This window comes from Actinacidiphila bryophytorum (genome assembly GCF_016916835.1).
GTDB lineage: Bacteria > Actinomycetota > Actinomycetes > Streptomycetales > Streptomycetaceae > Actinacidiphila > Actinacidiphila bryophytorum.
Map to the genome: position 1 here is coordinate 1 of NZ_JAFFIX010000009.1, position 57,671 is coordinate 57,671.

50 protein-coding genes, 1 tRNA gene and 5 pseudogenes (1 of these 56 running past the window's edge) are annotated in these 57,671 nt (G+C 69.2%); 27 read left to right on the plus strand and 29 right to left on the minus strand.

Annotation, left to right across the window (positions count from 1 at the left end):
• A partial coding sequence (locus JT723_RS15185; protein ID WP_307864007.1) for a peptidase inhibitor family I36 protein occupies window positions 1-666 on the minus strand: 666 nt, incomplete at its 3' end.
• A 405-nt stretch (window positions 667-1,071) separates the two neighbouring features.
• On the opposite strand from JT723_RS15185, the gene JT723_RS36595 reads away from it, so the two are divergent.
• The 4 genes from JT723_RS36595 to JT723_RS15200 all read left to right on the plus strand — a co-directional run bounded on the left by JT723_RS36595 (window position 1,072) and on the right by JT723_RS15200 (window position 7,274).
• A complete protein-coding gene (locus JT723_RS36595) occupies window positions 1,072-1,323 on the plus strand; it encodes a DUF402 domain-containing protein (protein ID WP_465251730.1) in 252 nt (83 codons plus the stop codon).
• Entirely contained in the window at window positions 1,304-1,834 is a 531-nt protein-coding gene (locus JT723_RS15190) for a GNAT family N-acetyltransferase (protein WP_205045162.1), read from the plus strand. Before JT723_RS36595 ends, JT723_RS15190 begins: the two co-directional genes overlap by 20 nt.
• Window positions 1,835-1,864: 30 nt before the next feature.
• Window positions 1,865-2,389 (plus strand): hypothetical protein, encoded by a 525-nt coding sequence (locus JT723_RS15195; RefSeq protein ID WP_205045163.1) that lies wholly within the window; start codon window positions 1,865-1,867, stop codon window positions 2,387-2,389.
• A 1,378-nt stretch (window positions 2,390-3,767) separates the two neighbouring features.
• Complete coding sequence (locus JT723_RS15200; RefSeq protein ID WP_205045164.1) at window positions 3,768-7,274, plus strand: PIN domain-containing protein; 3,507 nt, start codon at window positions 3,768-3,770, stop codon at window positions 7,272-7,274.
• A 63-nt stretch (window positions 7,275-7,337) separates the two neighbouring features.
• Here the strand turns inward: JT723_RS15200 and JT723_RS15205 are convergent, their stop codons facing one another.
• Window positions 7,338-7,898: a hypothetical protein gene (locus tag JT723_RS15205; RefSeq protein ID WP_205045165.1), complete on the minus strand. Its 561-nt coding sequence runs from the start codon at window positions 7,896-7,898 to the stop codon at window positions 7,338-7,340.
• A 103-nt stretch (window positions 7,899-8,001) separates the two neighbouring features.
• On the opposite strand from JT723_RS15205, the gene JT723_RS15210 reads away from it, so the two are divergent.
• Window positions 8,002-8,925 (plus strand): FkbM family methyltransferase, encoded by a 924-nt coding sequence (locus tag JT723_RS15210; protein ID WP_205045166.1) that lies wholly within the window; start codon window positions 8,002-8,004, stop codon window positions 8,923-8,925.
• A 72-nt stretch (window positions 8,926-8,997) separates the two neighbouring features.
• On the opposite strand, the gene JT723_RS15215 is transcribed toward JT723_RS15210, so the two are convergent.
• Window positions 8,998-9,438, minus strand: coding sequence for a DUF6907 domain-containing protein (locus JT723_RS15215; protein ID WP_205045167.1), 441 nt, complete (start codon window positions 9,436-9,438; stop codon window positions 8,998-9,000).
• 182 nt (window positions 9,439-9,620) lie between these two features.
• Here JT723_RS15215 and JT723_RS35135 point away from each other — a divergent pair.
• A pseudogene (locus JT723_RS35135) lies at window positions 9,621-9,805 on the plus strand (GntR family transcriptional regulator); the annotation flags it as partial.
• A 134-nt stretch (window positions 9,806-9,939) separates the two neighbouring features.
• On the opposite strand, the gene JT723_RS15220 reads toward JT723_RS35135, so the two are convergent.
• The 6 genes from JT723_RS15220 to JT723_RS15245 all read right to left on the minus strand — a co-directional run bounded on the left by JT723_RS15220 (window position 9,940) and on the right by JT723_RS15245 (window position 15,897).
• The gene (locus JT723_RS15220) at window positions 9,940-10,257 is read right to left on the minus strand and encodes a DUF7336 domain-containing protein (protein WP_205045168.1); all 318 of its coding nucleotides are present in this window, start codon (window positions 10,255-10,257) and stop codon (window positions 9,940-9,942) included.
• Between the two features lie 128 nt (window positions 10,258-10,385).
• Window positions 10,386-12,032, minus strand: a complete 1,647-nt coding sequence (locus JT723_RS15225) for an FG-GAP repeat domain-containing protein (RefSeq protein ID WP_205045169.1) — start codon at window positions 12,030-12,032, stop codon at window positions 10,386-10,388.
• Window positions 12,033-12,276: 244 nt separating this feature from the next.
• The gene (locus tag JT723_RS15230) at window positions 12,277-13,026 is read right to left on the minus strand and encodes a glycosyltransferase family 2 protein (protein ID WP_372441313.1); all 750 of its coding nucleotides are present in this window, start codon (window positions 13,024-13,026) and stop codon (window positions 12,277-12,279) included.
• Between the two features lie 5 nt (window positions 13,027-13,031).
• Window positions 13,032-13,820: a GntR family transcriptional regulator gene (locus tag JT723_RS15235; RefSeq protein ID WP_205045379.1), complete on the minus strand. Its 789-nt coding sequence runs from the start codon at window positions 13,818-13,820 to the stop codon at window positions 13,032-13,034.
• Window positions 13,821-13,979: 159 nt separating this feature from the next.
• Window positions 13,980-14,066: transfer RNA gene (locus JT723_RS15240), tRNA-Ser, on the minus strand.
• Window positions 14,067-14,115: 49 nt separating this feature from the next.
• Window positions 14,116-15,897, minus strand: a complete 1,782-nt coding sequence (locus JT723_RS15245) for a S1C family serine protease (protein ID WP_251513295.1) — start codon at window positions 15,895-15,897, stop codon at window positions 14,116-14,118.
• 154 nt (window positions 15,898-16,051) lie between these two features.
• On the opposite strand from JT723_RS15245, the gene JT723_RS15250 reads away from it, so the two are divergent.
• The 3 genes from JT723_RS15250 to JT723_RS15260 all read left to right on the plus strand — a co-directional run bounded on the left by JT723_RS15250 (window position 16,052) and on the right by JT723_RS15260 (window position 18,894).
• Window positions 16,052-16,927, plus strand: coding sequence for a glycerophosphodiester phosphodiesterase (locus JT723_RS15250; protein ID WP_205045172.1), 876 nt, complete (start codon window positions 16,052-16,054; stop codon window positions 16,925-16,927).
• Window positions 16,928-17,093: 166 nt separating this feature from the next.
• Window positions 17,094-17,738 carry an ATP-binding protein gene (locus JT723_RS15255; protein WP_251513298.1) on the plus strand — a complete coding sequence of 215 codons (645 nt, stop codon included), beginning with the start codon at window positions 17,094-17,096 and terminating at the stop codon, window positions 17,736-17,738.
• 172 nt (window positions 17,739-17,910) lie between these two features.
• Complete coding sequence (locus JT723_RS15260; protein ID WP_205045173.1) at window positions 17,911-18,894, plus strand: DUF5926 family protein; 984 nt, start codon at window positions 17,911-17,913, stop codon at window positions 18,892-18,894.
• Between the two features lie 385 nt (window positions 18,895-19,279).
• Here the strand turns inward: JT723_RS15260 and JT723_RS15265 are convergent, their stop codons facing one another.
• Together JT723_RS15265 and JT723_RS15270 are read right to left on the minus strand one after the other, a co-directional pair.
• Entirely contained in the window at window positions 19,280-19,522 is a 243-nt protein-coding gene (locus JT723_RS15265; protein ID WP_205045174.1) for a hypothetical protein, read from the minus strand.
• A gap of 333 nt (window positions 19,523-19,855) precedes the next feature.
• The gene (locus JT723_RS15270) at window positions 19,856-20,548 is read right to left on the minus strand and encodes a bifunctional DNA primase/polymerase (protein WP_205045175.1); all 693 of its coding nucleotides are present in this window, start codon (window positions 20,546-20,548) and stop codon (window positions 19,856-19,858) included.
• A 579-nt stretch (window positions 20,549-21,127) separates the two neighbouring features.
• On the opposite strand from JT723_RS15270, the gene JT723_RS15275 reads away from it, so the two are divergent.
• Together JT723_RS15275 and JT723_RS15280 are read left to right on the plus strand one after the other, a co-directional pair.
• Window positions 21,128-22,636, plus strand: a complete 1,509-nt coding sequence (locus JT723_RS15275) for a PP2C family protein-serine/threonine phosphatase (protein ID WP_205045176.1) — start codon at window positions 21,128-21,130, stop codon at window positions 22,634-22,636.
• Window positions 22,637-22,672: 36 nt separating this feature from the next.
• The gene (locus JT723_RS15280; protein WP_205045177.1) at window positions 22,673-24,202 is read left to right on the plus strand and encodes an aminopeptidase P family protein; all 1,530 of its coding nucleotides are present in this window, start codon (window positions 22,673-22,675) and stop codon (window positions 24,200-24,202) included.
• 51 nt (window positions 24,203-24,253) lie between these two features.
• Here the strand turns inward: JT723_RS15280 and JT723_RS15285 are convergent, their stop codons facing one another.
• Entirely contained in the window at window positions 24,254-24,745 is a 492-nt protein-coding gene (locus tag JT723_RS15285; RefSeq protein ID WP_205045178.1) for an ATP-binding protein, read from the minus strand.
• 244 nt (window positions 24,746-24,989) lie between these two features.
• On the opposite strand from JT723_RS15285, the gene JT723_RS15290 reads away from it, so the two are divergent.
• The 9 genes from JT723_RS15290 to JT723_RS15330 all read left to right on the plus strand — a co-directional run bounded on the left by JT723_RS15290 (window position 24,990) and on the right by JT723_RS15330 (window position 35,409).
• Entirely contained in the window at window positions 24,990-25,766 is a 777-nt protein-coding gene (locus tag JT723_RS15290; RefSeq protein ID WP_240165666.1) for a hypothetical protein, read from the plus strand.
• A 250-nt stretch (window positions 25,767-26,016) separates the two neighbouring features.
• Entirely contained in the window at window positions 26,017-26,823 is an 807-nt protein-coding gene (locus JT723_RS15295) for a YcnI family copper-binding membrane protein (protein ID WP_240165667.1), read from the plus strand.
• A gap of 105 nt (window positions 26,824-26,928) precedes the next feature.
• Complete coding sequence (locus tag JT723_RS15300; RefSeq protein WP_205045180.1) at window positions 26,929-27,597, plus strand: SCO family protein; 669 nt, start codon at window positions 26,929-26,931, stop codon at window positions 27,595-27,597.
• Window positions 27,594-28,076 (plus strand): copper chaperone PCu(A)C, encoded by a 483-nt coding sequence (locus JT723_RS15305; protein WP_251513299.1) that lies wholly within the window; start codon window positions 27,594-27,596, stop codon window positions 28,074-28,076. Before JT723_RS15300 ends, JT723_RS15305 begins: the two co-directional genes overlap by 4 nt.
• Before the next feature lie 7 nt (window positions 28,077-28,083).
• Window positions 28,084-30,297 carry a copper resistance CopC/CopD family protein gene (locus JT723_RS15310; protein WP_205045181.1) on the plus strand — a complete coding sequence of 738 codons (2,214 nt, stop codon included), beginning with the start codon at window positions 28,084-28,086 and terminating at the stop codon, window positions 30,295-30,297.
• Window positions 30,294-31,688 (plus strand): iron uptake transporter deferrochelatase/peroxidase subunit, encoded by a 1,395-nt coding sequence (gene efeB, locus JT723_RS15315; RefSeq protein ID WP_240165668.1) that lies wholly within the window; start codon window positions 30,294-30,296, stop codon window positions 31,686-31,688. Before JT723_RS15310 ends, efeB begins: the two co-directional genes overlap by 4 nt.
• A gap of 144 nt (window positions 31,689-31,832) precedes the next feature.
• Complete coding sequence (pheA, locus tag JT723_RS15320) at window positions 31,833-32,759, plus strand: prephenate dehydratase (RefSeq protein WP_205045182.1); 927 nt, start codon at window positions 31,833-31,835, stop codon at window positions 32,757-32,759.
• Between the two features lie 542 nt (window positions 32,760-33,301).
• Window positions 33,302-34,609, plus strand: coding sequence for a serine--tRNA ligase (gene serS / locus JT723_RS15325; protein WP_205045183.1), 1,308 nt, complete (start codon window positions 33,302-33,304; stop codon window positions 34,607-34,609).
• Window positions 34,606-35,409, plus strand: coding sequence for an HAD family hydrolase (locus JT723_RS15330; RefSeq protein WP_205045184.1), 804 nt, complete (start codon window positions 34,606-34,608; stop codon window positions 35,407-35,409). The genes serS and JT723_RS15330 overlap by 4 nt, the downstream gene beginning before the upstream one ends.
• Here JT723_RS15330 and JT723_RS15335 read toward each other — a convergent pair.
• The 5 genes from JT723_RS15335 to JT723_RS15355 form a co-directional block, all read right to left on the minus strand.
• Entirely contained in the window at window positions 35,384-36,112 is a 729-nt protein-coding gene (locus JT723_RS15335) for a rhomboid-like protein (protein WP_240165669.1), read from the minus strand. The two genes, JT723_RS15330 and JT723_RS15335, sit on opposite strands and share 26 nt — an antisense overlap.
• An 89-nt stretch (window positions 36,113-36,201) precedes the next feature.
• Window positions 36,202-36,921 carry an ABC transporter permease subunit gene (locus tag JT723_RS15340; RefSeq protein WP_205045385.1) on the minus strand — a complete coding sequence of 240 codons (720 nt, stop codon included), beginning with the start codon at window positions 36,919-36,921 and terminating at the stop codon, window positions 36,202-36,204.
• Window positions 36,922-36,994: 73 nt separating this feature from the next.
• Window positions 36,995-37,912, minus strand: coding sequence for an ABC transporter ATP-binding protein (locus JT723_RS15345; RefSeq protein ID WP_205045185.1), 918 nt, complete (start codon window positions 37,910-37,912; stop codon window positions 36,995-36,997).
• Window positions 37,909-38,847 (minus strand): ABC-2 transporter permease, encoded by a 939-nt coding sequence (locus tag JT723_RS15350; protein WP_372441314.1) that lies wholly within the window; start codon window positions 38,845-38,847, stop codon window positions 37,909-37,911. The genes JT723_RS15345 and JT723_RS15350 overlap by 4 nt, the downstream gene beginning before the upstream one ends.
• Window positions 38,834-39,790 (minus strand): ABC transporter ATP-binding protein, encoded by a 957-nt coding sequence (locus JT723_RS15355; RefSeq protein WP_205045186.1) that lies wholly within the window; start codon window positions 39,788-39,790, stop codon window positions 38,834-38,836. Before JT723_RS15355 ends, JT723_RS15350 begins: the two co-directional genes overlap by 14 nt.
• Window positions 39,791-40,026: 236 nt before the next feature.
• On the opposite strand from JT723_RS15355, the gene JT723_RS15360 reads away from it, so the two are divergent.
• The 5 genes and pseudogenes from JT723_RS15360 to JT723_RS15380 all read left to right on the plus strand — a co-directional run.
• Window positions 40,027-41,880, plus strand: a complete 1,854-nt coding sequence (locus JT723_RS15360; RefSeq protein ID WP_205045387.1) for an SDR family oxidoreductase — start codon at window positions 40,027-40,029, stop codon at window positions 41,878-41,880.
• 132 nt (window positions 41,881-42,012) lie between these two features.
• Entirely contained in the window at window positions 42,013-42,906 is an 894-nt protein-coding gene (locus tag JT723_RS15365; RefSeq protein WP_205045187.1) for a metal-dependent hydrolase, read from the plus strand.
• Between the two features lie 52 nt (window positions 42,907-42,958).
• Window positions 42,959-43,927 (plus strand): MerR family transcriptional regulator, encoded by a 969-nt coding sequence (locus tag JT723_RS15370; protein WP_205045188.1) that lies wholly within the window; start codon window positions 42,959-42,961, stop codon window positions 43,925-43,927.
• 84 nt (window positions 43,928-44,011) lie between these two features.
• Entirely contained in the window at window positions 44,012-44,455 is a 444-nt protein-coding gene (locus JT723_RS15375) for a hypothetical protein (RefSeq protein ID WP_205045189.1), read from the plus strand.
• A 68-nt stretch (window positions 44,456-44,523) separates the two neighbouring features.
• Window positions 44,524-44,766: pseudogene (locus JT723_RS15380) on the plus strand (LLM class flavin-dependent oxidoreductase); the annotation flags it as partial.
• 49 nt (window positions 44,767-44,815) lie between these two features.
• Here JT723_RS15380 and JT723_RS15385 read toward each other — a convergent pair.
• A complete protein-coding gene (locus JT723_RS15385) occupies window positions 44,816-45,208 on the minus strand; it encodes a type II toxin-antitoxin system VapC family toxin (RefSeq protein WP_205045190.1) in 393 nt (130 codons plus the stop codon).
• Window positions 45,205-45,486: a hypothetical protein gene (locus tag JT723_RS15390; RefSeq protein ID WP_205045191.1), complete on the minus strand. Its 282-nt coding sequence runs from the start codon at window positions 45,484-45,486 to the stop codon at window positions 45,205-45,207. Before JT723_RS15390 ends, JT723_RS15385 begins: the two co-directional genes overlap by 4 nt.
• Window positions 45,487-45,893: 407 nt before the next feature.
• On the opposite strand from JT723_RS15390, the pseudogene JT723_RS15395 reads away from it, so the two are divergent.
• Window positions 45,894-46,109 (plus strand): annotated as a pseudogene (locus JT723_RS15395) (LLM class flavin-dependent oxidoreductase); the annotation flags it as partial.
• A gap of 22 nt (window positions 46,110-46,131) precedes the next feature.
• Here the strand turns inward: JT723_RS15395 and JT723_RS15400 are convergent.
• From JT723_RS15400 to JT723_RS15415, 4 genes are all read right to left on the minus strand, one after another.
• Window positions 46,132-46,533 (minus strand): PIN domain-containing protein, encoded by a 402-nt coding sequence (locus JT723_RS15400; protein ID WP_205045192.1) that lies wholly within the window; start codon window positions 46,531-46,533, stop codon window positions 46,132-46,134.
• Window positions 46,530-46,778 (minus strand): type II toxin-antitoxin system CcdA family antitoxin, encoded by a 249-nt coding sequence (locus JT723_RS15405; protein WP_167981807.1) that lies wholly within the window; start codon window positions 46,776-46,778, stop codon window positions 46,530-46,532. The genes JT723_RS15400 and JT723_RS15405 overlap by 4 nt, the downstream gene beginning before the upstream one ends.
• An 83-nt stretch (window positions 46,779-46,861) precedes the next feature.
• Window positions 46,862-48,040, minus strand: coding sequence for a hypothetical protein (locus JT723_RS15410; RefSeq protein ID WP_240165670.1), 1,179 nt, complete (start codon window positions 48,038-48,040; stop codon window positions 46,862-46,864).
• 43 nt (window positions 48,041-48,083) lie between these two features.
• Entirely contained in the window at window positions 48,084-48,398 is a 315-nt protein-coding gene (locus tag JT723_RS15415; protein ID WP_205045193.1) for a hypothetical protein, read from the minus strand.
• Between the two features lie 185 nt (window positions 48,399-48,583).
• On the opposite strand from JT723_RS15415, the pseudogene JT723_RS15420 reads away from it, so the two are divergent.
• Window positions 48,584-48,826: pseudogene (locus tag JT723_RS15420) on the plus strand (LLM class flavin-dependent oxidoreductase); the annotation flags it as partial.
• Window positions 48,827-48,848: 22 nt separating this feature from the next.
• Here the strand turns inward: JT723_RS15420 and JT723_RS15425 are convergent.
• From JT723_RS15425 to JT723_RS15450, 6 genes and pseudogenes are all read right to left on the minus strand, one after another.
• Window positions 48,849-48,965, minus strand: a pseudogene (locus tag JT723_RS15425) (DNA-binding protein); the annotation flags it as partial.
• Window positions 48,966-49,013: 48 nt separating this feature from the next.
• Window positions 49,014-51,926 (minus strand): N-6 DNA methylase, encoded by a 2,913-nt coding sequence (locus tag JT723_RS15430; RefSeq protein WP_205045195.1) that lies wholly within the window; start codon window positions 51,924-51,926, stop codon window positions 49,014-49,016.
• Window positions 51,927-52,327: 401 nt separating this feature from the next.
• Window positions 52,328-54,400, minus strand: a complete 2,073-nt coding sequence (locus tag JT723_RS15435; RefSeq protein ID WP_205045196.1) for a hypothetical protein — start codon at window positions 54,398-54,400, stop codon at window positions 52,328-52,330.
• A 31-nt stretch (window positions 54,401-54,431) separates the two neighbouring features.
• Window positions 54,432-56,408, minus strand: a complete 1,977-nt coding sequence (locus tag JT723_RS15440) for a coiled-coil domain-containing protein (protein WP_205045197.1) — start codon at window positions 56,406-56,408, stop codon at window positions 54,432-54,434.
• Window positions 56,401-57,114: a hypothetical protein gene (locus tag JT723_RS15445; protein WP_240165671.1), complete on the minus strand. Its 714-nt coding sequence runs from the start codon at window positions 57,112-57,114 to the stop codon at window positions 56,401-56,403. Before JT723_RS15445 ends, JT723_RS15440 begins: the two co-directional genes overlap by 8 nt.
• A gap of 153 nt (window positions 57,115-57,267) precedes the next feature.
• On the minus strand, window positions 57,268-57,671 hold the end of the coding sequence (locus tag JT723_RS15450; protein WP_205045198.1) for an ATP-binding protein. The gene runs 1,846 nt beyond the window's last position; only the last 404 of its 2,250 coding nucleotides appear in the window; its start codon lies off the right edge, out of view — the gene reads right to left on this strand; it ends in the stop codon at window positions 57,268-57,270.

Here is a 57,671-nt window from a genome sequence, read left to right on the forward strand (position 1 = left end):
CTTGCCCGCACCATCCCGGGCGAGAAGGTCCTCTTTGCCGTCACCCGTCAGGTCACCGTGCCGGACCATTGCGGTCATGGCGTTCCAACCTGCACCGACCAACGTCCCCCTGGTGTTGCCCGGCAGGAACCAGAGGCGCCCCGCGGTGTCGCGGACCAGGATGTCCGCCGCCCGGTCCCCGTTGAGATCACCGAAGCCGGAGCTTCGAGGAGCAGGCGACGACTGCCAGTACGGATACGGCGCGTAGTTGCACTCCCGCTGGGTCACAACAATCTTGATCGATCGGACGGCGGTGTACTCACCGGCGAATCCACCGATCTTCTCGCCGATGGCGCCCATGGAATACACGCTCCCCGGGGACCCGAGAGGAAGCGAAGAAGAGCAACTGTACTTGCCGGTCCTGTTCCAGTAGGACTTCGCATAGACATTCGCCATGGTCGTGGTCGACTTCACCATGGACCCGGCTCCATTCGCACCGCTCCAAGCGCAGAGGTATCCGCTTGGGCACGCACTCATACCGGTTGCCGCCTGCGCCGGCCCCGCCACCGCCGGGAGCACACCCAAAAGCGCCCCCGCACCGGCCGCCGCCACCCAACGGCTCATAATCCTGCGCACCGTTCCACCCCCTGCATCAGTCCCACCCCGACATCTCGCATCGCGCAACATACCGCCGGAAGCCACGATTCCGTTCCGTACGGCTACCGAACTGCTTCGCCCGACTCCGGAGGATGGAAGGTGGGATCTGGCGCAGTTCGAGGCCGGACAGACCGTCGTCCGCCGAGATGTCTTCCGCGGCGGGGTGTGGAGCGCCCAAGCTCTCCGTGTCGTGCGCGACACTTCCGAGGTCCTGGTCGTGGCCTGCCCGCCCGCTGCGGAGGGCCTCGCATCCGCCGACTGGGAACTCGCCAGACGGACGTCGCAGAGCGCTGTTCTGCTGCTGTGGAAGGCTCCGGGCCTGTACTTCAGCGTCTACGCCTTCCACGACCTCGCTGGTGACCACCGCCTCGACGCCGGTACCTCAACTTCCAGCGCCCGCTGCGGAGGACGGCGATCGGGTTCGACACCTTCGACGTGCTGGTCGACCTCGTAGTGGCGCCAGGCCTGTCCCGGTGGACGTGGAAGGACGAGGACGAGAACGCGCAGGCGCGGCGCCTGGGTGTGGTGAGTGAGGCGGAGCACAGGGCGGTGGACAGAGCACGCGAGTACGTCCTCGCGACGATCGAACACGACCGCCGCGTTGTGACGTGCGCGGCTCGGGGATATTCGCTGGTCCCCGGCCACCGCCGGTGTCCATACTGCCGCGATGGACGCGGTGACCCTTGAGACCGACCGCCTGGTGCTGCGGGCCTTCGGGCCTGCCGACGTGGACGCGGTGTACGAAGCCTGCCAGGACGAGGACATCCAGTTCTACACGCCGGTGCCGGTGCCGTACCGGCGGGCGGACGCGGAGAAGCTCGTCGGCGAGAAGCTGCCCGCGCAATGGGCCGAGGACAAGGACTACACGCTCGGCGCGTTCCGCAAGGACACCGGCGCCCTGGTCGGCTCGTACTGCCTGACCCTCGTCAGCCGCGGCGTCTACGAACTCGGTTACTGGGCCGTCAGGGACCAGCGCGGACACGGGTACTCGGTGGAGGCCGCCCAGGCCCTGTGCGAATGGGGCTGGGCCACCCTCGACGTCCACCGCATGGAGTGGTGGGCCATGGTCGGCAACACCGGCTCACGTGCCGTCGCCGAGAAACTCGGCTTCACCCTCGAAGGGACGCTGCGCCGGCGCAGCATCGCCAACGACGGCGAACCCCACGACTGGTGGGTCGGCGGCCTCCTGAGGCCCTGAACCACCACCGCCGGGACCCCGAGGGAGATCATGAGCCGCCCCCTGCTCTTCCTCGACGTCGACGGGCCGCTCAACCCGCACGCAGCCCAACCCGAACGGCGCCCCGACGGCTACACGACGATCAGGGTGCCCCTGGAAGGCCGCAGCGAACGGATTCCCCTTCGACGCCGCCCGCTGCGGGTGTGGCTGAACCCGGGCCACGGTCCGGCTCTCCTCGGACTCGGATACGAACTGTGCTGGGCCACCACATGGATGGGTGAAGCCAACCGGTGGATCAGCCCCGTACTCGGCCTGCCCGAACTCCCCTTCGTGGACTTCGGCGACGCCCTCTTCCGCGAACGCCCCGACGGCGTCCACTGGAAGACCGAGCCCCTGGTCGACTACGCCGACGGCCGCCCTTTCGCATGGGTGGACGACGAGCAGAGCGCACTCGACGAGGAGTACGTCACCGCCCACCACCGAGGCGCCGCCCTCCTGCACCACGTCAACCCGCGCATCGGACTCCGCGATCCCGACTTCCACGCACTCACCGAGTTCACCCGAACCCGCCCATAACCTGACCACAGGTCGACCACACGCCCTGGTCGAGGACGGGGGCACACGTGGGACGACGAAACGGGTGGGGGCGGGTCTCGGAGAACCGAGGCCCGCCCCCACCTGGGCGTTCACCGCTAGTGCGGAGGCTGTGGGATTTGAACCCACGGTGACATCGCTGCCACGACGGTTTTCAAGACCGCTTCCCGTGGCGCGGCCGTCGGCTGCCTGACCAGGCCAAGCAGCCTGAACACAGCTACCATTGGAACGACTTGGGCCACAGGTTGGCCAAAACGGCGCAGATGCCAAGGCAAGGGCTTCGTGAGCCAGCCTCAGGACAACGGCGCGCAGAACGGCACGCGACCTCATGGACGCCGGCGTCAGCTTGTAGGAGGAGTTACCCGCGGAGGTACGGGAGCGGCAAAGCTGCGCCTAGCTTGCCACCTCTTGTAACCCCGCCATCCCGCCCGCGGCAGCTCCCAGTACAGCAACCGCATCGGCCAGTAGACGCTGTACAGCAGCATCCACCACATCAACAGGCCGATCGCGGTGATCGCACCCCCACCACCCGCCGACCCCGAACGCCGCCGACGCCTCCGGCCAGACGTCAACGGCACAGACACATGCAATGGACCTAAGCCACCCGACAAGCGCACACTCACGACAACCCCCACAATCCGCGCCACCTCGGGCGCTAGGGGCAGACGCTAGCGGAACGGCAGCGGAGAGAAGGCCTGAACCAGCCGGTAGGGACAACCGGCATCTGCTCCACATGTCAGCGACGACTGAGCTGGTGGCCTGGCGAGGGACCCGGCCAGGTAGGCAGAGACGCTGAGTGCAACTCCCGATCGCCCGCATCTCTGCGTCCAAGGGGGCCGATGATCGGCGTGGCGTAACGGTTCGGGGTAGGGCAGGGGCGGGCATGGAAAGCAGCACTTGCGGGTCGGAATTAGTGAGCACCCACGTGAGCACAGCCCCTTTACCTTTTGCACGCACCTCTGCCTGCGCGCGAGTACCGGCCCCACCACTCCTCGCGACAGGACTCCTCTTGTCGGATGCAACTCTAGGCACATGGCTACCACCGCAGAACTTCAGAAGCAGCTGGCGCAACGACGAACTCCATCAGGTCAGCGCTCCGATCATCAGCACGGCCTCTACCCGGAAAACCTCCCGCGTCCCGCCACATGGGAATACCGTTGTATGGCGGCTACGAGTCGCGGCAACCCTTTAAGGGTCTCCACCCTGCACACCCGGAGGCAACATGGACCCCGTGACCGTTACAGTGCTCGCCCGCGTCGGAGGTCCGCTTCTCAGTAGGGCAGGACTTGCCGGCTCCAAGCGGTACACCCGGGGCTTCCGGACATCCAGAGCAGCGTCATCTTCCGCTCGCACTCAGGGAATGGCTGTTTCAGCGAAAACGATACGGCAGTGGATCAATCGCCGAGATAACGCTCACCTGCTCTCCTTGGGCACCGAGAAGTCGCTACTGGATGCGGCAGATCGACTTGCCTATATCGCGCCTGGAAATGACGCAACAGAAAGAAAAGAAAACGCCCTAAAACTTCTCTCCATTATTATTTACGAGGTGATCCGAGCCAGTTCTCCAGGTGACGCTATAGCACTGTCAACGGCTTTGCAGCAGGCAAGGATAGGGGACGAAGGGGAGAGGACCCGTGCGTCGATCGAGAGCGCACGCTCAAGCCTGGAGAGTCGATTCAACGCTAATGACGACTTCGACAACTCGACAAGAACACTGAATAATTGGAGACGCGAAGAGGCAGTGACCCTTCGGGACGCTTGGCCCTCCATTGCTACAGTTGTACGCGAAGTTACACAAAGAAAATTTGACCGTGGTGAACTCCTCGCACAGTGGGCATCCCACCAGCCCGCCTGGTACGCAGGAGCTCCTGCCGCTGTCCACGGCTGGCTAGGCCGTCTCGCCGCTGATTACGACGAGCACGAGGCCGCATTTTCATTCTACGAGAGCGCGATCTCTAATGGGATATATCCGCGTGGCTACTGGCAAGCAATTGCTTCGTTTGCCCTCGGCGGACTCGACGAGCAACGCGCTAAGGATTATGCACTGCAAACCTCGGAAAATCACCCGCTTCTAGACGCGCTGAAGGCCGCTCATCAAGAAGAATGGGCAACCGCGCTCAATTACCTAGACCGCTGGCAACCGGAAAAGCTCGCAAACCAAGCCATAAAGCGGACCTTCGAGGCCCGCCTGCTGCACGCTGCTGGGCAAAACACAAGAGCGATAAATGTGGCAATCGCATGCGCTAAAGAATATGAGACAGCTGGATCCAACATTCTAGCTGCAGAGCTCTTGCTGATGCGCGCCACACAAGGCGAGACAGAGCATAACCTGGCGGATTCCCAAAGCGCCCGGTCTCACGCCATGCTTGCAGTTCATGCCAGGCGTTCGTGGTTCGGCGACAGCGTCGAACCACTAGTGTTGGCGATTAAATCTGCCCTGGCAGCAGGCGCCGGAACGCAGGCTTGGTCTCTCTGTCAGGCGACGCCACAGGGCGAAGCATGGCAACATGAGTTGGATGACCAGCGCCTGAAGGAACAGGCGGCCCTCACCGCGGCCGTCAACGGTCTGTACGCCACAGCGCAGACTCTCTTGGAAGATGTTGATAACGAATTTTCCCGGGTGCACATAGAAGCTCTCATCATGGAAGGGAGCTCTTCGAGGTCTGAAAATATCGCAGAAGTGCAAGCCCAATGGCGAAGCGCATGGTCACTAGCACAAAGCGATGGCCAACGTATCACCGCAGCTATGGGGATTGCCGAATCTGGGGGAGAACTCCCAGATCTAACTGAATTGATGAAAGTCGCCCCCAAGGTGATCGAAGAGATTCAACTTGTATCTCGGGTTCTGCGGTCACCTGGAGACACCCTAGCAGCCCTAAAAGCGAACGCACTAAAGAGCCGCGTCTTGGTTATCAAGTTGGCTGAACGCCACTCGGCAGGAGGTGACGATGTCGCTGCCGCAAAAGCGATCAAGGCCGGGGCGGATCACTGGAATGATCCCAACCTCATGTCGATGGCGGCACATAAATTCGCCGAGGCCGGCAATACTGATGACGTGCGCGAGACCGCGACAACCGCTCTGAATCTGGGAGGGAAAGGCTGGGACGGGGCTAAGCACATGTACGCCCTACTCGTGCAGGTTGAGTTTGACGATGGAAAAACAGACAAGGCCGTAGAAGCAGCTCGCAGTTTGCTGTCCCTAGATTCACATGATAAAAACGCTCGATGGGCGTTGGTTAAAGCACTCTTCCTGCGGGGTCAAGTTTTCGAAGCATGGAAGATCCTCTCCTACCATGGTGATCCGATCACCCCTCGCGATCGCGATGAGGCAAAGACCTGGCTCTGGCTTGGTTCACACTATTCCGAGGACCCAGATTTTATCGGCAAGACCATCGCTCTCATGAGAGACTGGCCGAATGACGAAGAAATGCTGGGGATATTTATCCAAACTCTCAATTTTGGCCTAAGAGGCGACCAAATTTCTATCTCTGCAGAAGATAGAGAAATGGTCGCATCTGTGACCCGAGGCTATTTGGAACGATTCCCAGACAGCGACCTCTTGCGCACGGTCGAGCCGGGACCAGATGATGATCCACTAGTCAACATGGCCCCACTCATTCGTGCCGGATATGAGCACTCTCAGCAGTTCGCAGATATCCAGCGGCCTGTCATGGAGGGAAAGTTTCCGATTGGGATGCTTGCCGCACCGACAGGAAAATCGCTCACTGAACTCTCACTCCGCCGTGTGGCTCGTCATGTGTACGCAATAGATCTTTCGACTATCGCTGATGAAGTTGGCGCAGTGGGAACTGCCCAAGATAATTCAGTCATAATAGACCCCACTGCCGTCCACACTCTTGCTCTCCTCGCAGGAGTGGGCGTGGAACAACTCATAGGTGGAGTGTCATCTCTCCTGACAACTGACCAACTCTTCAGAGACGCCCTTCAGGCTCAGGAGTCGGTAGGAATCTCAGCCGAAGTCACGATTGGTTGGGATGAGGAGGCAGAGAAGCCCAAGGTCTACGTAGAGGCTCCTGGGGAGGGAGCTTTGCGGGCGGGGAGGTCGGCACAAATCGTTCAAATCATGGAATCCATGGCGCGTGTGCCACGTCGTGAACTCAAATGTATGCCCGAACTCAGACATCAAAACATCGCATGGCTAACTGGGTTGGACTATGCGATCGAACACGAAATGATCTACTGGTCAGACGACCGGGCAATGCGTTACTTGGCCAGAGACCGGGGCGTGCCGTCCTTCGGGACATACGCTCTCTTGGAATACCTCAAGCAGGCGGGCTCGATAACCCATGAAGAGCACGTCATTATGTCGGCGGAACTGCTGCGAAACGAGTATTTCGACTTTCCATTTTCATCTCACGTGTTCGAAGCTGCGGCAGTTGCTGACAGTTGGCAGGCTCGTGGCGCAGCACAAGCCCTGACTCTACCGAGCTCATGGAGCCAAGCGCCCAATGCGGTAGCCTTCGTGATCAAGGCCCTCTCACACGTTTCACAGAATCCCGTGGAGGTAACAAACTGGACTGCGGCGGTTTCTGTCGGGCTTATTCGCGCTACGCCCGAAGACTCTACGGCTTCGAATAACCTAGAGATCCTGCTACGCCAGTTGATGGGCCAGAGCTGGTTTGGGCGTGAACTATTGCCCCATGTGCTGACAGGGATTCGAGCGGGCGTTGCAGAACGTGAGGGGGTCGCGGATCCAGTGGAGTCGGTTTTTACTGGACTGTATCAGTCACTTGTGCGCCGCAACGGCCATCAGCACGCTTCGGCTGTTCTCATTGGTATTTTCTCCTTGACGGCAGATCAAGATAAGGCTCTCGCCGCGAGGATCATCTTGACTGCTCGCGACTGACGGATCGCATGTCGACCTGAACGGAATCTAGATTCGAGACAACCGAATACGAGCTGCTCTGCCTTACTGGTATTCGCTGTCACGTGCGTCAGGGAGCAGAAGGTCTCGGTCAGGGTGAGACTCCCCCGTCACTGAGCCGGAGACGCCGAGGTCGGTGCGGGCCGCCTCATGGAAGGTGTTGATTGCCGCGAAGACCGCGCGGTTGCGGTCGCGCCAGTCCTCCAGGGTGCCGGGGGTCTTGCCGGTGGCCTGCCAGTCGACCGCGCGGGAGGCGGCGTTCAGGTCGTGGGCCGCCTCGATCACCTCGTCGCCGGCCAGGAGCATGATGCGCTCGAAAGCGCGGCCCTGGAGGCGGATGGCCTCGATGAGCTGGGTACGGAGCTGGGGCTCCGGGTCGTCGCTCTCGCGGATGCCCTCGCGGTGTTCGTACAGCTCGACCGCGAGGAAGACGGCGGCGCGGACGCGGTCGACGTAGTTCTCGTAGGCGTCGAGCTTCTTGCCGTCCCAGCGCGTGACCAGTTCGCGGCGGATGCGCTGACGCTCGGTCCAGTAGTTCGTCACGTACGTGGTCATGGAGCCGAGGACGACGGCCATGATCGTTAAGAGCTGTTCCGACGTGTCCAAGCCGAGCCCCCACCCGCGAGTCGTAAAGACGTCTTGAGGATTTTAGGGGGCCTGCTGGGGGGCGGTGCTACCGTGCGCGAGGTAGGCGGCGGAGAGGCGATCGATGAGCAGCCCCACTTCAGAGGCCCTGGTCACGCTCGGGCGGTGGTACGTGCGCAACGCGCCCGGCACGCTCGGGAAGGGGCCGCTGGCCGGCAGCTGGCTCAACGAGCATCTGCGGGACGAGCCACGGCGCAGGGTGACCGAGACCGCCGTCGGAGCGCGCTTCGCCGTCGACACGCAGGACCTCATCCAGCGGTACCTGTACCTGTTCGGGGTGTGGGAGCCGCGGATGACGCAGTGGCTCCGCAACCGGCTCAAGCCCGGCGACACCTTCGTGGACGTCGGCGCCAACATCGGCTACTTCAGCGTGCTGGCCTCACAGCTCGTCGGCCCGGCCGGCCGGGTCGTGGCCGTCGAGGCCTCGCAGGACTTCACCCGGCGCCTGGCGCAGAACGCGAAGCTCAACGGCTGCGAGAACATCCGCATCGCCCAGACCGCGGTCTCCGACAAGCAGCAGACGCTCACGTTCATCCTGTCCAGCAACGCCAACATGGGCGCGAACAGCATCGTCCCCTGGGACGGCCCGGTGGAGTCGACGTTCGCGATCGAGGCGTACCCGCTGCCCGACGTCCTCGAAGACGACGAGATCGCGCAGGCCCGCGTCATCAAGGTGGACGTCGAGGGCGCCGAGGGCAGCGTCGTACGCGGCATGGCCCCCCTCCTGGACCGGCTCCGCCCCGACGCCGAGGTCACTGTCGAGGTCACGCCAGAGCGCATGTCCCAACTCGGCGACTCCGTCGAAGAGCTGCTGGCCACCATGCGCGAACACGGCTTTCACGTATACCGGTTGGCCAACGAGTACGCGGCGGCCACATACCCGACGGCCCTGCGCGGCCCCGACGCGGTACCGATCCGCTGGCGCGGCCCGGTCGACAGCGAGAGTGACCTGATCTTCTCGCGGGTCGACGCCGAGACCCTTCCGTAAGGCCCGCCGCCTGAACGCACTGCTCCCTCCGACGTCGCGCTCGAAGCACGGCAGGCGGAGGGAGCGGTGCGTTCAGACGTTGCTGTGAGCGGCCCAGTCGGCGCGGGAGGCGACGAGTTGGGGACGTATCTCCTGGTCGAGGCGGTCTGCCTGGGCGCGGAGCTTGGCGGCGAGTTCGGCGAGGCCGTCCGGGTCGAGGTGGGTGACCCAGTAGTCGTCAACGATGGCCACGTTGACGACGGGCACGCGAGGGTCGGGCTCTTCGGCGTACGGGTCGCAGACGAGCACGCTCCACAGAACGCGCTCGTCGGCCGCCGTGGACGCACCGTCGCGGACGCGGAGGAGTTGACCGTCGAAGTAGGCGCGGTGGCTGATGTCAGCGAGTTCGACGGGGAGTTGGTCCGGGGCTACGTTTGCGGCGGTCGGGTCGTCGTGCGCCCATGCCGGGAGGTGGCCGGAGACCGCGTCGCCCGCGGTCGTCGCGATCGTCCAGGTCTTCTGCGGCTCGCTCATATGCCGGCCTCCCCTGTCTCGGACGGCTCCTCGTCATCCCGGTAGAGCACGGCCCACAGGAGCTTCCCGACCCCGTCCCGGTCGCTCACCCCCCATCGTCCCCCCGTCAACGCATCGACAAGAGCAAGCCCGCGGCCCGCCTCCTCGTCCATCGACGGGTTCTGCAATGTCGGGCGAGTGTCGTGGAACGGTCAGAACCGCGGGTGGCCGGCCCGGACGAGGGACGCTACCCGGCGTCCAGAAGAGCACGCTGGTCACGCACATCCAGCGGATGTACTACAGCGACAACGGCCGCCGAGTGGAGACCGCCGACATCGTGGTACCCGCGGCGCTCTGCGAGAACGTCTACGAGGTTCCGGTCTGTTAGTACTGTGATCGGAAATGTTCGCCGGGTCGGTAGTGATGTCGGTTGGATGTGCGGTGACGTCCGATCCGACCGTTGGCGGCGTGGTGGCCGAGCCTGTCCGTGTGCGCAGCCTGACCAACCAGGAGGGGCGGAAGCTACGGCAGCTCGTGCTCCGGGGCAGCCCCAGCTCGGTCCGCTACGAGCACGCGGACGAAGCCCTCAGTCCAGTGGTCCTCATCGAGTACGTACTTTCCGATCTCAAAACCGTCTGGCTCATCGACGAAGCCCTGTAGACGACGCGCGCGGCGCATCCGCTCTTCCGCCGCGGCCTCAGAGGAGTAGACGCCAAGCAGCTTGACGTCGTCACCGTCCTGCTCGTCGATGAACACGCCCCCATCGTCCGGGTGAATCGTCTCGTCGTTGGGGCCAGCCTCGTTCTGATGGCTGATATGCCAGAGGGGGTAGACCTTCACGGGCGCAGGCTACCCCCGGCCTGACCTATGAACGTTCTCTGTCAGAGCACGAGCGAGTGGTACCACCTGTGCGACGAGGGCGCCGCGGCGGGATACTTAGGGCCTTCGTCACAACAGTGCCATCTTGATCACACCAGCGTGTTGTAGATGTTCATACCGCTGCCGCTGAGGGTGCGGGTGTCGAGAGGTGCGTTGGGGTTGCCGGTGCCGCGGTAATACCAGAGCTTGCCAGCCGAGTCGCGGGCGACGAGGTCCTGGTGGCCGTCGCCGGTCATGTCGCCGATGCCGACGATGCTGGTGTAGATGTTCCAGCCGCCGCCGATGCGGATGCGGTTGGCGTAGGGAGCGGTGGTGTTTCCGGTGCCGGGGTAGTACCAGAGGACGCCTGCGGTGTCGCGAGCCAGGAGGTCGGGGTGGCCGTCGCCGGTAATGTCGCCGGTGGTGAGGATCTGGTTGTAGGTGTTCCAGCCGCTGCAGATGCGGGTGCGATTGGCGAGCGGGGTGTCGGTGCGTCCGGTTCCGCGGTAAAGCCACAGCACGCCTGCCGTGTCGCGGGCGACGAGGTCGGGATGACCGTCGCCGGTGATGTCGCCTGCTCCGGTGAGCTGGTTGTAAATGCCCCAGCCGCCGCTGATACGAATGCGGGCGGCAAGGGGAGCGTCAGTGCGTCCGGTTCCGCGGTAGAGCCACAGCACGCCTGCCGTGTCGCGGGCGACGAGGTCGCCGGTGCCGTTGGCCTTGAGCGGGCCGAGTGCAGTAAGGGCGTTGTAGATGTTCCAGCCGCCGCCGACACGGGTGCGGGGGTCGAAGGTGCCCGGGCTGTAAGCGTTCGACGTGGCCTGGTGCTGCCACAGGACGCCTGCACTGTCCCGGCCGTAGAGCGGCGCACGGCGCGCGGCGGGGACGATGTCGGTGCTGAAGTGCAGGGGCTGGTCCCATTCCGCGTACGACGTCCCGTCGTCTCCCAGGCTCTGGAAGACGCTGGTGAGGGTGCCGGCGGGCAGGCCCCAGTCGACGGCGACATGCAGGGACTCCGTCACGCTGGAGTCCGCCGTGACCCATTGGTGGGTAGGGAGGTCGATCGTGAGGGAGCCGTCGGCTGCGGTCGTCCAGTGCTTGGTGGTGTAGACGTCGCTGGTGGGGGAGTAATCGACGTGCAGTGCGGCGGCCAGTTGGGTGGGGGTGTACTGGGCGGCGCTGATCTGGTCGGCAGGAATGGTCCAGCGGGTGTGAGTAGCGCTGGGCGGGGCGGGCACGGGCTTGTGCGTGAGTGCGTTTGCGGTGACGACGACGTCGCCGGTGGGAATCCCAACATTGCCGACGGATGGCGTCCCCGTCGGCTCGTGGTCGGGGACGTACCACGATGTCGACAGGAGGGGATCGCGGACGCCGATCGAGCCGTAGTCGCCTTTTCCTGTCGTGCCGATGACGGCGCCGCTCCCCGAGTCGTAGACAGAGCCCCAGACCTCGACGAGAGACGGGACGGGGGACTTGGCGGAGACGTGCATATGGATGGTGCCCGCGAGCAGCGGGGCTCCGGCGCGGCCGTTGCCGTCGGCGTCGTAGTCGTTGTCGACGGTCAGCAGTGCAGAAGTCGACGAGAGCTTGATCATCGGCACGCGGAATCCGTAGTTGTCGAAGAACGTCAACTGGTCCAGGTGGGGCCCGTTCACGGCCAGCCCGATGAAGGCGTCGGTCGTCGTCGATTGCGTCAGGGTGATGGCGAGATCGCCGGCCGGCCCGTTGGCGTCGAGTCTGACGTCGCCTATCGACATGATCGTCGGAATGGGGTTGGTCGCATCGGCGGCTTGGACGGACGCCAGTCCCGCGGCGAGGGCGACCGCGGTGGTGATAGCAGTACCGCGAAGTCTTCTGTACGGCAAAAAAACGGAAGCCGCCAATCTGATTGAGCGTCCCCGCCAGTTATACCTATGCACCCCAGTCTCCCAACTGCCGCCCCACGGGTTAGTGGGGGGAGCTTAGTGGAGTCACGTGGGCGACTACGAAACTGCTGGCTGGTCAGCGGCCTTCCCAGTCGGCCATGGCGTGGGTCCGGGCCTCGATCACCGCCATGCGGGCGTCGCGCTCGGCTTCGTCGGTGTGAGTGGTCTGAGCTGTGGCCTGACCCTCCCACTTGCGGTAGAGAAGGCCGTAATCGCGGGTGAAGTAGCCGGGGCTCACGGCGTTGAGGGCCAGGAGGAGGCCGGTGTCCTCGGAGGCGGGGAGGGCCATCCAGCCGCCCAGGGCGAAGAGGAGGTCGCGGCGGATGAAGAGGGTCGCCGGGTGGACCTGGGCGCGGTAGTTGTTGGCCTTCCAGAAGTCGAAGACGACGCCCTTCGCAAGGGGGCCGTCCTCCGGGTCGGCGTCGAAGCCGGCCGTCGAGCCGTCGGGGAGCAGGTCCAGGACGCGGGAGGTCGCCCAGCCGAGGGCCGGGTCGGCTTCCAGGAGGGCCAGGTCGCGGGCCAGAGCACCGAGTGTCAACTGGTCATCGGCGTCGAGGACTTTGACGTACGAACCGGTCGCGTAGGCCAGTGCCATCGTCCGCGCCACGCCTGGTCCTCCAGGGCGGCCCTGGTGGAAGCTCACGCGCGGGTCATCGGGGACGTGCGGGCGTACCGCCTCGCTGAAGCCGTCCTCCTGGATGATCCAGTGCCATTCCCAGCCGTCGGGCAACTCCTGTGCGCACAGCGACTTGTACGCGTCCGCGAGGAAGGGCGCCGACGGCGCGTGGACGGCGGTGACGACGTCGATACGACGGGGAACCGGCACGGCGGTCACCACCTTTCCAACGGGGTGACAAAGGTCAGTTCCGTGCGGTCGCCCGGCAGGCGGACGAAGGAGTGCTCCACAACGCGGCCGGTCGTGTCGTACGACGTCTTGGCGAGGACGATAAGGGCCGTGCCCGGGGGCAGGCCCAGTTCCTCGGCCTCGTCGGGGGCCGGCGGGCGGGCGAGGACCCGTTCCTCTATACGGTCCAGCTCGATGCCGAGGGTGTGGAGCTGGTTCTGCGTGCCGCCCGGCCACGGTTCGTTGGCGGCGTCCAGCAGAGCGGGGTTGCCGGCGACCATGTCGCGCACGAGATAGGACTCGACCAGACTGAACGGGTAGTCCTCGGCGCTGTAGCGGGTGCGGTAGGTCCGCTCGACCATGACGGTGCCGACACGGACTCCGAAGATCTCGGCCAGCTCCTCCCCCGCTTCGACCTCGTCGTACTCGGCGTGGAAGACCAGGTCGTCCATGTCGAGTCCGGTGTCGTGCTCGGTCGCGCCGGTCTGCTTGCGTTCCTGCTCCGGCTCGCGGGCGCGCGCCTTCTCCCACTGGTGTCGGAGGTTGGTCCGGCGGACCAGGGTGCGGGGCGTGCGGACGAAGTTGCCGCGGCCGTGCTGCTTCTCGATCAGGCCCTCGGCCTGGAGAAGGGCGAGCGCCTGCCGGAGCGTCGGGAGGCTCTTCCCGTAGTGCTCCACGAGCATCGTCTCGGAGGGGAGTTGGTCACCGGGCGCCAGCTCACCCGCACGGATGCGATCGCGGAGATCGTCGGCGATCCGCTCGTACGCCTTGGCCATGTACGCCACCGTCCTGATCGTCGGGCGGCTTCAGCATAACAAGTCCTCAAGAGGTCTTGACGAGTTGACGTGCAGCGCCCGTTCGGGTGGTGACACAAGCAGAACGGGTGCCCCGAAGCTCGGGGCACCCGCTCTGGCCTGCTCAAACCACTAGCTGTGCGGAGGCTGTGGGATTTGAACCCACGGTGACATCGCTGCCACGACGGTTTTCAAGACCGTTCCCTTCGGCCGCTCGGGCAAGCCTCCCCGCAGTGCCGGGGGACCCGGGTGGGGTCCTGGGCGTGCGGGGGACAGCTTACTGGGGGGAGTCGCCGACGCGGGAGCCGAGGGTGACGGTCGTGGTGTGGGAGGTGCCGTTGCGGGTGTAGACGACGGTGACCTTGTCCTTGGGCTGGTGCTGCCAGATCTCGCCGATCAGGGTCTCGTCGCTGTCGATGATCGTGTGGTCGAACTCGGTGATGACGTCGCCCGGCTTGAGGCCGGCGAGGTCGCCGGGGCCGCCGGCGGTGACGGACTCGCTGGTGCCGCCGATCTTGGCGCCGTCGCCCTGGTACTGGCCGTCGAGGCTGACCTTCATGACCGGGTAGACGGGCTGGCCGGTCTTGATCAGTTCGTCGGCGACGCGCTTTGCCTGGTTGATCGGGATGGCGAAGCCGAGGCCGACGCTGCCGCCCTGGGTGCCGGGCTGGGCTGTGCCGCCGGGCTGGATGGCGGAGTTGATGCCGATGACGGCGCCGTTGGCGTTGAGCAGCGGGCCGCCGGAGTTGCCCGGGTTGATGGACGCGTCGGTCTGGATGGCGCTCATGTAGGAGGCCGAGGAGCCCTGGCCGTCGCTGGAGGCGACCGGGCGGTGGACGGCACTGACGATGCCGGTGGTCACCGTGCCGGACAGGCCGAAGGGGGCGCCGATGGCGATGGTGGCGTCGCCGACCGCGGCCTGGTCGGAATTGCCGAGCGGCAGCGGGGACAGGGTGACGCCGGAGGAGTTTTTGAGCTTGATCACTGCCACGTCGTAGCCCTGGGCGCGGCCGACGACGGAGGCGTCGTAGGTCTTGCCGTCGGAGAAGGTGACGGTGAGCTTGCCGCCGTCGGCGGCGGGGGCGACGACGTGGTTGTTGGTGAGGATGTGGCCCTGCGTGTCGTAGACGAAGCCGGTGCCGGTGCCGCTCTCCTGGCTGCCGCTGGCCTTGATGGTGACGACGCGGGGCAGCGCCTTGCTGGCGATGCCGGCGACCGAGGTGGGCGCGCGGTTGAGCGCCTTCTGGCTGCCGGAGTCGGAGACGGTGGTGGAGGACGTGCTGTTGTTGTCGTCGTTGTGCTCGGCCGCCCAGTAGCCGATGCCGCCGCCGACACCGCCGGCGACGAGTGCCGCGACCAGGACTGCGGCGACCAGGCCGCCGAAGCCGCGCCGCTTGCGGCCGCCGTCGGGCGGCTGGGGCACGGGCGCGCCCCACACCGGCCCCTCGGGGCCGCCGCCACCGTAGCCGGGCTGGGTCTGCGGGGCCTGGCCCCCGGCGGCGTACGCGGGGGTGGCGGGGACGGCGTAGGGGTCCTGGGGTGCGGTGCCGCCCTGCTGCGGCTGTTCGGCGCCGTAGGGCGAGGGCTGCTCCGCGCCGTACGCCGGCTGCTGCGCGAACGCCTGCGCCTGGGCCGGCACAACAGGGGCCGCGGGGGCCTGGGCGTCGTGGGCGGGCTGCTGCGGCGGCACGGCGGCGGGGTACGCGGCCGGCTTCGGCGCCTCGTACCCGCTGTGGTCGTACGGCGCGGCGGCCGGCACCGGCGGGGCGGACGGCTGCGGGGCCGCGGGCTGGGGAGCCGCGGGCGCCGGCGTCTGCTGGGTGAGTGCGGCGGGGGGCGGGCCGTACGGCGACGGCGGACCCACCGGCGGCGGTGCCTGCGCGGGAAGAACCTCGGTCCGTGCCGCGTCGCGGGGCGCGTCGGCGGGCGCGGCAGGAGCCGCGGGCGCCGGGGGAACGGGGGCCTGTGCCGCCGAGGCACCGTCGGGCGAGGCACCGTCGGGCGCGGTCGCTGCCGACTCCGCAGCCGGGACGGATCCGGCTTCGTTCTCGGTGCTCACAGCGTTTCTCCTCGGGATCAGGACAGGGTAGTGGGGCGAACACAGCATTTCCCACGGCGTGTCGGACCGCCGTAAGCGGTAGCTGTGCATGTCCGTGGCGCGTGCGCGGGGCCGGTTCGCGTGACCGCCGGCGAGGCGGTGGCACCATGAACCGGTGACACATGCGCGCGCGGTCCCGGAGGCGTACCCGGACGGGCGACCTGTCCAGGTCGTCGCCCATCGGGGTGCTTCCGAGGATGTACCAGAACATACGCTCGCCGCGTACCGGAAAGCCATCGAGGACGGCGCCGACGCCCTGGAGTGCGACATCCGGCTCACCGCGGACGGCGAACTGGTCTGCGTGCACGACCGGCGGGTCAACCGGACCTCCAACGGCCGCGGCGCCGTCTCCTCGCTCGAACTGGCCGACCTGGCGACGCTGGACTTCGGCTCGTGGAAGGGCAGGCTCGCCGACCCCGAGGCACCCGAGCGCTACGACCTGGCGGAGCGCAGCCGGGTCCTCACCCTGCGGCGGCTGCTGGAACTGGTCGCGGACACCGACCGCCGGGTGGAGCTGGCGATCGAGACCAAGCACCCGACGCGCTGGGCGGGCCAGGTGGAGGAGCGGCTGATCGACCTGCTGCACCACTTCGGCCTGGACCGGCCCCCGGCACCTGGCGGCGCCTCCCAGGTGCGGGTGATGAGCTTCTCGTCCCGCTCGCTGCGCCGGGTGCGGCTGGCGGCGCCCGCGCTGCCCACGGTGTACCTCATGCAGTACGTGTCGCCGCGGCACCGGGACGGGCGGCTGCCCGCCGGGGTGCGGATCGCGGGGCCGAGCATGCGCATCGTGCGGGCGAACCCCGGGTATGTGGCGCGATTGCACCGGGCCGGGAACCGCGTCCATGTGTGGACGGTGGACGAACCCCGCGACGTGGAAATGTGCGCGCGGCTCGGCGTGGACGCCATCATCACCAACCGGCCGCGCCAGGTGCTTGACCAGCTGAGCAGCATGAACGCCCCTGGTCACGGCCCGGACGGGCCTGGACGCTGACATTGCCGCGAGGCGTACGCGGGCGTCCCATGCCGTCGGCATGCACATATGGCGCGCGGGCGTCCGGCTGACGTATGGAGTGCGTCAATAGATCGCGGTTGGCCTGTTTCCGGTCGAGTCCCAGGGGGCATCCATCCCGTGGCGTGGGGTGAAGGAGGTCACGGGGGTGTCGATGATGGTCGCACAGGAGGTGCCGACGTCCTCGACCATGGCCCTGCCGCATGGTCCCACCGGCGTCGCAGAGGCACGCAGACGAATGCGCAGGGATCTGCACGCGCAGGGCGTACCGGAGACGGTGGTCGACGACGCGGTGCTGATCCTCTCCGAACTGCTCAGCAATTCCTGCCGCCATGCCCGGCCGATCGGCCAGGACGGCGCCGGGTACGACGCCGGCGCAATATACGACGCCGGCTCGGACCGCGTACCGGCACAGGCGCAGCCGCAGGCACAGGGCGCGCGGGAGACCCCGCCGCAAAACGGCGGCATACGTGCCGGCTGGGCCATCGGGGCCGACGGCCTGCTCAAGGTCGAGGTGACCGACGGCGGCGGCCCCACCAGGCCGCGCCCTTCCAGCCCCTCGCTGACGGCGCACGGAGGCCGGGGCCTCGGCATCGTCGGCAACCTGGCGCTGCGCTGGGGCGTACGGGACGACACACCGGGCGAGGTCACCGTGTGGGCGCTGCTGCCGGTACGCGGCAGGCACGCCCGCCGCGACGACCTGGGAAGCGGCGGTACGGGCATCGGCCTGCCCCGCGGCATCCCGCTCGACCTCCCGCTGGACCTGGCCGAGTCGCTGGACGACCTGAGCTGAACGGCCGCCGGCTGCATTTCGCGCCTGCTACGGCCGGGAGTCGGCCCGAAGGAGCGGACGGAGCCGGGCCGGAACCGGCGCATTTACGCCGCCGCCCGTCGTGGTCCGGCGGCGGCCCCGCCGAGCGCTAGGCTCGCGGCCGGAACAGTGCCGTAACGGGAGAGACCGAGCCATGGCCAAGAAGCGCGCGACCGCCACCAGGAGCAAGGGGGCCGGACAGGCCGCCAGGACCGCGGAGGGGGCGGCCGTGCCGGTGGTCGGTGCGCGTGAGCCCTGCCCGTGCGGCTCGGGCCGCCGCTACAAGGCCTGCCACGGCCGCGAGGCCGCGCACGCGGTGACCGAACTGGTCCGCCGCCCCTTCGAGGGCCTGCCCGGCGAGTGCGACTGGGTCGCGCTGCGCGAACTGGTGCCGGCCGCGACCGTGCAGCTGACGCTCAAGGAGCCGCTGCCCGAAGGGGTCCCGTCGGTCACCCTCGGCACCGTCCTGCCGATGGCCTGGCCCGGGCTGCGCCGCGACACCGGTGCGGTCCTGCTCGGCCTGCAGAGCGACACCGCCTCGGGCGACATCAGCCGCGACCTGGCCGACACCCTGGGCCGGGCGCTCACCGCGGAGCCGGGCAACCCGGTGGAGGGCCGCAGGCCGTCGCCCGACGGACCGCGGCTGCAGGACCTGCTCGACCTGGACGCGCCCTTCGTGCCCGAGGTGCACAGCGGCTTCGAGTACTGGCTGGAGGACGCCGAGACGGCCACCGGCGAGGTGGCGGCGTCACTGGAGCGCGCCAACCAGGCCGCCATCCCGACCGTGCGGCTGACCGGTGTCGACGCGGCCTACTGGTGCGAGACGCCGGAGAAGAACCACCTGCGCTGGGTCATGCCGCACCCCGAGGAGGCGCTGCTTGACGCCATGGCGCGGCTGCATGCGGCCGGGGCGTCCTCGCTGGGCGAGGGGACCCGGCTGGTCGGCTCCTTCCGCGCGCACGGGCTGACAGTGCCGGTGTGGGACCTGCCGGTGGGCATGGGCGCGGACGAGGTCGAGAAGCCGGCGGCGGCCTTCGGCGAGCGGCTGGCGGAGACGCTGGGCCGTACCGAGCCGCTGACCGCGGAGGAGCGGCGGGCCAGGAGCGGCTTCACGAACCGGCAGATCACGCTGAGCTGAGACGAGCTGGCCGGTGCCCCTGCGGGCCGCGCCGGGCGCCTTTCGCGGTGCCCGGCCGGACCGCCCGCGGCCCGCAGACGGCCCACCGCCCATGAACGTCCCGTCGGCGGGCGGGCCGAGAGCGGGCCGAAGGCCCGCCGACAGCTCCCGACTGAGCGGTCGGTCAGTGATTCCGGTCACAACTGCCTTGGAATCGCGACGATTCGGCTGGCACGTGCCGTTCGGGGAATTTGCGATCGGACGAAGTCTTGTTACCGTTTATTCAGCCCGGTCGCTGATGCATCCCCCGTCGTCAGCGACCGGGTTTTCCATGTCCTGGCGCGCTCCGCTTAGCGAGTCCTCGACCCCGGATCCGCCGGCCGCCGGGCGGCGGGACCGCGGCGGCTCAGTCCCCGTCCGCGGCACCCGCGGAGCCCGTGGAGCCCGCCGGAGCCGAGTCCCCCGATCCCCCGTCGGGCACACCCTGCGAGGCGCTGTGGCCCGCATTGCCGCGGTGCGCGCTGTCGTGGTCGTGCGGCCCCGCGGTCGCCGCGGCCAGCGGGAGGACCACGGCGAGCGCCGCGACGCTGGTGACGGCGATCAGGCGCAACCGGTCGCCGGGCTCCTTCGCCGGCTGGTGCGATGCCATGTGCCGCTCCCCTGGATGCTCGATGGCCGAATGCCGTGAACCGAACATAGCGGCCCGGACCATGACATCCGGCCCACCCGTCGCCGCAACGGCGGCCACCCGCGGCGGACGGCTACCCGAACGAGTGAGTACGCGGCGCACGCGCGTCCGTAGCGGCAGCGCACCGACCGTACGCCGCACCGCGTGCGTAACGCGTAAGGGAACGGCGGCGCATGGCGCAGCGCACGGAACATGCGGCGGGGTCGTAGCGGCGCGGCAATTGCCACGCCGCTACGACCCCGCCGTCGTTCGGCCGCGCCCGGCCGGCGGACCGCCGATCAGTACGCCGGACCGTCAGAAGGTCAGCCGGTCGCCGTCCGGGGCCGTACGCCCGGCCCTGACCAGCGCGTCCACCAGGCTGCCGATCGGCGGCAGCCAGGGCGCCGCGCCGCCGGTCCGCTCGTCCGGCACCGGCGGCCGCACCCAGCGCAGCTGCCCGGCGCTGCTGCTCGACGGCGGCAGCACCACATAGCCGCCGTCACCGTGGTAGCGCAGTGACGTGGGCACCCAGTCGTGGCTGTCGAGCAGTTCGCCGAGTTCGGCGAGCGAGTAAGGCGCGACCAGCAGCAGGTAGCGGGTGGGGGTGGCGACCACGGGGCCGAGCCGGACCCCGAGGTTCTCCATCGCCTCCAGGGCGCGTGCGCCCGCCACCGCGGGCAGGCTCGCCGCGGACACCCGGTCGCCGGTGGCGAGCACGACCGGCGCGTCCGGCCTGCGGGTCCACCAGGACCGCACCATGCGCGGGTCGCGGGTCGCGGCCAGCAGTCCGGGGTCGAGCGCGTGCGCCCCGGGCACCGGGCAGTTGGGGCGCCCGCAGGCGCAGGGCTGCGCTCCGGCGGCCCGCCAGCTGCCGCGGGTGTCGAAGCCGACACCGGGCACGACCCGCCATTGCCACTGTTCGGCGTAGGTGAGCGCCGCGTTGAGCAACGCGGTCCGCTCCTTTCGCTGGAGTGAGAGCTTGCGTCGCCTTCCGAGGATCTCGCGCATCAGCGCTCGTTCCTTTCCGTTAACGCCCAGGGATCTGCCCATTACAGAACGTAACTTGTCGAGCACACCGCTTACGAGGCAGCGCATCGCCGCCAGCCGAGCGTGGAACGTGACGGAGGGTAGCGCGCATATGGCGCCTGTCGGTTCGCGGTGCCCTGATCGTGACCCACTGATTTGTGGTGCACGACGGGGGCACGCGGCACCCTCGCCACTCGGGGTTAGGTCGGCCGTCAACTGATTACGTACATACGACGCTTGAGCCAGACTTCGGGTTCCTACCCATCGCCCGCAATATGACGCGCTGTTGGCTGGGATCAGTCGACAGCGCGCATACGACGGGGGTGGCTGTTTTCAGCCAACGTATTGCGCCCGGCCCGTCCGCCGCAAGGAGTCCGACACCACTCCTTGTACCAGGACAATCCTGGACATGCCCACGATGAGGCGTGTAGAAGTGGGTTCCTTGATAGCGGCGCAGCACACATGGGGGTTTGCGATGCTAATCATGCAGGTGCTCCGCGCACTGCGAACGAAAAGCGCTGATTGCCCCACCCGCTGGCCACTGGCCGGAAGTTCCCGGCCATGAACCCGGCCCACGTCAGAAAAGTGGCCGGAAGCGAGCCACCAAGGTCCGCTGCGGCGCATACTCCCGCTGCGCCCGTCGCCACCGCGCCCTCCGCCGCCGCCCTCGCGGCCACCCCTACCCCCGCAGTCCCGCCCGCCCCGGTGGCCGTGTCGGCCCCCGCGCTGCCGGACCGCGGCTCGCCCGAACACTCACTGGCCGTACAGGACCGCCTCGCGTCGTGGGTCTGCGACCTGTCCCTTTTGCACGAACTGACCGAGCGGCTCGCCCGCACCGCGTCACTCGACGCCACGCTGCGTGAGGTTCTCCAGGCCGGAGCGACCCTCGTCGGCGCCCGGCGCGGCCTGATCGCGCTGGCTCCCGCCGACGGCCGCGGCCCCGACACCACCGTGGGACTCGGCCTCGGCCACGCCGACCTGGGTGCCCTGGAAACGGTGGATTTCGGCCGCGGCCCGGTGGACGCGGACGAGGCGGTGGGCGCCGACCTGCGGCAGGGTGAGCACCCGGACGCCCGTACCCGCGAGGTCGCCGCACAGCTCGGCCTGGGCGCCGCCTACGGGCTCGCCCTGACCGCGAACGGCACCGGATTCTCACCCCGTACCGCCGACTCCTCCACAAGCGGGGCCGGCTCCTCCACCGGCGCGAGCCGGCTCGGCAGTGCCGTCTGGTTCTACGACGAGGCCGCCGAGCCCACCGACAGGCAGCGCCGGCTGACCGGTCTGTACCTGCGGTTCGCCGGCGAGCACATCGCCCGCGCCCTGGAGCTGGCCCGGGTGCGGCGGGCGTCGGCAGAGCTGGCCGCCGAGACGCTGCCCGCGCGCCTGCCGCGCGTCCCCGGCGTGCGGATGGCCGTGCGGCACGGCACCGGGCCGCTGGGCGGCGGCGACTGGTACGACGCCCTGCCGCTGCCCGAGGGCGCGCTCGGCCTGGCCGTCGGCGGCGTCACCGGTGCGGGTCCCGGCGCGGTGGCCGCGATGGGGCGGCTGCGGGCGTCCCTGCGGGCGTACGCGGTGATGGAGGGCGAGGACCCGGTCGCGGTGCTCTCCGACCTCGAACTGCTCCTGCGGCTGACCGAGCCGGCCCGCTCTGCCACCGCCCTGTTCGGGCACGTCGGCGCACCGCTGACGCGGGGCGGGCGCAAGGTGACGCTGGCGGGTGCCGGGCACTGCCCGCCGCTGCTGGTCGGCGACCAGCGCTGCGAGTACGTGGAGACCTCGCTGTCCGCGCCGCTCAACATGCTCAGCTGCTGGGAGGCGCCCAGCGTCGAGCTGCACGTACGCGCGGGCGAGAGCCTGGTGCTGTTCACCGACGGGCTGCTGCACAGGACCGGCGAGTCCTCGGACCGGGCCTTCGCCCATGTGCACGCCGCGGCCCAGAGCGCGTCCAGGGCGGTGCGCGAGGACCCGGGGCTGCTGGCCGACCACCTGCTGCACACCGTGCTGCCCGACGGCCTGGACGCGACCGGTGGCGAGGAGGACCTGGTGCTGCTGGTGGCCCGTTTCGACTGACACCCGGCCCGCCTACGATGGACGGACGAGTCCATCATGAGGAGGCAGGACGTGGCGGAGGCCGACCAGCAGCAGGGCGCGACCGGGGACGAGCAGCGCGCGGCACAGGACGGGGCGGCGGGCGACGCGCAGGGCGCCGCCCAGGACAAGCCGATCAAGCAGCGCAAGAACGGGCTCTACCCGGCGGTGTCCGACGAGCTGGCCGCCGTCATGAAGACCGGCTGGGCCGACACCGAGCTGCACGGCCTGGCGCCCATCGCGCAGGCCGCCCACGCCGCGGCCCGCAGGGCCGCGCTCTCGGCGCGCTTCCCCGGCGAGCGGATCGTCGTCCCCGCGGGCAACCTGCGGCGGCGCTCCAACGACACCGACTACCCCTTCAGGGCCGGCACCGAGTACGTGCACCTGACCGGCGACCAGACGCAGGACGCGGTCCTGGTGCTGGAGCCGCTCGCGGATGGGGGCCACGAGGCGACGGCGTATCTGCTGCCGCGCTCCAACCGGGAGAACGGCGAGTTCTGGCTGGACGGCCAGGGCGAGCTGTGGGTCGGCCGCCGCAACAGCCTGGAGGAGGCCGAGCAGCTGCTCGGGCTGCCGTGCCGTGACGTGCGCAAGGCCGCGGCGGACCTGGGCGCGGCCACCGGTCCCGTACGGGTCGTCCGCGGCCACGACGCGGGCATCGAGGCGGCGCTGACCGACAAGGTGACGGCCGAGCGGGACGCGGAGCTGACCGCCTTCCTGTCCGAGCTGCGGGCGGTCAAGGACGACTTCGAGATCGCCGAGCTGGAGCAGGCCTGCGCCTCGACCGCACGCGGCTTCGAGGACGTCGTCAAGGTGCTGGACAAGGCAGAGGCGACCTCCGAGCGCTACATCGAGGGCACCTTCTTCCTGCGCGCCCGGGTCGAGGGCAACGACGTCGGCTACGGCTCGATCTGCGCGTCGGGGCCGCACGCCACCACCTTGCACTGGGTGCGCAACGACGGCCCGGTCCGCTCCGGCGACCTGCTGCTGCTGGACGCCGGCGTGGAGACCCGCAGCCTCTACACCGCGGACGTCACCCGTACGCTGCCGGTCAGCGGGCGCTTCACGCCGATCCAGCGCAAGGTCTACGACGCCGTCCACGCGGCGCAGCAGGCGGGCATGGACGCGGTCAAGCCGGGTGCCGCGTACCGCGACTTCCACGAGGCCGCACAGCGCGTCCTGGCCGAGCACCTGGTCGAGTGGGGGCTGCTGGACGGCCCCGTCGCGCGCGTGCTCGAACTGGGCCTGCAGCGCCGCTGGACGCTGCACGGCACCGGGCACATGCTCGGGCTGGACGTGCACGACTGCGCCCAGGCGCGGACCGAGGCGTACGTGGACTGCACCCTGGAGCCCGGCATGGTGCTCACCGTGGAGCCCGGTCTGTACTTCCAGGCCGACGACCTGACGGTGCCGGAGGAGTACCGCGGCATCGGGGTCAGGATCGAGGACGACATCCTCGTCACGCCCGGGGGGCACCGCAACCTTTCGGGGGACCTGCCGCGCGGCGCCGACGAGATCGAGTCGTGGATGGCCGGGCTGCGCGGCTAGTGCGCCCCCGGGGCGGTGCCGTCAGGTGTACCGGCGTCAGGCGTACCGGCGTCAGGACGCCTTGAGGAGGGCGTCGTCACGCCACTTGAGCACCTTGTCGAAGGACACGACCGTGCCGTGCCCGGGCCGGTCGTGGAAGCGCACATGGTCCACCAGCGCCTCGATCAGGAAGAGTCCGCGCCCGTGCTCGGCGTACTGGCCCCGGTGGGTCAGCGGCCGGGCAGGGTGCAGGACCCAGTCGGGTTTGCGGTCGAATTCGGTCGTGCGGTCGAACTCGGGTGTGCGGTCGCGGGATGAACCCGGCCCGGAGTCGGCGACCTCGATCCGGCAGCAGTCACCGTCGATCAGGGCGGTGACGCAGTAGCCGGTCGCCGAACCGGCGTGTTCCACGGCGTTCGCGCACGCCTCGGACAGTGCCACCGAGAGATCGAAGGAGATGTCGGGGTCGACCCCGGCGGTCTCCATGGTCCCCAGCAGGAGTTTCCGGGCGAGCGGCACGCTCGCAGCCTCGCGCCGCAAATGGAGAGACCACCAGATGCTCATGCTCCAGCCTCCTGGCTGCGGCTCGACATACGGATACGTATTGCCGCGAAGAGCACTCCGTAAGCGTGGGGTTGACGTGATCCCGCTCATTCGGCGGATGCGTGCGACCGGCGTATGGGTGTAGGGATTCGGCCGGACACACCACCGCGAGCCGGACACCCCCTGTTCCGCGACTCAGGCGGGCGGTGAGAGGATGACGGCCGTCATGGTTCCCCCCGCCACCGCTGTGCGCGCAGGCGCCGGCATGCGACTGCTGCGGGCCGCGGTGTTCACCGCGGTCTGCGTCGCGCTGGCCGCGGCCGGGCACACGCTGGCCTCCGGCGCCCCCGTGCCGGTGTGGTCGCTGGTCTTCGGGTGGCTGGCGGTGCTCGCCGTCGTGGCCCCCCTGGCGGGCCGGGAGAGGACCCTGCCGGGCATCGCCACGGGCCTCGCGGCGGGGCAGCTCGCCCTGCACACGGTCTTCGGCGCGGGCCAGATGTGCGCCACACAGTCACTCACTCCTTCGAGTGACAACGGCGGCGGACTGTTGTCGATCGCCGCCCGGCTCGTCTGCGACGGCCACGGGGCGCGGTTGACCGAACAGTCGGCCCGGCAGATCGTCATCAACGCGGGCATCGACCCCGACGGCCCCCTGACCATGCCGGACATGCCCGGTATGACGGCGGCGCAGAGCGGCGGCCGCACGCACCTGGCGATGACGGCCGTGCCGCTGTGCTCGCTGCCCATGCTGCTCGGGCACCTGCTGGCCGCGGTGGTCGCGGGCTGGCTGCTGCGGCGCGGCGAGGCGGCGCTGTGGCGCCTGGTGCGGCTGTCGGCACGCGGCGCCGCGGGACTGGCGGAGCTGAGCCCCGCGGTCGTACGCCGCGCCCACGCCCTGCTGTCGGCGCTCGCCCGGCAGGTGCCCGCGGTCAGGCCGCACCGCATAGGCCGCAGGGGTGAATCCGGCGGCGCCGGCTACCGCACGGTGCAGCTGCGGCACTCCCTGGCCAGGCGCGGCCCACCGGTGGCACTGGCGGCCTGACGCGGCGTCCGCTCCTCCCCGAACGACGGGGGTGGGCCGGTGGCGGCGCGCGGGCCGAGCCCGGCCGCGAATGTCACAGGAGTGCACCCTGTGGCGCACGCGCGTTCCCGTACGGCGTCCCGTCGCATATATGCCGCGGCGGCGATCACCGCATACGTACGTACGCGCATCCCACGACCGCACCCTTGTGCAGCCGTCGCGGCCCGCACCATGCCACCGTCTGCCTCTCTCACCGTGGAGAACCCCAGTCATGAGCATTTCACGCATGCCGCACACGTCAGGCACGTCCCGCACGTCCCGCCTGCGCGGCCGTGCCGCCACCGTCGCGGCACTTGCGGGAGCCACCGTCCTGCTGGCCGCAGTGCCGGCCTTCGCGCACGTCACCGTGCAGCCGAACACCGCCCCCAAGGGCAGCTACACCACCGTCAGCTTCAAGGTGCCCAACGAGCGGGACAACGCCTCCACCGTCAAGATCGAGGTCAACCTGCCGACCGACCACCCGATCGCGTCGGTGTCGATCCAGCCGGTCCCGGGCTGGACCGCCCAGGTGACGACCTCGAAGCTGGCCACCCCGATCAAGAGCGACGACGGCTCCATCGACCAGGCCGTCACGAAGATCACCTGGACCGGCGGGAAGATCGACCCGGGGCAGTTCCAGCAGTTCCCTGTCTCCTTCGGGCCGCTGCCCTCCGACACCGACTCGCTGGCGTTCAAGACGCTGCAGACGTACAGCAGCGGCGAGATCGTGCGCTGGATCGAGATGCCCCAGGCGGGACAAGCCGAGCCGCAGAACCCCGCGCCGTCCCTGAAGCTGACCGCGGCGGCCGACGACGGCGCGGCCACCGCCACGGCCACCGGCACCCCCGCGCCCGCCCCCGCCGCCGACAGCAAGGGCACACCGCAGGCGTCCTCGGGCGGCAGCGACAGCGACGGCACCGCGCGCGCCCTGGGCGTCGCCGGGATCGTCGTCGGCGTGGCAGGCGTCGGCTTCGGCGTCCTCGCCGGGCGGCGCCGTACGGCAGGCCAGGACGGCAACGGCGGCGGCAGCGCCGCCTGACGGCACCGGCCCCGCAAGGGGCCACCCGCCGGGCGGCCGCGCCCGCACGACCGCGGTTCCGCGGCCGCCCGGCCCACTCGTCATCGCACTCTGGGGACCACTTTCATGCGTACCACCATCAAGACCGCCGCCGTCGCAGCAGCAGCCGCCTGCGCGCTCGTTCTGACCGGCTGCGGAAGCTCCTCCGGCGGCTCCGACACCGACTCGGCCGCCGGCACCCTGGCGGACGTGGCCACCGCCGGCAGTCAGCCCGGCACCCTGCTCGACACGCCCTTCGCCAAACCGAACCTGCAGCTGACCGACAACCACGGCAAGCCGTTCAACCTCGTCAAGCAGACCGCAGGCCACCCCACGCTGCTCTTCTTCGGCTACACCCACTGCCCCGACGTCTGCCCGACGACCATGAGCGACCTGGCACTTGCCAAGGCCAAGCTGCCCAAGGCTGACCAGGACAAGCTGCGGGTCGTCTTCGTCAGCTCCGACCCGCAGCGCGACACCCCCGCCCGGCTGACCGCGTGGCTCGGCGCGATGGACAAGAGCTTCATCGGCCTGACCGGCGACTTCACCGCCATCCAGGCCGCGGCCCGGTCGGTGGGCGTCGGCATCTCGCCACCGGTCAAGGAGAAGGACGGCAGCATCACCGTCACCCACGGGGCCGAGGTGCTGGCCTTCTGGCCGAAGGACGACAAGGGGCACGTGCTCTACATGTCGGGCACCACCGCGGAGCAGTTCGCCCACGACCTGCCGAAGATCATCAGGAGTGAGGCGCCGTGAGGCGGCGCCGCGCCCTGCTGGGCGCGCTGGGCGGAGTCGTGGCGGTGGCCGCGGCGACCGGCGCCGCCGCCGGTCTGGCCGGCCACGGCTCGGGCTCCCACGGACCGGCCAGGCTCAGCGTCGGCGCGGGATATATACCGCGGCCGCTGCTCACCGACGAAGCCGCCGCATATGTGACGGTGGCCAACAGCGGAGGTACGGACGCACAGTTGACGTCGGTGACCACGCCGCTGGCCGCCCACGTCACCCTGCACACCACCACCGGCACCACCATGCGCCAGGTGGCGTCGCTGACCGTGCCCGCGGGCGGGCGGCTCACCCTGGGCACCGGCGGCGACCACCTGATGCTGGAAGGCCTCACCCATATGCCATCGGTGGGTGAGCGCATCACCCTGGAGCTCCACTTCACCCACGCCACGCCCGCCACGGTCACGGTCACGGTGCCCGTGCGGCCGACGACGTATCACCCGAAGGGCTGAGCGAAGGATGAACAGACGACGGCTGTACGTGCCGCTGCACGGTCCGGTCCGCAGGCTGGCAGCGGTCCTGGCGGCCTGCGCCGCGCTCTTCGCCGTGGCAGTTGCCACGGCGGCGCCCGCGTCCGCGCACGCGGCGCTGATCCGTACCGACCCGGCGAGCGGGTCCGTGGTGCAGACCGCGCCGCAGCAGGTGGTGCTCACCTTCTCCGAGGGTGTGCTGCTGTCCGCCGACTCGCTGCGGGTGCTGGACCCGGCGGGGACGAACGTGGCCACGGGTGCCCCCAGCCATGCCGCGGGCAAGGACTCCGGGGCCACCGCCACGGTCGCGCTGCGCGGCGGGATCGGCAACGGCACGTACACCGTCGCCTGGAAGGCCGTCTCCCAGGACAGCCACCCGGTCGCCGGTGCCTTCACCTTCTCGGTGGGGGCGCCCTCCAAGACCACCGTGGACGTGTCCGACCAGGCCGCGGTGGGCGGCGGAGCCGCGGGCACCCTCTACGGCGTCGCCCGCTACTTCGCCTACGGCGGTTTCGCGCTGCTCGTCGGCGGCTGCGTCTTCCTGTCGGTGTGCTGGCCGCGCGGCGCCCTGCTGCGTCCGCTGCAGCGGCTCGTCGCGGGCGGCTGGGCCGCCCTGGTCGCGGCCACCATCGCGCTGATCATGCTGCGCGCCCCGTACGTCAACGGCAGCGGGCTGGGCGACGCCTTCGACCTGAGCCTGATCCGTGCCCAGCTGGAGACGCGGCCAGGTGCCGCGCTGGTCTCCCGGCTGCTGCTGCTCGCCGCGGCCGCGGTCTTCCTCGCGGTGCTCTTCGGCAGCTACGCCAAGCGGGAGGACCCGGAGGAGCGCGCCGACCTGGCGTGGGGCCTGGGCATCGGCGGCAGTGTCGTCGCCGTCGGCATCGCCGCCACCTGGGCGATGGCCGAGCACGCCTCGGTCGGTATCCAGCGCAAGGTGGCGATGCCGGTCGACGTGGTCCACCTGCTGTCCATGGCCGTCTGGCTGGGCGGCCTGATCACCCTGCTGACCGCGCTCTTCCTGCCCTCCGGTACCGGCACGGTCGAACGCGCCGCCGTACGCCGCTTCTCCGCCCTCGCCCTGACCGCGATCACCTCGCTGGTCGGCACCGGCATCTACCAGGCGTGGCGGCAGATCGGCACCTGGCGGGCCTTCACCGACACCTCCTACGGGCGGCTGCTGCTGATCAAGATCGGGCTGGTCTGCTCGCTGGTGTGTGTCGCCTGGTTCTCGCGCCGCTGGACGCGGATGCTCGGCGAGCCGGGCGCCGCGGTCACGACCGGCGTCCCGGCCCTGCTGGGCAAGGTCACCCGGCAGACGGCCCGCCTGGCGCCCCGGCAGACCGTCAGGGCGGCGGCCGGCGGTCCCGAGGCGACTGCGGACGTGGATGTGGATGTGGATGTGAATGTGGCGAACGCTGACGCCGACGGTCAGGAGCCGTCCGCGGGAACGGACACGGGGACGCGTACGGCCGCTGCTGCGGCTGCCGGTTCTGACTCCGGCAGCGGCGCCGGTACCCGCAGCTCCCGTGCGGGCGGTTCCCGTGCGGGCAGCTCCCGTGCGGGCGGTTCCGGTGCGGGCGGTTCCGACGACCCGCGGCGCAAGGAGCAGCTGCGCAGGCAGCAGGACGCCGCCAAGGCCGCGCGGGAGAAGAAGGCCCGCAACGCCGACCCGGCCAGGTCCGCGCTGCGCCGCTCGGTATTGGCCGAGGCCGGCATCGCCGTCGTCCTGCTCACCGTCACCACGATCCTCAGCGGCAGCCAGCCCGGGCGGGCCGCGGAAGAGCAGAAGGCGCTGGGGGCCGCGCCCGCCGCGGGCGCGGCCCCCGGCGTGACCGCACCGGCACAGGGGGCGTCGCAGGACGCCACCTTGCGCATCCCCTTCGACACCGGCGGCCCCGGTGGCAAGGGCACCGCGGACCTGACCCTGTCGCCTGCGCGGGCCGGTTCGAGCGCCACCGTGCACCTGGAGCTGACCGCCCCTGGCGGGCTGCCGCTGAAGGCGGCGGAAGTACGGCTCGCCTTCACCCTCCCCGCGCAGAAGCTCGGCCCGCTCCAGGCCAAGGTGAGCACCTTCGGCGCCGGGCACTGGATCGCCTCGGGCGTCCAGCTGCCGCTGGCCGGCGCCTGGCAGGTCGCGGTGACCGTCCGCACCTCCGACATCGACGAGGTGACGGTGACCGGGAGCATGCAGATCACGTCATGAGCAACATGAGCAAGGCGGCAAGGACCGGAAGGCCCAGGAACGGCGCGGCAATGGACGACGGCACGGAAGCGGGCGGGGCGGGCGCGGCGAACGGCGCGGCAATAGGCCAAGCCGAGGCCAACGGCGTGGCAAGGAGCGGCGCCAGGCCGCGGCAGGAGTCCGCGCCGATCAGCCGGCGGCGGCTGCTGGGCACCGCGGGCGCCGCGGGCGCGGCCGGGCTCATGGCCGGCGGCGCGGCAGGCGCGGGCGTGGCGGCGGCGGTGGACGGCGAGCCGGTCGCGCTGGCTACCGTCGGCTCCGCGCACATCCCCTTCGAGGGTGCGCACCAGGCGGGCATCGTGCAGCCCGCGCAGGCCCGCGGCCACCTGGTGGCCTTCGACCTGGTGGCCGGCGCCGACAGGAAGGACGCCGCCGCCCTGCTGCGCCGCTGGTCGGACGCGGTACGCACGATGACGGCCGCGGACCGCCCGTCGGCGCCCGCGGCGTACGACGACCAGGTGGCGTACGACGCCGGACCCTCCTCGCTGACCGTCACCTTCGGCTTCGGCCGCAGCTTCTTCGGGCGCACCGGTCTGGGCTCGGCCCTTCCCGAGGCGCTGGCGCCGCTGCCGGACTTCGCGGGCGACCGGCTGGACGCTGCCCGCAGCAACGGCGACCTGTGGGTGCAGATCGGCGCCGACGACGCCCTGGTCGCCTTCCACGCGCTGCGGGTGCTGCAGAAGGCCGCGGGCGGCACGGCGGCGGTGCGCTGGCAGATGAACGGCTTCAACCGCACGCCCGGTGCGGCGCCGCACCCGATGACCGGCCGCAACCTGATGGGCCAGATCGACGGCACCAACAATCCCAAGCCCTCGGACCCGGACTTCGCGCGGCGGGTCTTCGTACCGGCCGGCGGGTCGCCCGGGTGGATGGCGGGCGGCTCCTATGCGGTGGTGCGGCGGATCCGGATGCTGCTCGACGACTGGGACCACCTGGCCGTGGCGCGGCAGGAGAAGGTGATCGGCCGGCGCAAGTCCGACGGGGCGCCGCTGTCGGGCGGCACCGAATTCACCCCGGTCGACCTGGCGAAGTTCAACGCCGACGGGTCTCCGGCGATCGCCGGCGACGCGCATGTCCGGGTCGCGGCCCCCGCGTCCAACGGCGGCGCCGCCATGCTGCGGCGGGCCTTCTCGTACCACGACGGCATCGACCAGGACGGCACCCCGGACGCGGGGCTGCTCTTCGTGGCGTGGCAGGCCGATCCGCTGAAGGGCTTCGTACCGGTGCAGCGCAAGCTCGACGGCGGCGACGGCCTGTCCCGCTTCCTGCGCCACGAGTCCAGCGGCCTCTTCGCGGTCCCCGGCGGGGTGGGGCGGGGTGAGTACGTGGGGCAGCGGTTGCTGGAGGGCTGACGCAGGAGTTCCCGCAGCGGTCGGCTGAGGCACGATGCCGCCCGCGAAGGGAAAGAGCAGGAAGACCGACCGACGAAACAGAGGGCTGACGCACGAGTTCCCGCAGCGGTCGGCAGGCCTCGGCTGGGCCGTTAGGCTGACTGTATGTCGGCGAGCCGTTACACGTATCTGGGACCAGAGGGCACCTTCACGGAGGCCGCGCTGCGCTCGCTGCCGGAGGCCGCGACCCGCGAACTGGTGCCGATGGTGTCGGTGCCCGCCGCGCTGGACGCGGTGCGCAGCGGCGAGGCGGGCGGTGCGCTGGTGCCGATCGAGAACTCGGTCGAGGGCGGTATCACCGCCACCCTGGACGAGCTGGCGTTCGGCGAGCCGCTGATGATCTACCGCGAGGTGCTGCTGCCGATCGCGTTCGCCCTGCTGGTTCGCCCGGGCACCGACCTGGCCGCGGTCAAGACGGTCACCGGGCACCCGGCTGCGCAGATCCAGGTGCGGCAGTGGCTGGCCGACCACCTGCCTGACGCGGTGTGGGAGTCGGCGGCCTCCAACGCGGACGGCGCCCGGCTGGTGCAGGAGGGCCGTTTCGACGGCGCCTTCGCGGGGGAGTTCGCGGCGCCGACGTACGGCCTTGAAGCGCTGGCCACCGAGATCCACGACGCGCAGAACGCGACCACGCGCTTCGTGCTGGCCGGCCGGCCCGCGCGGCTGGCGGCGCCGACCGGGGCCGACAAGACCTCGGCGGTGTTCTGGCTTCGCGACGACCACCCCGGTGCGCTGCTGGAAATGCTGCAGGAGTTCGCGATCCGCGGGGTGAACCTGATGCGGATCGAGTCCCGGCCGACCGGCGCGGGACTCGGCCAGTACTGCTTCTCGGTGGACGCCGAGGGCCACCTGACCGACCGGCGGGTCGGCGAGGCGCTGATGGGGCTGCGGCGGCGCTGTCTGAACGTGCGTTTCCTCGGCTCGTACCCCCGTGCCGACGCGGTGCAGGGCACGGTGGCCCGCGGGACCGGGGACGCGGAGTTCACCGATGCGGCGGACTGGCTGAACCGCGCGCTCGACGGGCGCGGCTGAAGCGTTCTGCAAGTTCTGCACAGCTACTGACGAGTTATCCACAGGCAGGTCCCGCAGCCTGTGGGTAACTGGGGACAAGTCGACAGAGGAAGCCGACCTAGTCGACAAATGGGTACACAGACACCAGGACGCCACAGAGTGACGCAGGACACACCGCGTCATCCCAATTCGGCCGACCCACTCGTCCGAGGGAGTATTTCTCACTCGAAAGTGAGTGTGGAGCGGGTTTTGACGGGGAATCCATAGCCGAACATCGGACCCCGGGAATGATCTCGGTCCTCCTCCACAGATCTTCCCCACACCCTGTGGACAAGTCGTGGAGATCTTGGGTCAGCCTGTGGATAACTCACTCTCGACCCGATGATCAACTCCAGTTCTCCACAGGCCCGGTGCCCCGCGGGAGGGACGTCCGCAATAGGGTTGACGAGCCATTTTTCCGCCCGCTATATGGATTTCCCTCGCTTTTGGAGTGAACGGCTCATATCGGGCATAAAGCGCCTAACTTGTCGCGGGCGACGGCCCCGCCCCGGTAGCCTGTAGCCGTGATCGACCTTCGCCTGCTTCGTGAGGACCCCGACCGTGTGCGCGCGTCCCAGCGCGCCCGTGGAGAGGACGTCGCGCTCGTCGACTCCCTGCTCTCCGCCGACGAAAGGCGCCGGGCGTCCGGCACCCGCTTCGACGAGCTGCGCTCCGAGCAGAAGGCGCTCGGCAAGCTGGTCTCCAAGGCGCAGGGCGACGAGAAGTCCGAGCTGCTGCGCCGGGCCGGCGAGCTGTCCGCCGCGGTCAAGGCCGCCGACGCCGAGCAGCACGAGGCGGCGGAAGAGGCCCAGCGGCTGCTGCTCGAACTGGGCAACATCGTCCACCCCGACGCCCCGATCGGCGGCGAGGAGGACTTCGTCGTCCTGGAGCAGCACGGCACCCCGCGCGACTTCGCCGCCGAGGGCTTCACCCCCCGCGACCACCTGGAGCTGGGCGAGCTGCTCGGCGCCGTCGACACCGAGCGCGGCGCCAAGGTGTCCGGCTCGCGCTTCTACTACCTCACCGGCATCGGCGCCCTGCTGGAACTGGCCCTGGTCAACGCGGCCATCGCCCAGGCCACCGCGGCGGGCTTCACCCCGATGCTCACGCCGAACCTGGTCAAGCCCGCGGCCATGGCCGGCACCGGCTACCTGGGCCAGGTCGAGGACGACGTCTACCACCTCGACAAGGACGACCTGTACCTGGTCGGCACCTCCGAGGTCCCGCTGGCCGCCTACCACATGGACGAGATCATCGACGCGGCCCGGCTGCCGCTGCGCTATGCCGGCTTCTCGTCCTGCTACCGGCGCGAGGCCGGCTCGTACGGCAAGGACACCCGCGGCATCTTCCGGGTGCACCAGTTCGACAAGGTCGAGATGTTCGTCTTCACCACTCCCGAGGAGGCGGAAGCCGAGCACCAGCGGCTGCTGGCCTGGGAGAAGCAGTGGCTGTCCTCGCTCGAACTGCCCTTCCAGGTGATCGAGCTGGCGTCCGGCGACCTCGGCGCTTCGGCGTCGCGGAAGTTCGACTGCGAGGCGTGGATCCCGACCCAGGGCAAGTACCGTGAGCTGACGTCGACCTCGAACACCCTGGAGTTCCAGGCCAGGCGGCTCGGCGTGCGGATGCGCGACACCGACGGCACCCGCCCGCTGGCAACGCTCAACGGCACCCTGTGCGCGGTCACCCGGACGATCGTGGCGATCCTGGAGAACCACCAGCTGGCGGACGGCTCGGTGCGCGTACCCGAGGTGCTGCGGCCCTACCTGGGCGGCCGGGACGTGCTGGAGCCGGTCTCCTCCGCCACCGCCGCCTTCTCGGCCGCCGCCAAGTGAGCAGCGCCTACCGGCTGGTCGCGACCGACCTGGACGGGACGCTGCTGCGCAGCGACGGCACGGTCTCGCAGGGCTCCCGTGACGTGCTCGCCGCGGTGGCCGCGAAGGGCGCCGCCCACATCATCGTCACGGGCCGCGCGGTGCCGTGGACCCGCCATGTGCTGGAGGACCTGGGCTACCAGGGTCTGGCCGTGTGCGGGCAGGGCGCGCAGGTCTACGACGCCGGTGCCGGGCGGCTGCTGACCTCGGTCACGCTGGACCGGCAGGTGGCCGCGCTGGCGCTGGCCAAGATCGAGGCCGAGGTCGGACCGCTCGCGGTCGCCGCCAGCCAGGACGGTCTTGACGGCGAGATCCTGGTCGGGCCGGGATACGCGTACAACCCCGACCTGCCCGTCCACCACATCGAAGGCACCGAGGAGCTGTGGGCGCAGCCGCTCAACAAGCTCTACATACAGCACTCAGGACTCTCCGACGACGAGCTGACCCGGGTGTCGACCGACGTGGCCGGTGACCTGGTCAGCGCCACCATGGCCGGGGCGGGCATCGTGGAGCTGCTGCCGCTCGGGCTCACCAAGGCCACCGGCCTGTCGCTGGCGGCGCGGCGGCTCGGGGTGTCCGCCGCCGAGACCATCGCCTTCGGCGACATGCCCAACGACGTGCCGATGTTCGCCTGGGCCGGGCACGGCGTCGCCATGGCCAATGCGCACCCGGAGCTGAAGCAGGTCGCCGACGAGGTCACCGCCTCGAACGACGACGACGGCATAGTCCCGGTCCTCACCCGGCTCTTCGGCCCGTTCTGACCCCGGCCCCGGCGGCCACGACCGGGGTCGCCGCGTGGCAGCACAGGCCGATCAGCGCCGCGGTCAGATGGCCGAGGTCGGTGTACGTGCTGTGGGCGGCCAGCAGCGGGCGGGCGAAGTAGGCCAGGACCACTGCCAGATACGCCCAGCGCCAGGGCCGCGGTACCCGGTAGGCGAGCACCCCGGCGACACCGGCGAGCCCGTAGCTCACCCCGATGTCCACCGCGTGCGCGAGCGAGTGCGGCAGCAGGTCCTCCCGGATCCCGAAGAAGACCGCCTTCTGGCTGACCAGCGTGGCGCCGATGTGGGCGGTGGCCGCGGTGAACAGCCAGCGCCAGGTGCCGAGCCAGCGCTCCGCCGGTGCGTGCACCAGCTCGAACAGCGCCGCGTAGAAGACGAAACCGGACGGCGTCTCGATCCAGAAGGCGCTGCCGACCAGTACGCGGATCGGGTGACGGTGCAGCTCCACCAGGTTGGTGCTGAAGTGGTGCAGCAGGTACGAGCCGGCGTCGGGCGGGGCGAGCGCCGTCACCGTGCTGGTGACGGCCAGTATCCCCAGCCAGATGTGGGTACCGGGCGACGACCGTACCCAGCGCACGGCGGAACGCCACGCGTCGCCGGGGGTGACGTGGCGGAGCCGGTGGGCGGCGACGCGGACCCTGGTGGCTACCGTCCGCGCCGCCTGCGGGGTCTGCTGGGCCATCGGCCTCAGTCTTCACCGCCGCGCTGTGCGCTGCCCGCCGACCTTCCGGGCTGCTGGGGGCGGCCGCCCCGCGCGTCACCGCCCGGCCGTCACTCCTCCCCGGCGAGCTTGAGGCTGCGCAGCCGCCGCCCGGCGAACCAGGTCGCTCCGGCCGTGACCACCGCCAGCAGCACGATGCCGGTGGCCAGGCTGACGTCGGAGCTGACCACGTCGCCATGGGCCAGCTTCTGCGCCACGGCCAGCGCCCACTGCTGGACGCTCAGGGTGCGCGCCCCCGGCACGACGTTGCCGACCACGCCCTCCCAGACCAGCGCGTAGACCAGGCCGACCACCACCGCGTGCCGGGTGAGCACCCCCAGCAGCAGGAAGATCGCGGCATAGGCGACGGACGCGGCGGCGGCGCCGACGGTGTAGGCGACGGCGATGTTCAGCCCGTTGCCGTTGAGTATGTAGCCGGCCAGCAGCGTCGGGATCGCCGAGAAGGCCATGGTCACGCCGATCGCGACCAGCAGCTTGGTGAAGATGATCGTGCCGCGTCTGATCGGCTTGGCCAGCAGGTAGACGATCGCGCCGTCGTCGATCTCGGGGCCGATCGCGCCGGTGCCGGCGATGACGCCGACCAGCGGCACCATCGCGCTGAGCGCGAAGCCCTGCAGGACGTCGTTGGCGGTGGAGTCGTCGGCGTGGGCCAGCCCGCGGACCGCGCTGACGATGATCAGCAGGAGCAGCGGGAGGAGGAAGAGCAGCAGGGCGCGGCGCCGGCCGAGCAGCGCCCGGTAGGTGAGCCGGGCCACGGTGGGGTGGTACAGCCGGGGTCCTGCGGCCGGCTGCAGGGCGCCGCGGCCGGCCGGGGCGGTGGTGACGGACATGTCGCTCGGCTCCTTACGCCGTGACCAGGTAGGAGAAGACGCTCTCCAGGGACTCGTCGGACGGCGAGACCGTGAAGAGCCGGATGCCGTGGTCGCGGGCGATCCGGGGCAGGAATTCGGTGAAGCCGGCGAAGTCGACCGCCTGGATGCGCAGGGCGTCCTCCCGCAGGTCCAGTTCGATCGCGGCCGTCGATGTGTGCGCGATCAGCACCGACGCCAGCTGCCGGTCGTCGCTGGACCGTACGAGGTAGCGGTGCGGGCGGTCGGTCATCAGCCGGCGGATCTTGCGGAAGTCGCCGGACGCCGCGTGCCGGCCGGCCACCACCACCTCGATGTGGTGGGCGAGCTGCTCGACCTCCTCCAGGATGTGCGAGGAGAACAGCACGGTGCGGCCCTCCGCGCCCATCCGCCGCAGCAGGTCCATCAGGTGCAGCCGCTGCCGGGGGTCCATGCCGTTGAAGGGCTCGTCGAGCAGCAGCACCGACGGCTCGTGGACGAGGGCGGACGCCATCTTCGCGCGCTGGCGCATGCCCTTGCTGTACGTCTCGATCCGCCGGTCCTGCGCGTACTCCATCTCGACGGTGGCCAGTGCTCGCTGGGCCGCCGCGGCCGGGTCGGGCAGGCCGTGCAGCTCGGCGTTGGCGACGACGAACTCCCGTGCGGTCAGGAAGTCGTACATCGACTCGCGCTCGGGCACGATGCCGATCTCGCGGTAGGCCTGCTCATTGCGCCAGATGACCGCGCCGTCCAGGGTGACGCTGCCGTTGGACGGTGCGAGGAAGCCGGCCATCATGTTGATGAGGGTGGACTTGCCGGCGCCGTTGGGGCCGAGCAGGCCGGTCACGCCGGGGCCGATCGTCATGGTGACGTCGTTGACGGCCACCACGTTGCCGAACCAGCGTGAGACGTTGTCGATGCTGATCGTGGTCACGACAGGCCCACCTTCCGGTAGCGGTTCATCAGCAGGCCGAAGGTGCCGGCGATGACGGCGAGCAGCACCAGCAGGTAGAGCAGCCCGACGCCGGCGTTCGCCGGTCCCGCGGCGTGCGGGAAGGCGGACGTCGCGCCGAGGAACCAGGTCTGGAAGCCGTCGACCAGGGTGATCGGCGAGAACAGCCCGAGCCAGCCGATGGCGTCGTAGTTCTCCTGGTTCGAGGCGACGCCCTGCACGGCCGAGACGGCCGCGTAGCTGACCACGAACACCGCGATGATCGCGGCGACGCCGAATCCGCGGCGCGGGGTGACCGCGGCGATGACCAGGCCGATCCCGGCGAACAGCAGGGAGAGCAGGAGTACGGACACCAGGCCCTTCGCAAACCCGGCGGTCTGGTGCGCGAAGCTCAGCTTCGCCAGCAGCGCGCCGACGTAGAGGATGACGAGCGGTATGGCGGTCAGCAGGAAGAGCGCCACGGTCAGGGCCGCGTACTTCGCCGCCACGTAGTCGACCCGCTCGATGGGGCGGGAAAAATACAGCGGGGTGGTCTTGAAGCGCAGGTCGCGGCTGACGGACTGCGGGGCCTGGGCGGCCACGAAGAGGGTGATGACCGCCTGCAGGATGACCGCGTAGCGGGTGTACGCCACGGGCAGGTCGGTGCGGTCGGCGAAGATCGCCACGGCGACCATGATCAGCGCGGGTGCGCACATCGCCCCGAAGAGGATCATCGGCAGCACCTTGGACTTGGCGCTGCGGCCGAGTCCGTAGGCACCGCGCAGGCTCTGTGAGAACAGCGCCAGCCGGGCGTAGCCCCGGCCGAGACGGGGACCGTTGTAGTTGCGGTAGCCGATGTTGTGGATGACATCGGGGGGTGTGCCGGCGCCGGCACCCGCGGCGGGGCCGCCGGGTACGGCGACCTCAGGCTGCGTCACGGCCGTCTCCTTCCTTGCTCGGGGCGTCTTCCCTGGTCGCGGTGGTGTCGTCGTCGATGAACAGCTCGGCTATCCGGTGCCTGCGCTGCTCCATCCGCACCAGGCCCACCCCGAGTCCTGCGACCGCGTCGCGGACCGTGTCGTAGGTCGCCTCGTCGGCGATGTCGACCAGCAGCAGGTGCCCGCTGGCCTGCGCGGTGAGTCCCGCGCCGGTCAGCAGGGTGAGCAGTTCGCCCTCCCGGTCGGTGACCTCGACCGCGAGGGAGGCGGTGGCCTGGGTGAACTCGCTGGTGGAGGAGGCCCGCAGCAGCTTGCCGCCGTCGATGACGACGATGTGGTCGCTGGTGCGCTCCAGTTCGCCGAGCAGGTGGGAGGTGACGAGCACCGAGATGCCGAAGTCGGTGTGCACCCGGCGGATCAGGCCCAGCATCTCGTCCCGGCCGGTGGGGTCGAGCCCGTTGGTCGGCTCGTCGAGCAGCACCAGCTTCGGGTCGTGGACCAGCGCCTGGGCGAGCTTGACCCGCTGCTTCATACCCGTCGAGTAGCCGCCCATCGGGCGGTACCGCTCTTCGTAGAGGCCGACGTGCCGCAGGGTGTCCGCGGTGCGCTCGCGCGCGGCGGTGGGCGGCAGCCCGGACATCCTGGCCATGTGCACGACGAACTCGGTAGCCGAGACGTCGGGCGGCAGGCAGTCGTGCTCGGGCATGTAGCCGACGAGGCTGCGGATCTGCGGACCGTCGGTGGCCACGTCGAGTCCGAGCACGGCGGCGCGACCCTCGGTGGCCGGGGACAGCCCCAGCAGGATCTTGATCAGGGTCGACTTCCCGGCCCCGTTGGCGCCCACCAGCCCGGTCACACCGGGGGTGACGTCCACGGACAGCCGGTCAAGAGCGGTCACCCTCGGGTACCGCTTGCTCAGGCTTTCGGTAGCGATCACAGTCACACGCCGACCGTAGTGGTCCGCGCCACAGCCTGGCGTCAGTCCGGGGTGCCGGATCTGTGTAGTCCTGGGGGCTGACCACCCGTAGGGGTCGGTACGACCACGGGCTGCGGTCGGGTGGGGGCGGAGAGTTTTCCACAGGCTGTGAACGGGTCTTGACCATGCCAGTGGGCGATGTCACAGTGATTGATGTCAGCTTCGGCCGGGGTGCCGGCGCACGGGGAGGGGCGGTGAGCAGGATGGACGGGTCGACAGCCGCGGACGAGCGGTTCGTGACCGGTGCGGACGGGGTCCGGCTGTGCGTGGCGGAAAGCGGTGACGCGGCGCTGCCGACGGTGGTGCTGCTGCACGGCTATCCGGACAGCAAAGAGGTGTGGTCCGAGGTCGCCGCGCTGCTCGCCGACCGCTTCCATGTCGTCCTCTACGACGTGCGCGGGCACGGGCGCTCCGGCGTGCCCGACCCGCTCAGGGGCGGCTTCACGCTGGAGAAGCTGACCGAGGACTTCCTCGCGGTCGCGGACGCCGTCAGCCCCGACCGCCCGGTCCACCTGGTCGGCCACGACTGGGGTTCCGTGCAGGGCTGGGAGTTCGCCACCGTGCCCGGCACGACCGGCCGGCTGGCGTCGTTCACTTCTGTTTCCGGGCCGTGCCTCGACCACTTCGGCCACTGGATCAGACGGCGGGTCCGCCGCCCCACCCCCCGCAGGGCGGCCCAGGTGCTCGGGCAGGGCGTCAAGTCCTGGTATGTCTACGCGCTGCACACCCCCGTGCTGCCCGAGGCGGCCTGGCGCGGTGTGCTCGGCAAACAGTGGCCCAAGCTGCTGGCCAGGGTCGAGAAGCTGCCCGCCGACGGCTATCCGACAGCGTCGCTGCCCGAGGACGCCGCACACGGCGCCTGGCTCTACCGGGACAACGTGCGGCAGCGGCTCGGCCGGCCGCGGTCCGATCCGTACGCGCATGTGCCGGTGCAGCTGATCACCCCGACCGGGGACGCCTTCCTGTCGGAGCGGCTCTACGACGACCTGGACCACTGGGTGCCGCGGCTGACCCGGCACACGCTGCCCGCCAAGCACTGGGTGCCGCGCTCCCGGCCGCAGCAGCTGGCCCGCTGGATCACCGACTTCGTCACCGGGGTGGAGGACACCGACGGGACGGGCACCGCCGTGCCCGTGGCGGCGGGGGCCGGTTCCGCCGGGGCGGCCACGCTGCTGGCCGGGGCGCCGGGGAAGGCGCCGCGGGGCGCGCTCGGCAGGCTGCTGCCCGCAGCCAGGGAGCGGTTCGGCGGCCAGCTGGTGCTGGTCACCGGTGCGGCCAGCGGCATCGGGAAGGCCACCGCGCTCGCCTTCGCGGAGGCGGGGGCCCGGGTGGTGGCCGTGGACCGCGATGCCGCCGGCGCCGAGGAGACCGCCAAGCTGGCCCGGCAGACCGGCGCCCCCGAGGCGTGGCCCGAGACCGCGGACGTGTCGGACGGCCCGGCGATGGAAGCGCTCGCCGCCGGGACCCTGGACCGCTACGGCGTACCCGACGTGGTCGTCAACAACGCGGGTATCGGCCTGGCGGGTTCCTTCCTCGACACCACACCCGAGGACTGGAAGCAGGTGCTCGACGTCAACCTGTGGGGGGTCATCCACGGCTGCCGCCTCTACGGGCGCCAGCTCGTCGATCGCGGGGAGGGCGGCCACATCGTCAACACCGCGTCGGCCGCGGCCTTCCTGCCCTCGCGCGCACTGCCCGCGTACAGCACGTCGAAGGCGGCGGTGCTGATGCTCAGCGAGTGCCTGCGGGCCGAGTTGGCACCGCACGGCATCGGGGTGAGCGCAATATGCCCGGGCCTGGTGAACACCGCGATCACCGGCAGCGCCCGGCATGCCGGGGTCAGCGACCAGGAGCAGGAGCGCCGCCGCGCCAAGAGCGCCCGGCTCTACCGGCTGCGCAACTACCCGCCGGAGAAGGTGGCAAGAGCCGTCGTCAGGGCGGTGCTGCGGGACACCGCGGTGGTCCCGGTCACCTCCGAGGCCCGCGGTGCACGGCTGCTGTCCCGGCTCTCGCCCGGTGCGCTCCGGGCGATCGCCCGGGTCGACCCCCCGCTGTAGCAGGCGCCGGCGGCCCTGCCTCTGCCCCTGCCCCTGCCCCTGCCCCTGCCCCTGCCGCACCCGACCCGATCATCCGACGTGACCCGCCCGCCCGACCGACCGCCCGCCCAGCCACCGGTAAGGAGCAGTGCCGTGAGCCATCCGATCAAGCCGCGCCGGGTCACGTTCGACTGGAAGCAGACCCCTCTGCACTGGATTCCGGACGAGCCGACCGCGACGCATGTCATCAACGTGCTGCACCTGCTGCTGCCGGCCGGTGAGCGGTGGTTCGTCAAGGTGTTCAAGGAGGCACTGCCGCTGGTCACCGACGAGCAGCTGCTCAAGGACGTCAAGGGGTTCATGGGCCAGGAGGCCACCCACAGCGTGCAGCACGCGTATGTGCTGGAGCACCTGGCCGAGCAGCAGCTCGACACCACCGCGTACACGCGGCACGTGGAGTGGATGTTCGACGTGCTGCTCGGGGAGAAGCCGCCGTGGGGCATGCCCATACCGCGGCGGGAGTGGCTGCGCTTCCGGCTGTCCCTGATAGCCGCGATCGAGCACTTCACCGCGGTGCTCGGCGACTGGATCCTGGACGCGGAGGCGCTGGACGGCGCGGGCACCGACGAGGTGATGCTCGACCTGCTGCGCTGGCACGGCGCCGAAGAGGTCGAACACCGGGCGGTCGCATTCGACATGTACCAGCACACCGGCGGCGGCAGCGCGCTGCGCTATCTGCGCCGGGTGGAGGGGATGGCCCTGGCCTGGCCGACGCTGTTCTACCTGTGGACGGTCGGAGCCCGGTATCTGCTGCGGCACGACCCGCAGCTGGCGCACGGCAGATACCGCTTCAAAGACCACCGGGCCGCCGCCCGCCGCGGGCTGCTGCCGTCCTGGATGTCGCTGCACACCGCCATGCCCCGCTATCTGCGCCGGTCGTACCATCCGACACAGGAGGGTTCGCTGAGCAAGGCGGTCGAGTACCTGGCCGTCTCCCCCGCGGCCCGGGCCGCCACCGGGTCGGCCGGGCGGGCGGCGGCCTCCTGACGACCGAGGGACGACGACGAGCACGTGGGCGGAGACGAGTGAGGGCCACCGGGTGAGCACCGCCACCGACACCGGGCAGGGCGGGTACCGGATCGAGGACCTGTCCCGGCTCAGCGGGACCACGGTCCGTACGATCCGCGCGTACACCGACCGCGGGCTGCTGCCCAAGCCGGAGCGGCTCGGGCGGGCCAACGTCTACGACGACGGCCACCTGGAGCGACTGCGGCAGATCGCGGACCTGCTGGAGCGCGGCTACACCCTGGCCAGCATCAAGGAGCTGCTGGCCGCGTGGGACGCGGGCACCGGGCTCGGCGGGGTGCTGGGCCTGGTGGACGAGGTGGACCGGCCCTGGTCCGACGAGCAGCCGGCCAGGATCGGCCTGCAGGAGCTGATGGCGGCGTTCGGCGGGGTCGCCGACCTGTCGGCGGTGGAGGACGCGCTGCAGCTCGGGGTGCTGAAGGCGGTGCCGGGCAGGGACGACGAGTTCGAGGTCCCGAGCCCCCAGGAGCTGTCCGTCGCGGTGGAGCTGCACGCCGCGGGGGTGCCGCTGAGTGCGATCACCGGTCATCTGCGGGAGCTGCGGGGCCAGGTGGAGTACATCTCGGAGCGCTTCCTGGAATTCACCACCGAGTACGTCTTCCAGCGCTTCCTCGAGCACCCGCCGACCGACGCGGAGGCGGCGGAGGCGGCCGGCCTGGTGCGCCGCCTGCGGCCGCTGGCCCAGCAGACCGTGGACGCCGAGCTGGCCCGGGCGATGCGCCTGCGGGCGACGGAACACGTCCGCCGCCACCTCGGCGACACCCTCCCCCCGCCCCCCGCCGAACCCCCGCCGCCCCCGGAGGTATCCGCCCCGCAGCACATCCCCGTACCCCTGCCCGCCGCCACGGTCGCCGCGGTCCGCGCCCTGGTCGGCCCCTCCGCCGCCCCGGCCTTCATCGCCGCGGCCACCGATCGCGAGGTGGCCGCCCGCCACATGGACACCCTCGCCGCCAACCCCGAGCACCCCCCTACGGACGCCTGACCCGCCGCCGCCGGACAACGCGGCTTCGGACCGTGTACCGTCCTCCGTGCATGTGACCAGGAAGAGGGCCCGGGGGGGTAGTCAGTGGCTGGACTGATAGTGGTGTTTGCGGAAGCTCCACCGTTCGGTAGGGCGGGGAAGCTTGGTGTCGTCATAGACGGGCACAAGGTCGGTCCGGTCCGGCAAGGGGAGACGGCGGAGTTCGCGGTCGAGTCGGGACCGCACACGGTGCGGGTCGCCGGCGGCGGGAGCAGGTCGAACACGGTCGATGTCACCGTCACCGACGGTGGGACGTGCAAGATCGCCAGCTCTGGCACAGGCCTCGGCGCGGTCGCAACGATGGTGCCCCTGCTGGGGCTGGTCCTCGGGGCGTTCCCCGGACTGGTCTTCCGCCTGCGGATCCACGATCCGCGTCCGGCACCGGCCCCCGTGCATCGTGTGAGCGACGGCGACGCGGGCGGCTCGACCGGTCTGTGGTGGGAATCCGACCCCGTTCTGGCCAAGCGCTACCGCAAAGACGCCGGCTGACCGGACGACCGCCCCTTGACACGGCGTTCGGCCTCTTGCGCCGGCAGGGGGCGGCATAGGGTCGGAGCATACGACTGAGCACTGTGATCCTGCCGATCTACCGCTGGCACGAGCAGGGGCGGGAGGTGTGGCGGCGGGCTGAGGAGCTGGGGGTTCACGCCGCCTACACCTATGACCATCTGTCGTGGCGGACTTTCAGGGACGGGCCGTGGTTCGGGGCGGTGCCGACGCTGACGGCCGCGGCGGCCGTCACCGAGCGGGTCCGGCTCGGCACCCTCGTGACGTCGGTCAAGCCACGTTCATGCATCACGGGCTGACCAGCGGATTCCCTTGCGTGGACCGCGCCCGTACGTGCAGCTCTCAGATCCCCTCGACCGCGATACGGCGATGACAGAGCCGACGCAGGTCGTCCACGTCGCTGGTCACGACCGTCACATCGCCGTGTTCTGCGTGTGCGGTAGCAGCCAGCATCGGGTCGATGGCGTACTTGTGCCCGTGAAGTCCCTCCGCGACCAGGAGCTTGCTCGCAGCGCGGGCGGTCTCTTCGGTGATCGGTCGCACCTTGGTGAGGGAGACAGCAAAGTCGAACGCCGCCTGGACAACCTTGGGATCACGCGCCTCGACCAGCGTTGCCGCACTGGTCACGATCAGCAGATCGAGGGTGCGAGCGACGTCCAGCCACACCGTCATGTCGCGGTGCCGCCTCGACAGCTTGGACAGGGCTTCGCTGTCCAGAACGAGAGTGCCGCTCACGCAGCGTCCGCCGGCGAGGCGTCGCCGCGGTGGGCCGCGTGGTGCGCCCGGATTCTCTCGGCGCGTGCCGCCACTTCGGCCTGGTCAAGGGGACCGTGTTCGGCCTCGTACTCCGCGATGTAGTCGTCAACGGCCTCACGCTGGAGCTGACGCTGCACGGCTTCCTCGATATATGAGGAGACACCCTGCTTGCCCGCACGCGAGCGAATCGCCTCCAGGGTCTCGGCGCGCAGCGAAACGCTGGTGACCCGGGTCTTGCCGGGGCGGGGAGTATCCATGAGACTAGTGTAGTACACGATGTGTGAAGCTACGAAAAGGATGCTTTCTGAACGAAAACTCCTTCGGGAACGGTCAGTATTCGGGAGGACCGTTCATGAGGCGTCCGTGAGCCACCTAGCCGGTGGAGGGTGGCGCGTGATGACGCGGATGTGGAGCCGGGGAGCACCAGTGGTGGCACTGGACGGCCCAAGCCTGGGCAGGATGCTCGATGACGTTGCTGTCGGAAAGATCCAATTACCGGACTTTCAACGTCAGTGGAAGTGGGATCGGCCGGACGGTCCTCGACCTGAGGAGCCGGGAAGCGGAGTGCGCGCAGGGCTTCTTCCCCCTGAACCTGATCTTCGATGCCGACGGCACCGGCAAGTGGCAGCGTACCTACGTCAGCGCAGCCGAGGACCGGTGGGACATCTGGTCGGCCTTCCAGGGGGGGCAGGAAGTGTTGCAGCGGGCGGAGAGCCTGGGCTTCCACGCCGCCTACACCTGTGACCACCTGTCGTGGCGGACGGTCAGGGAAGGGCCGTGGTTCGGGGCCGTTCCGACGCTGACGGCCGCAGCCGCCGTGACGGAGCGGATCCGGTGGGGAACCCTCGTGACGTCGGTCAAGCCGCGTTCATGCATCACGGGCTGACCTGCGATTCCGCGGCTCATAGGCTGATGAGCCCGATCCGCTTGCCGCACAGTCGGGCCATGTCGACGATGTCCGACGTCAGGAGGACCACGGGCCCGGTCTGCCGTAGCGCCACCTCCGCGACGGTCGCGTCGATGGCGTACTTGTGCCCGTGCAGGCCCGCCGCCTTGAGTAGCCGCGCCGCTTCCTTGGCGGCCTGCTCAGTGACCGGCTCCACCTTGACCCGGGACAGTGTCCACTGGAGCCGCGGCATGTTCACGCGGGAGTGGCTGACCTCCACGATGGTGTTCGCGCTGATGACGAGATCCGCGCCCATCTCGTGGAACACCTTCAGCAGGCCGAGGACTTTCCGGTCCTGGGCGACCCAGGCGGACAGTCCCTCGCTGTCCAGAACCACGGATTCGATGTGCTGACTCACGCGGCGCTCGCGCCGCCCGTGGTCTCCGTCGCCCCCGCGATGCGCGCGCGGGCCTCTGCCAGTTCCTCTTCACTGAAGGATCCGTGCTCGTCCTCGTAGCTCCGCAGGTCGGCCCCGAGTAGTTGGTGTCTGATCTGACGGGCGACTGCCTCGGCCACATAGCCGGAGACGTTGTCCGTGAGCTTCTTCAGCTCTGCCACCTGCTCGGTCGGCAGCGTGACCGTGATCCGGGTCGTGTCAGCCATACCGCGAGCATACCGCAGTATGCACGTAAACGCCCTTCTTCTCGGTCGTCTGGTGTGTGGTCTGTGAAGCTACCGGCATGCGCTCAGCGCGGCCGAACACGGAGCAGCTCACTGAGCCGGTCACCGATCACGGAGACTCCCGGGCGCGGCTCGCTCTCGTAGTACCAGGGTTTGCGTCGGCGCAGCAGGGCGTCGCCGTGCTCGCTCCAGGTGAATCCGGGCTGCCGCAGGAGTCTGCGGAACACCGTGTCGACGTTCTGCGGGTGTTCGGCGGCCAGACGGCTGATGGGCAGCGGCGTGATCGTCTCCTCGCGCAAGTACGTGCGGAGCAGGTCCTGGTGGTGCTTGCGGCCCGCGAGGTCGGGGTTGGCGAACAGGTCCAGCAGCGAGCCGTAGTCCGCATAGAAGTTGAGCCCGTCGACCTGGTCGTAGATGACGCCGACGGTATCCGAGTCCATCAGTTCAGGCGGCAACGTGAAGAGGGGCAGGTCCGGGTCGGGCCGCCGCTTGCCTCGGGTGGGGCCGGGCCGTTGCCCGGCGGCAACCTCCCGCTTGTGGCGGTAGTAGGCGTTGATGCGGTCCTCGGCTTCCTGGGGCGCGAGGATCAGTTCGTCGCTGCCGAAGAACTCGGCGAACGCGACCCGGTCCTCCCGCATCGAGCGCCATCCCTGCTCCACCTTCTCCTGGTTGCGGAAGACCAGGTCGGGCTGGCTGGTGGCCAGATCGAGGGCCGCAGCGGCGATCTCCGACGCTGCGGCCCGGGGGTAGAAGGACATCACGCCGGAGACGAGCCATGCGCCGGATACTGTCGCCAGGGGGATCAACCGGGCGCCGAGAAAGCCTCGCTTGGTGACGCTCCGGAAGGCCGATCGACCGGCGTTGGTGTACGTCCGGTACTCCAGGTCGTCCAGGAGGTTGAGCAGGTGCAGGCACTCGCCGTCCTTGCCCCGCACCTCGAAGAGCCCCTCCACCGGATCGCGCCACCCGAGGACCGCCTGCCGGTCCGCTTCGGACAGCGCAGTCCGGCCGGTAACGAAACGGTCGGCGACAGTTCCGCCGTCCGGCAGGCGGTACTCCAGCAGGAAGCGGTCGATGACGTTGATCGCGGTCGCCTCGTCCAAGGCGCCTTCAGGGCCGGCAGCCTCCGCCAAGAGCGGGGCGAGGAACCGCTCGAAGGCGCGGCCCTCCCCGAACGCGACGAGCTCTTCCTTCAGCTCAGCGCTGCGCCGCAGGGCATGGGCGAGATCTGGGAAGGTATTCATGTCGTGCTCCGATGTGCTTCGGCTCTCGTCCGGGTCCGCTTCCTCAGCATCCGGCCCAGCGTCGGTACGCCTCGACCCAGTGCGCCCCGTCCGGAGGCGGTTCCGGCAGGGGCAGTTCAGCCAGGCCGATGTCCTGCCGGAACTCCTCCCGGACGCAACGAGCAACCATGCGGAAGTCGTTAGTGAGGTCGATCTCGACCACTGTCACCTCGACGCCCAGGACGGTCGTGGCGAAAGGAACCGTCAGGTGCTCATCAATGGCCGCCAGGAATCCGTTGACCGCCTCGATCTCGTCGTACGTGTCGACGGTTGCTTCCCCGATCAGCGCGTCCAGTTCGGCGCCTCCCCTTGTGCTCACCTCAGCCACGATAGCGACCGGTGCGTGTTCGGTGGGCCGCGTTCCTGTGACAGTGGCTGAACGGTTCCGTGCGCCGACGACTTGCGGGCAGGCTGAAGCGCGGTGGCGTCCGACACAGGACCGCCGGCACGGCGCATCCGTGCTTCCGTCTCTGCCGCGCGTCCCTTGCTCGTAAGGTCGTCCCCATGCGACTGAGCACTGTGATCCTCCCCATCTACCACTGGGCCGACGAGGGGCGGGAGGTGCGGCAGCGAGCGGAAAGCCTCGGCTTCCACGCGGCCTATACGTACGACCACCTGTCGTGGCGCACCTTCAGGGACGGGCCGTGGTTCGGGGCCGTGCCGACGCTGACGGCCGCTGCGGCCGTCACCGAGCGGGTACGGCTCGGCACCCTCGTGACGTCAGTCAAGCCTCGTTCACGCATCACAGCCTGACCTGCGGTTCTGCGGCTCAGAGGCCGATGAGCCCGATCCGCTTGCCACACAGGCGGGCCATGTCGTCGATGTCGGACGTCAGAAGGACGACGGGGCCGGACTCCCGTAGGGCTGCTTCCGCTACGGGAGCGTCGCAAGTTACGAACAGCATCCAACGACCCCATCGAGCCGCCGCGAACCGTCAGCCGTGGATCCACTTCCTTAGAGCAAAATGGATTGTATCGCTTTCCAGTTCGTGCCCCCTGTCGAGGCTCTTCAGGAACGCACTGGAGCCGCCCAGTTTATCCGGGTAGTAGAGCTCTGGCGCTAGGCATCTCGGGCAGTCACCGAGAATACAAAAGGGTGACATTGGGATTACTTCACCCTGACGAGTAAGCATGTACAAGCTATTGTCGGCCAAGGGATTCATAGTTTCGAATTCCAGTGGCTCGAAATCTGGATGATCCCCCATGAGAGCAAGACCTGAAACTTCGTATTTTCCGGCGTCCGGCAGCCAGCTCAGCCTGTCCGCGTGGACCCATCGAATACCTGCGAGGAAGGTGCTCGCGGAAAGGCTGCGGAGCATCAGCTCCTGCAGCACATCCAAGCTGCGCTCGATTTCAGCCCGCGTTCGGGGGCCCGCTCCGTGGCGGATCTTGTTCCTCACGGATACAAGGGCGGAAAGGTCCGACATAAGTCCTTTCCCGCCCTTCTTCGAAGCTGTGGCCTCGGCGAGGCCCGCCGCAGTGTCGCTGCTTTCTCGGGCGTCTGCACCGACGGCTCTGATGACCCCCACCCAGTGCCCCAGGGATGCTCCGCCTTCGGACACAGACTCTGCCCACTTAGCGATCTCCGGAATATTCTGACGACCCCTGTGAGTGGCGAGGGCGAGGGAGACGATTCCGAGGGAGAGGATCAAGGACTCGATGCATTGCAGCGCGGCCTCGTGCTTCTCCGGCAAAGTCAGGCTGTGTTTGAATTTCCGGACGGCCCGGGCAGTAGCATAGGGATATGTCTCTTGGAAGATCCGATACGGCTCGCTCTGCTTTCGCAGGCTCTGTGCAGTGAGCGAACTCAGGTCGGCAGCCTGTTCCAGCCGGATCCGCCGTTCATTCTTCGAACTGGTCTCGAAAATGCTCAATTTGGACCGCCGGAGTGCGAGCTGGATGTTGCTGGCCTCCTCAACGCCTTCTCGCAGCCGGGAGATCGCCGTGCGGATGGACTCGAAGTCGCCGTCGCACGCGGGAACAAGAATCTCCGCCAAATCCCGTCGACGAATCCTTGGGATTACCCCGTATCGGCGAAACTGCTGCTCCGCCTGCGGGCTCGAAAGGTACTCAGCAAGATATTCCGGAGGAACGACTTCGCGTGTCACCCTGATAACGAGGAGTCCTTGCCCAGCTTGAACGCCTTCATATTCTTGGGGAAGGACTGTCCAATGGCGCGCCTCTGCGAGATCGCGCCCGACGACATCACCCCGCTGGAGTCGGTAGCGCGGTTCCTTTTCATTAGTTCGCACGGGCAGCGAGTCGGTTTCGGGCAGCTTGGCTGCCAGCAGAGACGGGTGGAGTACCCTCATCCCGATGCCGGCTCCATGCGACTCAGAGGGCGTTCTATCGATTTCGGCTGCCGGAATCAGTCCGGGGTAGATCTCAGCAAAGTCGCCGAGCCGCCAGCCCTCCCCCTGGGCTATCTTCTTCACTTCATGAAGCCCTCTGTAGCGGTTGATGCTGAGTTCGTATTCGTGGGCGGCGATGTCAGCCTTTGACACACGGAAGCTCTGTTCACTCGGCTTTCGCTTCCGCTCCGAGTCATTCCGCTGCGCCCAGCGCCGGAGCACATCCGGCAGATTGTTCTTGCTGTGCTCTGCCGCACTGAGCTCACCCTCGTGTGGCACGGGGCCCAGTCTTCCCGGCGCAAGCAGAGGAGCGCGCCGATCATCGAGACTCCAGCCGTCTGCGGTGACGTCGTAGAACCAAACACTGTCAGTGCCGCCGCTGTCGGTCCTGGTGAAGAAGAGAATGGCAGTCGCAATTCCGGCGTAGGGCTTGAAAGCACCTCCCGGCAGTTTCACCACTGCGTCAACCTTATGGCTCTCGACCAGGAGCCTCCGCAGGTCCTTATGGGCCTTGGTAGACCCGAAGAGAACGCCATCAGGAACGATGACGGCAGCCCGACCGCCAGGCTTGAGAAGTTGCAGGACCAAGGCCAGGAACAGAAGCTCTGTCTTTTTCGTGACGACGACAGCCTGCAGGTCAGCCGCAGTGGCATCGTAATTCAGACTTCCAGCGAAGGGAGGATTAGCTAGGACCAGCGAGTATTTCCCCCACTCGCCCGCCAGACCCTCAGAAAGCGAGTCGAGGTACCGGATATCCGGGTTCGCGATCGAGTGCAGCAGCATGTTCATGCTGGCGATCCGGAGCATGGTGCGATCCAGATCAAATCCGTGAAATATTCCTTCATCGACGGGAACAGCCTCGTCTTCCAGCTGTGAGTTGCCCTTCCTGCCTTTCAGGTACTCGGCACTGGCGACGAGGAACCCTGCTGTTCCGCATGCCGGATCGACGATCTCGTCTGCTGGGTCCGGAGCAATCATCTCAACCATTAGCTGCATGATGTGTGGGGGAGTTCGAAACTGGCCTAGGTGGCCGACGGCAGAAACCCTGCTAAGCATGTACTCGTACATTCGGCCAGCGGTACCGAAATCAGCGAGGGAGATCTCTTCGAGCGCGGAAACAACCCGCGCAAGAAGGCTAGGCGTAGAAATGGTGAAGCGGGCGCCTTGAAGGTGCCGGGAGTACGTCGACTCCCGAGGTCCTTGGTCCCTGAGCCAGGGGAATACATCATCTCGAATGGTGGCCAGCATCTGCTGGGGGACCTGATTGGTGAAGTGGGACCAGCGAAGCCCCGAGGTCTCCGGGGTATAGATCGGGTCCTCAACCGGCTTGCCCGTTCGGGCGGCCTTGTCTTCCTTGGCTGTCTGAACGTCGTCCAGCCAGCGGACGAACATCAGCAAGGTGACTTGCTCGATGACTTCCAGTGGGTTCGAGATCCCTCCGGACCAGAAGGCGTCCCAGAGTCGGTCGATCTTGGTCCTGAGCTCTGCTGTCGCCACGCATCTGAGGCTATCCGACTTCTCCGGCTGCTGGGCGGTCTCCAGTGGAAGGGCCTGATCAACAGTCAGAACGCGCTGGACACTCCCAAGCCGCGCCCGCCATCCCTCTACCCCGCCTCCTGACCCACCGCCGTCGCATCGAACTCGGCATCACGGCCTAACCTGCACGAACGGCAATCACTACCGGGGAACAACAGGCACATCTCAGGACCTCACAGCCACGCGGCCAGTACCTGCGCCAGAACTGGCGCCGGACGGTCCCGGCGAGGCTAGAGGGGCTTGCTGCTGGTTCCGTCGTGTTGGTTGACGGCCAAACGGTCTGTGTAACACCGCGCCTAGGGTTGGCGGAAGTGATGTCCACTTTGGGCATGGCAACCTTCTGGACACACCCAAACCTGGGGCTAACGGGAGTAGGCGGAGGGGGTGAGGCGGTTGCCTGTGACGATGCCGGCCAGTACCCACCGGCCAGTGTGGGCACCTTGGGGCCGGTGGGTGGTCAGCCAGGTGAGTTCGTCGATCCGGCGGGTCCCCGCAGTACCGCTCTTCGGTGTGAGGTCGAGGACGAGTAGCTGCCCGAACGGTGCATTGGTGTTGGTGTACTCGGCCTCCTGCGTGAGGTACTTCGCCTCGATGTGGGCGCGGGTGTTGTCGTCGCTGTCCTGCTTCATCTCGGTGAGGTAGCGCAGTGAGCCAAAGTGGACCAGGACGTCCGCGCGGCCCATTCCCATATCAGTCGGCTCGACGAAGACGATGTTGTGCAGCGGCCCGGCCTGCAGCCAGCCGTGGAAGTCGCGTTGCAGGTCGGCTTCGACAGCCCTCCGTTGGCCCTTCTCCGGTTTACGGCGGTAGTCGTACGGCGGATCGCCGTCCTTACCTGCGCCGAAGAGGCTGGTGCGGGTCAGGTCGGAGCGACTCTTGAGGAACAGCAGCGTCTGCTCGACCAGGGCGCTGAAGGTCTGGCGGACATCGCCGGTGAAGTCCGGGTGGCCGGAGAGTTCCCCGATGAAGCGGTCCAGAAGGGGCACGATCAGCGGGTCGGAGGCTTTCAGCCTGGCGACATCGCCGTTGTAAGCCAGGCCTTCGATGCTGGCGAGTGCGTCATCGTCGAGGCCATCGGCGATGCTGAGTGCGCGGCGGGTTCCGAGCTTGAGGACCAGGGTGGGTGCGATGCGGTGCAGTCGCTCGCAGGCAGCTGCTCGTCCGGGTTCTTCGTCGTCCTCGCCCGCGGGTTCGCTGGCGGCGTCGGTGCTCGTTTCCCGGGCGTTGATTCGTGCGATGACCACAGCGGCCGTTTCCGCGTCAAAGAGCGGGCCGGGGTAATCCTGCGGGTGTGCCGCGGCGTGCCGGAGGGCGTTGAGGAAGGACTGCTCGCGTAGGAAGCCGTCTTCGATGGCCGGCTCAATCAGTGTGGCCAGTCCGGTGACATCGCCGCTGTTCCCAACCGGCTGGATGGTCCGGGTGGCGCGGTAGGCAGCGAGCACCGCGTCCAGGGCCTGCCACTGGTCCATCCGCACGGGCGCCGTCAGCTCCTGTGAGGCAGCCCGGAGCTGGAGAAGGAGCCGGCTCCAGGCGATCTCCGCGGACCGGCGGGGCTGCAGCCACGCGGGCTGGTGTGTGCCGTACAGCCACGCCGCGCGGCGTTCCAGGGCCTGTTCGATCCGGTCGGCCGCCGCGGCTACCTGGGGGGTGTTGCCCGCGGTGAAGCCCAGCACCGCATCGCACACCGCCGCGTACACGGCTGCGTCATCGCGGGCTTCCTCGGCTGCCTGCGCCGCCGAGAAGAAACGCCTGGCCTCACCCAGCTGGCCGCTGACGTCGACGAGGTCGTGTGAGGACAGCGCGCTCCGCAGCCGGTCGCAGCCCAGCTCGAACAGCGCATCGACATCGGCGCTCTCATCGACGGACAGCTGCTCCAGCAGTGTCCGTACGGTTGCGCTGACGGTGGCTTCCTGCTGGGCCCAGCAGTCCAGGGCGACACCCAGGATCCTCGGCAGGCGCTCGGTGAAGTCCTCGGGGCCGTCAGCCGGCAACTGTTCGAGGGCCTCCCATACCCGCCAGGGGCGGACGGCGTTGGCGGCCGCCAGCCGCACGGCGCCTTCCAGGCGGGCCGCGGCCAGCATCGGCGCACGGGCGATGGCGTCGGCCAGGCCGTCCAGCAGCACCGTGTTCAGCGGCCCGGCCAGGGCCGTTGTGGCGGCACTGCTGCCCAGTAGCGTCTCCAGGGCCCCGGTCAGGGCCAGCAGGCTGCCCTGGCCGGCGAACCCTGCGGGAAACAGGCTGGCCGCCTGAGCCCACACCGGGTCGGTCTGGTCGAACGCGGCAGCGACCGCCTCGGCCAGCAAGGGCGCGTAAGGTCCGGCGGCGACCTCTGCGACCTCGGCCGTGACGACGTCCTGCGTCAGGCCGACCGTGTGGAAGGTGACCGGCCCTCCGGAGGCTGCCAGTGCACTCAGCCGGTCCGCCAACTGCGTCACGGTGGGTCTCCTGCCGGAAATCCGCGGTCCTTCACCACAACGGCTTGCCCTCCGGCGCCTCGATGACATTCTGCTCCGGCAGGACGTCGTGGGCCAGTTCGAAATCTCTTGTGGTGATCAGGACCTGCAGGTGATTGTGGGCGGCCAGCTCGGACAGCTCACCCAGCAGCCGGCGGATGTCCAGGTCCTGGACTTCTTCCGCCTTGGGACTGTCGATGAGCAGCAGGCCCGGGTGAGTGGACACGTTATGGGCGGCGCCCACGCGGAGCAGGGCGATCACGACCGCGATGCGCAGGCGCAGCCGTTCGCCGGGGCTCTGCTCGCCGAAGGGCTTGGGCCGGTCGCCGCCCTTCGTCACGTCCAGGTGGGCGGCGCGGTTGATCTTCACCGACTCCAGGGAGTCGATGCCGAAGCGCCGGCCGAGATCGGCGATCTCCCGGTTGACGTCGGCGAAGAGCGACTCGGAGGCCGCCTGGTGGTCCCCCTCCAGGATCCTCGTGCCGGCCTTGAGGACCTTCAGGGCCTCGGCCTCGATCGGGTCGTCCGGCAGGGGCGGAAGCTCTGGGAACACGCTCAGGGCGCCTTCCAGGCGCAGCACGTCTTCCTGCGCCCTGACCCTGGCCGGCACCTGGACCGCGAACTCCGCGCGGCGCAACTGCGCCTGGGCTAGGTCCAGTTCTGCCGTCAGGCGCGCCAGCCCGGCCTCGGCTGTTTCGAGGGCCTTCTTGGCGGCCTTCTCGTCCGCCGTGCTCTCCTCCAGCCGCTGGCGGGCCTCGTCGAGGACCTCCTGCGGAGTGTCGTCGTCGCCGTGTACCGGACGGGCGCACACCGCGCACGCGTGGGAATCGCGTTCCTGCCGGCGGCGGTCCCCGGCGATCGGCTGGTCGCACCGCGGGCAGGCCTTCGGGTCCAGCCCGTGGAAGAGAAGCCGGGCGGTGGCGCTCTCGGTGACGTCATTGACGAGCTTCGCGTCGTGCTGGCGCTGGACGCGGGCCCGCCGGTGCGCCTGCATCAGCTCCTCCCAGGCATCCTGGGCGTCTGCGATGCCGCGGGCCAGTTGGACGGCGCGGGCCGCCAGCTCGGTCAGAGTTTCCTGCTCGCCCGGCTCTGCCGATGTCAGCAGGGCGAGCTGCTCCTTCGCCTTCGCCAGGTCATCCTTGATCTTCTTCCGTTCGCCGGTGCGCTGGTCCCGGGCGGTCTTGTCAGCGGCGAGCCGGGCCTTGCGCTTGGCGGTCAGCACGTCCGAGGCGGTCTTGACCCGGGTCAGCGCGGCAGCGGCGGGCAGGTCCAAGAACACCTGCAGGAGCCGGCCCGGCAGGCCGCCGGTGACCACGTCACCCAGCAGCGCCTTGTCCCGGCCCGCCGGCAGGTAGACCGCCCCGAAGTAGACCGGCCAGCCGTGGGTCTGGGTCCCGGTCTGCTGGAAGCTGTTGACCAGCGGGTGCAGGTCCAGGCGGTCCATCATCAGCGCCTGCACCTGCTCGGAGTAGCTCTCCGACCCCGACGCGCGCAGCACCGGCACGATCTCGCGCACCCGGTCCGGCGTGCGTGCGGATTCCAGCGCCGCGATGTCCGGCCCGGACAGGACAACGGCGGAGGAGATCTCCTCGTCGGCCAGGTCCAGGCGGAACCCCATCGGCTTGCCGGCCACCACGACGTCGAGGTCGAGCTCCCGAAGCCAGTGGCGCACCCCGGTCGGCTCCCGCGGGGATCCCCGCAGGCACCACGTCACCAGCTCCAGGACGCTGGTCTTCCCCCGCAGGTTCGACGCCACCAGGCCGGTCAGCCCTTCGGAGAACCGCATCTCGGTGTCGAACGGCCCGGGGTGCACCGTCCCCGCCCGCTCCCCGGCGATCCGCAAACGGTGCAGCCGCAGCGTCCGGGACCTGGCCGGAGGACTGACCAGCGGCAGGCCGTACCCGGCGAACACCGACCGCACGTTCTCCACCGGCACGCCCGCCCGCGCCGCGATCCGCGACTCCAGCAGCACATCGTCGTCCTCAGCCATCTTCCCCCACCCGAATTCCCTTCGCCTGTGCCTGCGCCCGCAGCTTCTCCAGCCGCACCCGCGCACGCACTGCGACCGAACCGATCCGTTCGCCCCGGACCGCCTCGGCGTACTCCCGCTGCAGGTACTGCCGCTTCTTCAACTCACTGCCGCCCAGCCCGTCTGCCAGCGCCACCACCAACCGCGCACGCTCGACGTAGTAGCCGAAGGCCGGCGCCTCCCGGATCACCTCACGGGCCACCACCCGACCCGGTTGGAGGAGGAAGTAGTCGTGCTGGCGGACCCGATTGACGGTGCCGCGCCGGCGACGGGCCACCAGCCCGGCGCTGCGGAGCACCGCCAGGGCGTCATCCAAGGGCTCGTAGGCACCGAAGTGGTGGCGCAGCATCGGGTAGCGCCGCACCTCCGGCTCCTCGGAGTCCAAGATCGCGCCCGCCAGCTCCAGCAGGGGCACCTCGCCGCTCTTCTCGTACTCCGTGAGCAGCTCGTCGGCGAGGTAGTCCGGATTGCGCAGCCAGAAATCCAGCTTCTGCAGCCGAACCTGGGTCCGGACCACCCCCACAGCCTCAGCGAGCCCCGGATCGGCCAGCTCAGGATCGCTGACGCTCTCGCAAGCACCATCGATGAGCAGCAGCAGCCGCACTGCATCCTGCTCCCGACTGGTGACCGGTTCGTCAACCTCTGCGGTTGGAAGCTCTTGATCCACCTGGTCAGAGTAGCGGCGGATAATCCTCCTTGAACCCCAACTGCACTAATGAATACTCATTGGACCGTTCACTCCCAAAACACCCCTGGTCAGGTGATTGTTAGTACCTACCCGGCGATGTCGATCAGCATGAATCGAGGCCCGATAGGGTGGTCATTCGAGATCGCCATCGAACTCTCGGACAACTTCGTTGACCGCGTCGGCCACATCGCGCAGGAACCGGTTCTGGTCGGGCGAGGCGGTGACGGTCGGGATCGGGGCGGCGCGTTCGTAGACCTCGCTGGCGATGATCCGCGCACGCGCGAACGTAGAGCCGGGGCCCTTCTGCAGGTATGCCTCCTGCCAGCCGCTTCGTACTTCATCCCGGACCCGGCGCTTGGTCAGCTCAACAAGGCGGTTGGTGACTGCATTCGACAAAGTGTCCAGGGTCACCTGCTTCTCGTCCTCGCCCGGCTCGCCGTTCGACCAGCGCTCGGGGCGTTGCAGCATCAGGTAGACCTGCGTCTGCAGATGGTAGCGAAGCTCGGCGACCGGCTTGAGGTCGTCGTACTCGTCGT

Bases quoted from the DNA above. Each gene is read 5' to 3' on its own strand.
- JT723_RS15190 (WP_205045162.1), top strand. From the start codon at position 1,304: ATGGACGCGGTGACCCTTGAGACCGACCGCCTGGTGCTGCGGGCCTTC.
- JT723_RS15195 (WP_205045163.1), top strand. From the start codon at position 1,865: ATGAGCCGCCCCCTGCTCTTCCTCGACGTCGACGGGCCGCTCAACCCG.
- JT723_RS15200 (WP_205045164.1), top strand. From the start codon at position 3,768: ATGGCTGTTTCAGCGAAAACGATACGGCAGTGGATCAATCGCCGAGAT.
- JT723_RS15210 (WP_205045166.1), top strand. From the start codon at position 8,002: ATGAGCAGCCCCACTTCAGAGGCCCTGGTCACGCTCGGGCGGTGGTAC.
- JT723_RS15215 (WP_205045167.1), bottom strand. From the start codon at position 9,438: ATGAGCGAGCCGCAGAAGACCTGGACGATCGCGACGACCGCGGGCGAC.
- JT723_RS15225 (WP_205045169.1), bottom strand. From the start codon at position 12,032: ATGTCGATAGGCGACGTCAGACTCGACGCCAACGGGCCGGCCGGCGAT.
- JT723_RS15235 (WP_205045379.1), bottom strand. From the start codon at position 13,820: ATGGCCAAGGCGTACGAGCGGATCGCCGACGATCTCCGCGATCGCATC.
- JT723_RS15260 (WP_205045173.1), top strand. From the start codon at position 17,911: ATGGCCAAGAAGCGCGCGACCGCCACCAGGAGCAAGGGGGCCGGACAG.
- JT723_RS15265 (WP_205045174.1), bottom strand. From the start codon at position 19,522: ATGGCATCGCACCAGCCGGCGAAGGAGCCCGGCGACCGGTTGCGCCTG.
- JT723_RS15270 (WP_205045175.1), bottom strand. From the start codon at position 20,548: ATGCGCGAGATCCTCGGAAGGCGACGCAAGCTCTCACTCCAGCGAAAG.
- JT723_RS15275 (WP_205045176.1), top strand. From the start codon at position 21,128: ATGAACCCGGCCCACGTCAGAAAAGTGGCCGGAAGCGAGCCACCAAGG.
- JT723_RS15280 (WP_205045177.1), top strand. From the start codon at position 22,673: ATGAGGAGGCAGGACGTGGCGGAGGCCGACCAGCAGCAGGGCGCGACC.
- JT723_RS15285 (WP_205045178.1), bottom strand. From the start codon at position 24,745: ATGAGCATCTGGTGGTCTCTCCATTTGCGGCGCGAGGCTGCGAGCGTG.
- JT723_RS15290 (WP_240165666.1), top strand. From the start codon at position 24,990: ATGCGACTGCTGCGGGCCGCGGTGTTCACCGCGGTCTGCGTCGCGCTG.
- JT723_RS15295 (WP_240165667.1), top strand. From the start codon at position 26,017: ATGAGCATTTCACGCATGCCGCACACGTCAGGCACGTCCCGCACGTCC.
- JT723_RS15300 (WP_205045180.1), top strand. From the start codon at position 26,929: ATGCGTACCACCATCAAGACCGCCGCCGTCGCAGCAGCAGCCGCCTGC.
- JT723_RS15310 (WP_205045181.1), top strand. From the start codon at position 28,084: ATGAACAGACGACGGCTGTACGTGCCGCTGCACGGTCCGGTCCGCAGG.
- efeB (WP_240165668.1), top strand. From the start codon at position 30,294: ATGAGCAACATGAGCAAGGCGGCAAGGACCGGAAGGCCCAGGAACGGC.
- pheA (WP_205045182.1), top strand. From the start codon at position 31,833: ATGTCGGCGAGCCGTTACACGTATCTGGGACCAGAGGGCACCTTCACG.
- JT723_RS15335 (WP_240165669.1), bottom strand. From the start codon at position 36,112: ATGGCCCAGCAGACCCCGCAGGCGGCGCGGACGGTAGCCACCAGGGTC.
- JT723_RS15360 (WP_205045387.1), top strand. From the start codon at position 40,027: ATGGACGGGTCGACAGCCGCGGACGAGCGGTTCGTGACCGGTGCGGAC.
- JT723_RS15390 (WP_205045191.1), bottom strand. From the start codon at position 45,486: ATGGATACTCCCCGCCCCGGCAAGACCCGGGTCACCAGCGTTTCGCTG.
- JT723_RS15405 (WP_167981807.1), bottom strand. From the start codon at position 46,778: ATGGCTGACACGACCCGGATCACGGTCACGCTGCCGACCGAGCAGGTG.
- JT723_RS15410 (WP_240165670.1), bottom strand. From the start codon at position 48,040: ATGAATACCTTCCCAGATCTCGCCCATGCCCTGCGGCGCAGCGCTGAG.
- JT723_RS15440 (WP_205045197.1), bottom strand. From the start codon at position 56,408: ATGGCTGAGGACGACGATGTGCTGCTGGAGTCGCGGATCGCGGCGCGG.